We start from the raw sequence: 43,163 nt of genomic DNA, 5'->3' as shown, positions 1-43,163 counted from the left end.
GCGCCGCGCTGCATTGCGCGATGCACGGCGTTTTTTCTGAGCGGGTTTACTGTGATATTCTCGGTATTCTTTTTTATAATTCCGGTCGCGTTCCAAAGACCTCAGCCTCAATTAATGCTGTACGCTTATCCATTTTGTACATCAGTTGTGTTAGCGCTTTTACTGAGTCGTTTAAGCTTTCTTGGTGTTGTTGATTTGCTTCTATTCGACTTAGGCGTTGCTCGACAGTTATCGCATAACTACCAAAGCCAATTGCTAAAGCTATTAAAGCAGGGATTGAGTTTTTAATGCATTCCAGCACTATATCTGTAATTCTCCTGTTTCTGGTTGTTCAGGCCACGCTACAGCTTGCGGCTCTGTGTATGCTTGTGGAATATCTCTTAGTTTTTGACGATAGGAAGCCCAGTCTTTACGCTGGCCTTTTGTAAGCGTGTTGTCTTCAATTTGGGTCCAGTCACAGCCTCGTAGTAAGTTAGTCCTGTGGCCCCGTATGGTGTCCCATGTGCACGGCTCTGCGCATCCCTGCACATCAGTAGTGGTATACTCTTTGTTGAGCATAGAGGTGAGCACAGCCGCTTTAGGTATATGCCTTTCAAAGTAGGCTGGGTCAGGTAAAACAGTGGATAATGCTGTTAATAGTTCCTGTTCTGTGGGGTTGTCTTCAATGAATAATGAATCGAGTCCAACATTTACGATAAAACCATTTTCTAATTCAACATCAATTGTGCCTGTGGTTTCATCATGTTTAATTATTTTAAATTGCATTAATTAGTTTTAAATTCTCCTTCCAACGATTCGGCTTGTGTCTGTATAGCCTGTTAATTTAATAGTGCCTACATTGTGAATAGCAATGCCTGCAGCGCCTCCAGCTCCTCCGCCATGAAAGTTCCCACTTACACTTTGATTGTAGCCATATCCTGCGCCGCCATGTCCACCTGCAGTACCATAGTTACCGCCTGTACCTCCAGTCCCTCCAGTTGACCACAATGGGTAGTCGTGGTCTGTAGTTCCTCCACCACCTCCGGTCGCTCCGCCGCCACTGCCTGCGCCCCGCCCTCCGTGACCACCTTTAGACTCAACAGCTTTATGCGAGTCATCAATACGCTTGCGAATACGTACACCACCACCGCCTCCACCTCCACCGCCTCCAGCGTATACACGCGCTCCGGGGTTGTTATAAAATTCCAGAGAGCGGCATCCGTGGTGTGGGTCTATCCAAATGGCCGTACCTCCTGATGCCCCTGCGCTGCCTGTCTGCCACTGGCCGGGGCCTCCAACACCTTCTTTACCAATAATAAGGCCATTGTTGATGATACGGACCTTGCGGCCTGCGAGCGCATTACTAAGGCCCAGTGCAGCGTGTGTAGTTGCAGTAGCTTGGTATGTCCCATTAAGTGTTATTTCAATATTACCAGCGCTGCCTATAAGGGGTTTCACAGCACCAAAAAGGTCAAAATTGGCGCCACCACCAACAGCTACACGTTTAAGTGAGACAAGCTTCCATGTGCCATTTACGTTGACGTAGACATCCGTTTCTTTCCATGTCCCATTAACATTTACATATGCAGTATCAAGGCTTTTCCATGTCCCATTAACATTAAAAAAAGGTTCTGCCATTAACTATATTTAAACCAAATAAACCCATTACCACCGCCACTTGGGGCGTTGGGACTGATTGTTATGTTTCCTTTGTGATAAACCTCATTGCCTGCAACGTAAGAAACTCCAGCAACATATAAATCATCAAATAGTTTTACTGTTCTGATTCCATTAGGACCAGAAGCGTTACCAGCAATCATAAGTGCTTTATACGCACCATTATCATTATAAAAAGCAGCTCCCCCTGCCCCTACATCATCAGTTGCCCAATTGCGATAATCTGAAAAAACCCAAGAACCTTTAACACCTGGCTTGTATTTATCTACATAGTCTTTAGCGCGTTCAGCTTCTCCTTTAGCTCTGTTAGCTTCTGAGACAGCTCTGTTAGCCTCATTGTAAGCTCTATCTGCTTCTCCTTTAGCCTTGTCTTTATGTACACTTGCTTGGTCTTTCTCTGCCCTTGTACGTACCCACATATCATCGACAGCCACTTTAACAGCCACAGTTTCATCCTTAATCTGTTGCGTCATCTCTTTAATTTTCACAGTGCTGTAGTAAGTAGTTCCTGTACGGCTGCGGGCTTCCTCTGCCCTGTCTGCTTCAGCTTTGGCGGCTGGGATGTACTGAGCTTTCATAAACCCTAGATTCACAACGTCGTTGTCCTCTTGCGGGTCTGCAACCTGCCGTATACGCCTATTTAAAGCGTTGAAATGCCCATCATCGAACATGCGTAGTAGGCCCTCTGTGTAATCCTTAACTTCCTGAGCTACATAAAATAGCTGCTCGTTTGCTCGGTCTAAGACTTCTTCAGAGAGAATAGCGCCGTCATAAAAGTCTACAGCGCGCTCATGTAGCGGGGTCTCACGCTTTACACGGACCACAACATTAGTAGCTGGTGCTGCTGTTAAGTGGACAACTTTATTGTCGATTTGGCGGTCTGTTAGCTTGCCAGCGACATACACTTTAATGTCGTCAGCATGGAAAAAGGGAAAGGGAATTGCGAATGTTTTTGTTTGTCCATCGGCTAAATAATCTTTATAAGATAAAGCCATTAATTAATTTAATCCTCCATTTAATAACGCGGAAATTCCGCACCAATATTTTTTAATGCTTGTTGAATTATCAATGTGTTTTGAAAAGGAATAATACTGCGTGTGTTGTACCAGTCCTCTTGATTAAAGTTATAGTCATCGCGCAACATAGCTTTACTCATTGCAGAGAAGCTTGAGACAGACTTTTGTAAGAAGTCGTAGCTTGCGTTACCTGTCCATAAATTTGTAGCTAGTTCTGTTGTACGTGCGCCAAAATACGGATCTCCTGTAAATATCTCTGCAAAACTGTCAATGAGCATAGGGAAAATAGAAGCGTATGAGGACCGCTGAAAGCTTGCTTTTGCGATAGCTTCAGGACTCAATCGCCGCTCTAAAAATTCTTCTTTATTTTTGAGTCCTACAGCTTGTACGTGAGTCTGCATCGTGTACACGAGACCAGAAAAAGCAGTCGTGAACATGAAAAAGCTAAAGGTCTGCATGTCCCTGTGCTTCATGCTATGCAGTAACTGTTTTGAGTACGCAGTTATCATAAAAGTCCTGAATTGCAGCAAAGTTTTCCCTAACTCTTTGGTCATCAAGTAAGGTATACCATCTCCAAAATCCTGTTCTTGAATAATGCGGCTGCCCCATGAACGCATTGAATACGAGAATTTAGCGTATACATCAGGGTCCCACTCATGAAAGTTCATGCGGGTCAATTTACCGTTTACATGGTCTGCTTTCTCAAACTCTCGTGATATTTTTGTAAGTAATTCGTCATCAATACCCAACTCTCGCAGCCTCTTTTTAGACATAATCTTACGCCCTTTTTTAGCGTAATCTAGAAATCGTTGAGCCATTCCTTTCATTGCTAAGTTCTGTAAAAGACTGTTTACTGCGTGGAAACCAGATAAATCAGCAGTTAACTTATTCATTTGGTCCAGAGCATTCTCTACACTGTCCATCGTGCTCTTATTGCCGCCATACGCTGCATTAAATTCATCTGTGCGAACTGTGGATGTATGCAGAGAACGGCCATTACACCAGCCTCCTATGGCGTCTGAAAGCTCTTCTTGCAGTGCATCTCTAAATGCTCCGTCGTCCATACGTGAGAATGCATAACGTAGGCTAGGGACGTGCTGCAAAGTAGCTTTTAGACCAACATGGGATAATAGGTTGCCTATTTCCATTAATTGAGCGAAGCCTACTTGGTTCATAACGCGTGCAAACTGCATTTTCCGCATAACTCTATTTGCACGGCTCCAAGTACTTGAGGGGTCCACATCAATAGGACGACCTACGAGGTGGTCGTATGCATCCTGCAGGTTTTTAATTTCTAACTGATAGCGGGTCTGCTGTCTTTTATTTTTACCTGGGGAATAATCGCGTGCTTTCTTAATGTTGTCTAATGCTGCTTTAAAAGCTGACTCACTCTCAAAGCCTTGTCTAGCAAGGGCTGCATGGCCTACCATAGAGTTTAAGTAGTTATGTATAAGCAGCTCTGAATCATTTTCTAAATAGGCAGTTATCTTTGACTCGTCTAAATCAATACGACTTTTTAAATTACTTACTTTGCCTGAATCATTTCTTTTAATAGCCTTTTTCATTATTTTGGCTGTTTTCACAGCTTTATCTGCATCAAGTCCTAGCTCACGCATTAAATATTCTGCCATATTCTCATCGACTAACTTATTTAATGCTGGCAAGTGGACAACCTCTTTTTTAGATGAGATAACTATATCCATAACTGCCCCTGCAAGCTCCATAGCCGCGTCCCCATCTACATTATGGAATGAGCGGGCAATACTGGACTGTACATTAGAGTACCCCTCACGTTGTATAGCACCAACTAAGCGACCTGCACTCCAACGCCGATTAATATAAGTATCGCTATAATTGACCTCATCAGCGCCTTTTACAGCTACAGCATTCGGTAAGTTTTCGCGACCTGCAGGATTCTTTAGCAGTGTTAAAACATCGCTATAAATCTCGCGCGCAGTTGCTGCATGTGCTTGTACATAAGGATTATCAATGGCTTCTCCACGGACAGCACGAGTGACTAACTCATTAAATGCCAGACGCTCATTGTGCTTTAAACTTGAGGCAACCGTTGATTTACCTTGGTCACGTAAATAATTATTAAAATTCTTTTCTAAACTTTTATTGAAACGAACCATATATTTATCTACGGTCATACGTTTCCATAATGACGCGGTCTCTTCTACCTTCTGGCCTCCACCTCCCAGCGAGTCAGTAAAAAGCTTAGCGGATATCTCTCTGACTTCCTGCATATCAGAGTTGTAGTTAATTCCTGCGCGGTCTGCACGAATAGCACCAAACGTTGTACTTATCTCGTCGCCTTGTGCAAGCGTACGCGCCAAGCGTGAGTTAGTGTCGTCAGGTGAAGGCATGTTACCGTCTTCATCAAGAAAACGTGCGTAATACTTGCGGCCTTTCTCATCAAGTTCTCCGCCAGCCTGCCTAAATTGTTCCAGCTCTAAAGCACGCCTGTAGTCGTCTACCAAGCCATCAAAGCGTGTTCTATAAGTAGACACAGCGCTACCTAACACGAAGGCTCCAGCCATTGAGATAAGGACATCACTACTGTCAATTGTGGGGTCCATAGCGGCAAGCGAGCCTTCAACAACTGCAGCACTTGCAGAACTTGCAAGGCCAGCCGCAATAATACGACGTAAGCGGTTTGCCTTCATGCCAATTAGAGCAGGCGCTGCAAGCCCTTCAGTCGCCATGGTAAGGCCAATAGCTGCAGGGTCTGCTATAGACGCAGCAAGCGCTGCTCCTATGCCCACAACAGGCCCATGAGCCATTAAATCATCTTGCACTTTAAGAGCGTCTTGTATTTCACCTTTAATTTGAAAAGCGTGTTCTAAACTGTAGGCTTCGTTGAATTCGTCGTGCAGGTCTTCAGGGATGCCTTCAAGCAGCTGTTGGTACTGTTCTGGCGTCACTGTCCAGTTCGCGTCAGGTAGGACTTTGTCACGCTCAAATTGCTTATATACCTGAGCTTCAATCCAGTTCTGCTCAGCGGCAGCTTTGGCTACATCAACAAAACTAGTATTTTTGGCTTTTTCGTCTTCTAATTTTTCTACATAATCATTGTATTGCTGATACTGTAAATCACTGGTGACAGGTTGAATTATTGTTTCAGTATCTGTAGCGTTCCCAAGCTCTGCAGTAGTGTTTACAAGGTTTTCAATGTCATGATTTAATCCTTCATTATTATTGTTTATCTGCGTCTCCTGCTACTGGATATGTTCTATATTTACTGTATTTATTAGCGTTGGGGAAGCCTTTCGTGTAGCTGTAAATTGACTCACGTTTCTCTCTTTCACGCTCTTGGTTCCGCTTCATGTTAGCTCTAAACTCTTTTAATTTTTCATCATTAATAAGAGCTGAGGCTGTATTTTTACCTTCACCCATTAATTCATGATGTGTGAATTTATATTGTTTACCATGCTTGTCTGAGTACGGAACACCTAGCTCATCAACGACTACATACAAACCACCATCAAGTGGCATTAATGACAGGTCAGCATCTTCGTCCACATCTGCATAATTAGCTTTTATGTAATTTAAAAGCACATTAACATTTTTCTCGACTTTCTCTTTATCGAATGTTGGACCAAAATGTCGTTTATTGAATAAGGAGCCATTAATTACTGCATACGTGTTTTCAGCACGCTCTAAGACTTTCTCTTTTGCTTTATCTTGTGGAATTCCAATTGCCATTAAATCTTGTACACGCTTAGCATAACGCGGTATAACATCTTGATAATTCTTCGCATCACCTAGCTTTCTACGTATAGAATCTGACAAATTAGTACGGTCAAAAGCGTTAAGCCTTACCTGTGTGGCGTGAGGATTATTTTTAAATTGGGCATATGTGTTATAGGCTTCAGTTAATGTACTCCCAAACAGCTCCATGTGAGACTCTATAGCGCTATAGGCTAAAGCATCTTCATCACTGAGGTGTGCGTGAGACATCCCTAAGCCTTTTAAATCCTGATACAGCGCGTAGCCCTCTTGAAAGTTGCGCGGTAATTCATCCTCAGTATTTGCATGGGTGCCCACAGTAGTTAAACCAGCTTTTAGGACATTTCCATAAGCTTTATAAACAACGCCATTTTCTCTAAGCAGCACATTAAACTGCCGCTGGCCTTTCTCTGCACCTAACTCTTTTAATAAACGAGCGTGGTTATATTTAATTATTTCTTGCTGCTCTTTGCCTGAGTAATATTTTAAATCTTTTTGACCAAAGATTTTTAAGTACGAATATTGTTTTGCAATATCTTGCTGTACTTGTTTTTGTTTATTTAAATAGTGGGACACCTCATTAGCAGAGAATAGTCCCTTTTTAACATAAGGCTTGAACCAGCCACGGGTTAGCTTATTTTTCTCACTGAGACTTTCAATTGTTGGCTGCAAGTCTAACCGCATAAGCTCACGTTGAGCTGGCTTGAGGGCTTCTGCGCGGTCCTTGAGCTGCTTCAAGTCAGCCCGCATAGGGACGGGGACAAACTCACTGTTGGCAAAGGCTTCAGCTATAAGTGTATCGTTGTCTTCTCCAGCCATCTCCTGTAATTCGACGAGATACTTACCGACTGCTTCAGGAGACATAGCAATAGCTTCAGACTCCATCAAATACTTAGCGGTAGCCTGTAGCTTACTTACTGCCTGCGCTCTATCCATTTCCTCATTAGCAAGCAACTGTTGTGTATCTTCAAGCGCGGACAGTAATGTGGACTTCCCTAGCTTTTCCCGCTGTTGGCCTGCTGCGTACTCCTGCAGCGCTCCAAATTGACTTTTTAAATGGACATCAACTTCAGTATTAACTTGGGCTTTAATCTTCTCATTACTCAAGCTACTAAAGTACTTCTGGCGCAGCTCGTCGATGTCTTCTTGATAGCTTGAAGGGTCTCCAAGTCCTTTATCTGATGTATTTTCAAGATAGGCCCCAAGCTCTCGTTTAAACCCTCTCAGGTTCTCACGGGCGGCCAAAGCCTCACTTTCAAAGCTGGCCTGCTTCTGCTCTCTGTTCACTGACGCACCTACATTTGCAAGTGCAGAAATGCCTTGTAATAGGCTATTTGATTGAGGATCTATAAAACCCGTTGAGCGTCCTGCACCACGAAATGTAGGCGTGTAATTGGCCTTAACCTGTCGTCTATATTGTTCCTGTTCTTGTGTCTTCTGTCGTGCCATTAATTAGTGAACGTTCCTCCTGCGTTTCTATAAGCCTGAGCGCCACTCCCAGCGATTTGTAATGCTGAGCCTACAGACTTAGCTAGCTTGTTTGCTCTGTACTCTGTATGACGACCTAAGCCGTATTGTGTCCGTTTATAAAGCGCCTCTTTCTCACGGCCACGTTGCCACGAAGACGACTCAAAGTTACGTTGCACTGTGCTTACGTTGTTAGCGCCTTGACGAATAATGTCGTTTACCAAGCTATCTATAGAGAGGCCAGCCACTCCACCCTCAGAAGCACTTACGCGGGCCTCTGCGACACGCTTTTGGGTCTCTCGCTGTATCCGCATCTTTTCGTCTGTAACTGCGTCGGCTTCTTCAGCTTCTTGCATGTTTAGCTGTGTGTTTTGATATTTATTGTCAGCTTGGAGGGCTTCGTTTTGGCGGTTTGTGTTGTACTCTGCTAAATCGTTCTGGTATTTAGCCTGATTACTTTGTTCTTTAATACTGTAGGCTGTTACAGCCGCCTGTATTCCTGCGAATGCTAGTGTCGCATCACACATATTTATTTATCTCTTATAAACTCAAATGATACAAAATGTGTCTTGTTGTACTTAAAATGGGCTTTAAAATGTGCTCCTAAATGTTTTAAAAAGCGTATGGCCTGCTTATTTTCTGCATGGACAATGTTTGTCATATGTGGGTAATCCTTTAAATAACGACGTATAAAGATACGTCCCCACACATATAATTGTCTTTTATGCTTTTTAATTTCGGTACTTGATAAAAGCCATGGGACCACACACCTCCCATCTTGATTTATACCAAACATCGCAATTATTTTACCGTCTTTATCAAATGCTGAACGGCACAGTACCGTTGACTTTAAGGCAGTTTTAAGGGATACAAGAGGGTCAGATTTCAGTGCCTCCAATTCGCGCCTGTCTTGCTCACATAGAGTAGCTGCAAGCTTATAACAATCTTCTATTTTTGATTTTTGTGTAATTATCATATTCGTTGTGCTGTCCTGCGTAGTTTTGCTTTCCATTCGGCGGATTGAAAAGTTAAAGGTAAGTGGGAGGAGGACTCTAAACTGATGTCCACCGTTTTTGCTTCAGCAAGCACATTAAATTTAAAGATACCGCTTTCTATGGGAACTTCTGAAACGCGGTTATCAAGTGAGCCGATAATACGACCAGTAAATGTATAAACCCTTTCGGCTCTAGCATCTGGCTTTACGATGGCTTGGAAATAGCCTGTATTCACATATGCCACAGTGAACTGATGTAGCTGCAGACGACCGCTTAAAATAGCAACGTTATTGTTGTCTCGGGCCACCTGTTGTGAAAATTGGTATCTAAATTTATAAGGGACACCAACATAGCAGTCTGCTTTAGCGCCTTCATTGAAAAATGCATTTAGACTTTCTTCGTCATATACATTGCCGGACACATCAACAGCTATTAAATCGTCTGCTGTGAAAGGTTTAGCGCTGCCTTTAGCTACAAATACGCGTCTATCTAAAAGTATTTCGGTAGGAAACCCACGAGAGACTGGCTCATTATCACGGGTCAATGTGATGCGCTCTAAGCAGACGCCATCAGCTCGGTCTACAACAATGACAATATCAGACTCAATAAAGGTAGCTGCTAAAATAACACCGTCTAGCTGCCATTTTCCCCATGCGCTTTGTAGCTTCTCGTTGCCCTGCCAGTAATAGGAGTAGATGTATAAAGAGGTTGGGTCTTGGTCTGTGACCGTTAACAATACGTCCTCATTTGAAGACGCTGAGAGATGCCTAACGCTACCTTTAATATACGTTGGACAGTGTGAGGTGATATCTGCAGCGTCGTTTACTTCACTCTCAGGGTCAACATAATATTCCCTGATGCCTGCGTTATTACCGCGTCTCGTACTAAAATAGACGTTCTTTCCAGCACCTACAGGCTTAGCTTTAAGCTCACATTCAAAGCGCGTGGTGACGTCTACTGAGACCGTCTCAGGGCTTAGCCTGTCTTGTCCTCGTATAATAAATTGAGTGAGGTCCGAGAATAAAAGTAAGGTCTCGTTAAAGGGGACCGCATGACGTAATAAAGAGACTGTATCGTTTGTCACTGCGACATCTATAGGGTGTGTCTCTAAGCTCTGAACGACTGTTGTTGGGTAGAAATTATAATAAGAGCCTAACTCACTAAAAATAATATTTTCATCAGAGAGAAGTCCTAAGCGATTTTTAAAGAAGAAAACATCACTAATTGTTTTATTAATAAATGAGGGTTCAGGGGCTGTATCCTCGTCGCCTGCCTTACGTGCATCCCACTCGATGGACTCAAAGGTGAACGTGCCGTCGGCATTCGAGACCAGTCTATGCGGCATAGTGCTAGGCGCTGGACATCTATTAAGACCTGGTTTAGCTACTTCTACCCATGAGCCAGACGTACTCTCGTTGTCCGTGTTTTCTTGGTATTGGACATAATAATCATCTGCAGAGACGCCATTCTCACCTGCGACTTTTATAGTGAAGCCATGAAAGCAAGTTGCAGGCAAGTTTGTGAAAGCTTGGACACGTCCCTTACAAGCATACATCGCTTTATCGCCTAAGCTGTCACTACATGTCAGGACAAAATCATGGTCTACATTTTTGGCTGTTATTGCGATGACATTGTTACTTAGTGATATTGTGTATGTTGCTTGTAGCTTCATTAACTGTGTATGTAGCTGGGTTGCAATAGCTGTGGTCTGTACTGCTGTCCTGTCTTTGTCTGGTGTCGTGTAACTGGCAACAACTGAATTATTAATTAAGACTTTATAGGTTGTCCCATAATCGCCTTGACGAATGTGGACGATACCCATTTTATTTTTAGGTGTTGGTGCTGGTAAGACTTCACCATTAGGGCTTTTATAACCTATATTTCTTGTTGTTGTGCTTACTGTGGCAACACCACCGATTGTCTGTAGCACACATCGTGGGTTTATCCTTTTGACTTTCCTTGTGTTGCCGCGTGTACCGCCCCAGCTAACTTCCTCGTCCCACTTTAAGACACCCATAGCTGAGATGTCCTGTACGCTGTAGAGTGCTTGAGAAGTGCCTAGGGGTATCTCAACGTTAAGCCCATTGTTGACTACAAGCACGCCTAATTCGTCACTGAGACGCGCTGCAAGGTAGGTTGCAAACGCAGACGCACCAATGTTTTGTGCCGATAGAGAATAGAGGCGGCCATTGACGTATACACGGTACATAGACCAACACCTGAACCATTTCTTGTAACCTTTTCGGTTATCAAATAGTTCGTCTCTGTACCATGGGCTAATTGGTTTGATATTTATTACTTGGTAGCGCTGATTAATTGGCGTCAGATTTAAAGCTTTTGTTGGGTCGTAGGCTGCAGTTTTACGTGTTTTATTAACTATGAAGGTGTGGTCTGCAACTGTGATAGCTGAAAAGGCTGTCGTTGTGTCATGTGCTTTTAGGTAGTCAACTCCATTCGGCTTATGGACTGTTCGCTCTCTTCCGTCTAAATCAAATACACGGATATTTTCATTACCAACAACAACAACATACTTTTCGTATTTGTCACGGTTAATAGTGTGGACAAAGGCACCGCTTAAGCTTGTATCAAGTATTTTAGCGAGATGCTGAGAGCATGGTCTTTTCTGTAAGCCGTAAACTACACTGCTTACGGCGTTTATCTGTTCCTCGCATTGGGTTTTCAAACGTATATTTGGGGGCTGCTGTGAGACACCATTAATTAAGTTTGGTAAGGAATTTACAATGCTCAATAATTAAATATATCTCCATAATTCACGTTGTAAGGGACCATCAAATATGTTGTATTTTTTAGTGTCCACTTCTTGTAGAAAGTAATAGCGAGCCATTTCTTCATCATTTTGTTGATAGCCGTGAACATTTCCGTCGCCTATAAGCCTGTCTTGAAAGATACGTGCGGCTTTCAAAGTGATGTATGTCCGTCCACTTTCTGGCAGCTCATCAAAAAGCAGCTTTAAAATTAAATCTACATTTATTGTTGAGCTAAATAAGAAGCTTCTTTCTTTTGCGTTGTATAATCTATTACCACGTACTTTAATTTCACCATTAGCTATTGCCTTACTTTCAACACGTAAAGTATTTTCAGGAAGATAAATAATTCCCTCAATATCTCTAATTAATGGGAAATTTTCTTCAGTGTTAAATGGGTAGCCAATAGACTGTATTCGGGTGCTTTCTCGGTCCAATATTTGTAAAGCTGTTTTAGCTTCTAATAGGCCGCTATCTAGCGTCGTTACTGGACTCTCACCGATGGAGAGCAGCATTTCATTAACTGCATTTAAAACAAGTTCACTCATTTTTATTTAGGAAGAAAAAGGGAGCACGAGGCCCCCTGTAGTTAAATTAAATTAGCGTGTTGTTGCTGTGGTTTTCTTAAGAATGGAAATAGCGCAAGCAGGACGTAAGATGTTGTGTCCCATCGCGTACTTCGCCACAATAAAGTCGCCTTGATATTCCATCATGTACTTAGATTCAGTGGTGATGTCCATCGCTTTAAGCGTACAGACAGCATCTGGCATCATGATAAGACCAACCACTTTAGAGTAGTCCCCGCGATATGCATCGGCGCGGTCTGGAAACTCTGGTGTATCTATAAGACCTGCGCTTTCGTCCTCATCGGGCAAGTTAATGGACTCGTAAATATCAAAGCCTGCAAGACGGCCAATAGTGCCTTCTGCAACAGAGCCTTGGCCGCCTACGTCTTTATGCATAGTGACCAGCTTACCAACATCTGTATCAGTCAAGAGAGCTGCATACTGGTCTGGACGTAGGATAACGTAAGGACGGCCACGTACTTTTTTATTTTTAAATTCTGTACGAGCTTTGAGTAAAGCGTTATAAAGCTCAATGGCTTTAAATTCGTCGTCTTTCTTATTTAATTGAATATTATTTGTAAAAGTCTCACCTTTAACAGGTGTCAGGCCAACATCTTTACACTGGGCTTCATTGGTAATAAATGACGCTTTGCACGCCATGCGCAGTATATTTTTATCGACAGCATCTGATAGCGCTTCTGCACACTCTTTTGTGTAGGGGGCCAACACATCAAAGTGAGTCAAGGCACGGTGCAATCTATCGGTGAATACTGTGCTCACCATAAGACCATCAACAGTTGCAATACGCTTAGCGTGTGCAATTGGGTCAGGCTCAAGGCGTTGACCAGGTGTGTGGTATTTAGCACCAGTGGAGCCAACTAAAGGGAAACTCTCAGAGGAAGCGCCACGGATAAATTTCACGCGGTGCTTATTCATCATAATGTTTTCGCTGTGGAACATCGTTAATACTTCACCAGCGAATTTTGTTTCCAACAGTTTGCGGTCGTCTCCTGAAAGGTTCTCTTGACCAGCAAATGAAACGTTATAATTATTATTTGTGCTTATTGGGTTTTCTCCGTTGCGGATAGTGACAAAGCGCTGAAGGCTTTGCCGAAAGGATTTTTAAGAAGTGTTTTTATTAAAGGATGCTACGTCGTAACTTCTCAGTTACTTCTGCGTTATAGGTGGCATCTGTCCAGTAGCGTTCGTCACTCATAGCTTTCTGGACATCTTCCATAGAATTGAAAATGTCTGGAGCAGTTGCTGTTTGTGCTCCTGCATATGTAGTCGCATTCATAGTGCCCAAAGCCGCTTCATACTTGGCTTTAAGACCTGTCAAAGCGAGTGATACTTGCTTCATATCGCCGGTTTCAGTGATGGCGTTATAGGACTCTATCTCGTCTGCTGCGAGACTTTTAGCAGCCCATTCAAGTATCTTATTTAAATTATCACTACCTCCTGCTAGCTCGCTAAGCTCGTTCATTTGGAGTGTTTCAGAGGCTTTAAGGCCATCAATATGAGCGTCAACAATCGACTTTGGAAAGCCTGCTTTTTCTAGTTTTTGGTAGCTTTCTTCTGATAATTGGCCGCTGTTGATATATTCGTCTTGGAAACCATCAAAGTTAAGTCCAGCCTGTTCTACGAGGCTTTTAACTTCAGTTGTTCCTTTATTTTCTTCTGTGGTTTGCTGGGGGTTGGCCTGTGTTTCTTTTAGCTTGTTATAGGCTGCCACAAACTCATCATAAGAATTAAAGCCATCAGGTAAGGCAGGTGTAGTATTTTCTGGTTTAGAGACTTCAGGCTGGCTCTGTGGCTGTCCTGTGGGCTGTGTTGTAGTCCCTTGGTTTAACTGTTGTGTAGCTTGGGCGTGCTCTTGTGGATTGTACGCTTCAGCGGTTACGGTGGCTTCAGTCAGTTGTTATTCTCCTTTGGTTAAATTATTGGCTACTTGAGGCGCTGCTCTTGTCAGTGCTTCTTGCATTGCTTGTTGATTTGCTGCGTTCTCTTGTTGCTCTGCTTCTGCGTTCTTCTCCTTGTTAGTCTTTAAGTAATCTGCAGAGTTAATACTTAGAAAGGAGGCTGTGCGCTCAATAAAATTACGAGACTTTATTTCTTTCTGGAATTCTTCCGGTGATAAATTCCCCTTGAGGATTTCAAACCAACGCAATACTTTCTCTAAATCTTGACCGCGTCCCAAAGCCTCTAAGCCTGTGGTAATGTAGGGTTTAACTTTATTAAAGAGTGGTGGTATACGGCCTTTGCGTTGTAATCGCATTAAAAGGACACGGACCAAAGGCATTTGAAATTCTTGACTCAGAATTGAATAGACGCCACCTAAAGCTGTCTCTAGCTCCTGCGCCATATAACGTATTTCTTCAGCGGTCACACGCTCAGCGTCACGTTGTACGCTAGAGTGCATCAAGAATGCTGTAGCAAGGCGCTGTATGAGTTGGTCGAGAGTGCTACTAGCTGTCTTTAAATCAGCAAATTTATCGAGCTGTAAAAAGTTAACATCTTTGCGACTACCTTTAATTGCATCTCCATTTTCAGCTTCTTGTATGTCTTTGGCTCTGGTAATCCCGTTTGGCTCAATTAATAAGAGGATACGTGAAGCAGCGACAGATGCCTCTACGATGGCTTTAGAAAGGCGCTCAGTAGAATGAAGGTCTCCATAATATTGTTCAACATAGGACCGTCCATAGCTCTCACCGTCTACTTTAATAAAGCGTAGGGGTAGCCATGGTGAGCCTTCTAGCGGGTATATAGCGCGTGTCTTTGGTAGCTCTTTTCCATTAATTTCTTCATATGAGATCCACTGATTACGAACACGTTTTACATGTCGGTATAAGTTTAATGTCTTCTCTTTTGTTAATGCCTCTAGCTTGTCGTGGCTGCCATCTGCAAGAAATTTTAAGACATCTTGAGGCAGCGTTGAGGGACTTATTTTTTCGTGCGTGATTATCTCTAATAGAGCATCCATAGGGTCCCTAGAGACAACATAGGATGATAGGTGGAAGACACGCGCATTGTCCTTATCAGGGTCCAAATAAATTAAGGTGTTACCTGCAACAATTAAATGTTTCAGGGTCTCGTAGGCTGCTACACGTAAAGCTAGCTGCTCAATTTCGTTCATAACGAGCGCTTCAATAACCGTTAAGCCTTGCTCTACTTCAGCCTTTTGGCCTTCTGGTATTTCAACGTCTTCATCAACTTTAAGGCGATAAAACGGGGAATTAGGTGGTAAAAGGGTAAGCAAAAAGCGAGACGCTAAATAATTTACAGCGCGAGCACCAATTGATTGATAGGGAGTCGCAAAGTTTGTACTACTGTTAGCGCCTGAATGAGGTACTAAGGTAGGGATAGTTAGCTCAGCACACTTACGAGCACGAGACAGAAAAGACTCTCTTTCAGTCTTTAAGACTTGATAGCGTGCTTCTGCTGTATTTTTGTTTTTATTCTCCAATAATTAACTCGCATTAATATTTAGACCTGAACCTGTCCCACCTGCGACATTAGTTGCCCTATTGATACGCAGCGAGGACCGTCCTTTCTTTTTCTGAGCTTTTTTAGCGGCGGGACTGTCTACTTTGCCTTTATCTGTTTCGGCGGTCTGTACGGGCGTTGGTGAGGGTTCAGGGGATGGTGCAGGCTTAGCGGGTTCTGGTTGTTGTACTATTTTTGGTCTACTAGATTTGCACATTACTTATAAAAGCGTTTTCCTCCTGTTCTTTTAATTTTGCTTTTAAAAATTCAATTGTTCGTTGTGGTCCTGCGTCCCATATGATTTCAACATGAGATTGTGAAGGAGTAGGTAGCTGCCTTGGAAAGTAGTACTCTAAGTAAGGTATAACTTCACGGTGAAGTGTTAAATCAATTTCCATTAGTCAACCTTATGAACAATATAACGCTCTACATCTGCTGTATTGTTATCTAAGAAGCGCTTAAGCTCCATTGAGCCATTCCTTTTGACTTCAGAAGCAATAAGCTCGATTAAATCATTTGCTGTTATTTGGTGTATCTTTTTCTGCTTTTTCTTCTTTTTCGCCATTGGGCACCATTGGAAATTTATCTAATAATTTTTGAGCTGCTTGTTGTTCTTTCTCATGTGTGTCCATCCGTTTTCCTAGCTTTTCGATAACGCCAAGAATACGTGTGACCTTAGATGCACGGGTCTTCACAACATCTGCAAGCTTTCTTCGGAACTGTATTTCAATCTCTGAGACTTTACTGTTTAACATCTTTTTATTCTCCTTTATTTTCTTCTTGTTTTTGTTTGTCTAAGCAGTACATAGCGTGTATTGCGTAGTGAGCTATTTTTTGTAAATCCGTTTTATTTTTACCGCACTTTTTACCAAAGCGGTCAGCGTATTTAATGATGTTGCCTAACGTGTAGGCTAGACCGCGTTCAGGGTCTGTATAGATAAGCTCAGCGGTCTGTAAGGGTTTGGAGGCTGCGTAATGCTGGCTGTATGTATTCTTGATGTAGTCTTCAAGGTCTAATAGGTACTTGGCTTCATCGAACTTAAGAGTGACTTCTTTTGACTTAGTAGGTGTGGGGTAGACCAGCTCAAAATAGGTACCTGACACAAACATACCAGACACACCATTTAACCTTATATGCGGTTCACTCCATATGGTTTTAACATGCGTTACAGTGTAAATTTTGTTGAGGTCTATTTTTAGTGGTCTATACCAAGTGTCATAAGGGGATGTGTATGCAGGTTTTACGGCTACTCTATCGCCAACTTTAAAATTCAAGTGTTTAATGTTTCCTTATGTATTTAAATAGAATGTTAGGGAAAGCGTGAGGAATATTAATTCGGGGGCCATTTGGATAGTCCTAGAAAGTCTTTATGTTTCATATATTTCTCATATTTTTTTGACATCTTTTTTATAGCTATATTGTAGGCTTCTATCTTACCTTTACCTATTTCTTTTTCTGAATCTACATGAGTATAAGCAACTAAACGCTTATCAGGTATGTCTACATAGCAAATAACTGTATAACAACATCTAGGAGCATTGCGTACATGATGAAAACTGACACTACGAATCAGTTTAAAAATTTCGTCTTTATATGCTAAATTTTCGGGGACCATAAAATTACCTCATATGTATCTAGTCCTAGAAACTCGACACTTCTCTTGTACTGCATATAGTAGTCTAAAAGTGTATTGAGTAAGCGGGTGTGTAGTTCTTCTTTTGCCTTTGTAGTGTTTTTTATGTTTATTACTGCATCTTCTGATTTAGGTATATACCTAGTTAGGCTGTGTCTTTTCTCACCCATTTTAATTGCAACTTCAACAAGCATATATTTAGAATTTACATCACTTGTCACTTTTTCTGTCTTGGTTATTAGCGACTCCATTTCTGTCATAAATGCGTCTCTAACCATCACAACCTCCATTTACGTTTAGGCTTGCTTGTGTTCTTTGGTTCTTCTTCTTTTTCTTCCTCTGCTAGCTGAACACAGGCTGCATACTCTGCATGGTTTTCACTAATTTTATATATCTGGAGCAAAGCATCGTGGTAAGCAAAGTCTTCAGATTTCCCCCTTGGAGCACGGACTGGCGCTTTCATCACACCATGACAGGGTGCATTACCTACAAAATATTTTTTATTTTTCAGGCGAATAAGACATATAACTATGTCCTCACGATAAATAAACTCTACGCTGTCAATTAAAGCCTTAATGTCATCAAGAAGTTCACTTCGAGATTTTAAGGAGTCCATAAAATTACCTCTTATTTATCTAGTCCAGTCCCAGTCTGTGTCTAGCATCATGGAACTTTTCATAAGTAGCAGCTAGATGGCCTAACGCTAAATTGTAAGCTTCATCTTTTGGTGTACCTGAGTTGAATCTAAGCTCATGGAAAGGGTGAATCACTACGCATCCACGTACTTGTGCAGCCTTGGGTGTGTCTAGTGTTATTGTACACATGATAGATTCAGTAGCTCTACAATGCCTAAATTCCACCCTCTTAATTAGCTCAAGTACTTTCTCTCTATTTTTTATATTTTCGGGGACCATAAAATTACCTCTTTTTTCTTAAAGTCATAATCACATGCTCTCAAAATGCGAGCACAACGAGCTTGTTCTATTGCATCGTCTTCAGCCAGACCAGCGCGTAAATAGCAGGACACAATTGAGGTCCATGGACTTTCAGACTTGCTCTTAGTCCACCGCTGCTGCGTTGTACCTTTGCGGGGTCCCTTCTTAAATTGGTAGGTGTATGCTTCGAACTTGAGCTTATCTTTCAGCAATTCAACAGCAACACTGTCACCAATACCTGGACAGCCAGGGTAACCGTCCGTTGTATCACCAGTGAGGGTCTGCAGGTAAAAGTGGTAATCTGCGACTTCTTTTGAATTAAATTCCGGCTCTAAGTCACGGTTTGGGTTGTAGATATAAACGTCTGGTATCGTCTTTAAATCTTTATCTTCAGACACAATTATCTTTGTGCAACCACGCTTAAATGCAGGCCATGTAGCCAAAATGCCCATGACATCATCAGCTTCAAGGGAGGGCCTGCGATATATCGTATAATTATCTTCAAGGTATGCGACTGCTGCAGGGTATCCGCACGGCTTAGGGACATCTTTTCGATGGCTTTTATACAGCGGGTAAACTTTCATGCGAAAATTTTCAGTATCAGAGAAACACATAATTACTTCATCCAGCGTGCACGTCTGGCTTATATTCTTTATTTTTACGTCAAGTATTTCTCTGATGCGGCGGGCGTCTGCGTGGTATGTCCACCAATCGTTGCCCCAGTCTATGGTGGTCTGTGCTGCAGCGGCTGCTTGATAAGCTAGTAAATCGGCGTCTAAAAGCCCTATTCGGCTAGACTTCAAATATTAAGGCTCCTTCTTCTTGTTGGTTGTAATAAATACGGCTTACACGGTGGCAGTCTCCTTGTAAATCACGGATATTTAAAACAATGTCTTCAGGAACTCCACAAGTGTGCATGAACTTAAGGCAGTCACTCATAGTAAGCTCGCCATAGCTAGTTAAATCAAAGCTACTGTCGTCTTTTGTTGTAATGAAGCCTGTGTCAGTTAATGTACATTCTTTCATAATTAATCAAAAAGTAAGCTATTAGTTGTTGGGTCATATAGAGCGCTGTCTGCTGGAGTGCCTGCAGGACTACCAAAGCCGTCTATTTCTATATAGCAGTCGTCAGGAATATCATTTTCAGCTAGAAACTGCTTTAAATCTTTTACTTTTATAAGGCCGTCTTCAAGTGCTAATTCAATCATGCAAAGGGGTCCTGTAAAATTGAGGTACGATTAGTTGAGAATGCGTTGATTCCAAGGAAGTGAGGCAGAGGTCTTTGATTATGCATTGCTTTTGAGAATTCATCCTTCACCCAAGCTGTCTTCATTTTCTCAGCTTCTGCTTTTATGAAGTCCTCATATGTCACCTTTTTAAAGGTGTACTTCATGTAGTCGTCTACTAGGATGTCTACAGGGACATGCTTAGGGTCTCCATAGAATGAAGGCGCGCGCACTCCAATAGGTATCAAGCGCTTATATGTTCGCATGTTGACCAAGTTATATGTAACTGGACTGGTCTGTGTAACTCTATAAAAGTCTTTTTCAAAGAGGATTGCGCGACCTTTGACTTCTAAAATATCACCTAACGCAAAAGTCTCAGGCTTCACTCGGTACTTATGGTGTGCATCAAATGATGGGTCTTTTATATCCTCCCATTCATTAGTAACGTTAATATAAAATTGAATAGTTTTACCGTCTTTAAAAGCCTTAATTACTTCCCAATTTTTTTGAATATCTTCACGCGTAGCCATAATTAATTTATTCCTTATTTTTTTATTTAAAAGAATTAATAATGAAGCCTTTTAGACTCAGCTCTCAGGAAATCACAGTATGGTATTTTCTTTAAGGAGACAGTAGAACAGTCACATAAGATGCTCTTAGGGATTTGTAAGCTGCCTCCAGTGAAGTGACCGCCAGCACTCCAACGGTCGCCATCGCGACAACTAATAAGACAGTAGCGTGAAGTATCTGTGCGCACTATTTTAAAGTAGCCCCAAGAACACACGTTGTTAAAGACCTCTACAATGTCACCCAGTGCGTAGGTTTCTTCAGGCTTCACACGGTACTTACAGTTTGCAGTAAATGATGGGTCTTCTATATCCTTCCATGCATAGCAAGTATCTAAACGAAATTGGATAGTTTCACCATTTTTAAATGCTTCAACCTCTTTCCAATGTTTCTTCAAACCTTCACGAGTAGGCATAATTATTTATTCTCCTTTCCATGCTTTAGTAGCTTTTTCATTGTGTTTACAGAGACAAGTCCAGCCTATAAAAAAGGCGAAAATACCTAGAAAAGCTTTAAAGGTTCCTATAGCAATACCTAGCGCTATTGAAACAAGAAAAAATCCTATACAAGCCCATTTATTCGCTAATATGACCTGTTTAATTTCGTCCATAATTATTTGCCTACTCTCTTCTTGTTGTCTTCATGTTGGGTCCAAGCTATACCACCAATGAAGCCAATTCCACATAGTAAAATGCATAAGATAGATATTAAAATTTTAAACGGACTAAATATAAGACCATAAAATACGAAGAATAAAATAATACTTAAAAGAGCTAAGCATAAAGGTTTACACCAGTTGTTTTTATCCATAATTATTTACTTATAGAAAATGTGATTTTTAATAATGACGGTCTGCTGCAGCTCACTGGCCCAGTAGGGCTTAATGTTTACTGTATGATAGTGAGTAGCACCTTTCGTATAATTCGTTTGGTGTCCGCTGAGTACTAGGTCTGCCAGAAGATAAGCCAGTTGACGGGCTTCAGGCTCCAGCATTTCATCAGTCAGAGAATCCGCTGTCCATGCAAATTGGTGTCTCTGATATACCACTGCACACAATGTCGTCGGCCACGAAGATGCTTGGACACGTGCCAGAGTAACCTCTGCTACTGCTAACTGTCCCATAATCCCCTCGCTCCTCGCTTCGTGGTACATGTTCAGAGCTAGACATTCGCGCTCGTCTTGCTGCTGTTCGGCTTTTACAGCTACGAAGACGGGCAATACTAGAAGAATTACGACCACGCATAATTTATCTATCCTTTTAATTATTTATTTTCTCGTTTAGTGAGTTTCTGCCCACGAGTTGCCAATTTTTACACCAGCGGCTAATGGGCACCTGAAATTAAATACTTCTTGTACTTTCTTCATTGCTTGCTTACAGATTTCACCTATTTGCTCTGCGACTTCTTGAGAGCGGCAAGCTATCTGGACCTCATCATGAACCCATGCGCATAAGGCAAAGTCACCATCCCAGCCATGCTTAAGGCCAGCTTCAGCGCACATGTCCTCGATTTCTAAAAGCCAGCGCTTACAGATAACAGCGCCAGCACTTTGTAATAAGTAATTAAGCGCGGTGTAGTCCCGAGCAATAGGAATATGGCGTCCGTCGAGGCTTACAATGTAGCCCTGCGTTTTGACTTTCTCTTTGACTACTTTAAGAAGGCGTTTTAGTGCTGGAAGGTTTTTAAGTAATTTATTTTTATATTTTCTTCCTAGCTTTTTACGCATTTCTGGAGGTGCATCTGGTTTAATTACTGTCCCTGCAAGCTCATCACCACCACCATAAACCAGTAAGTAAACAAAACGCTTTGATATAACATCTCGGGCATATTCATGTTCAGGATTATGTTTATCTCTAACAGTACCTTGGGGGACTAGCTCTAATGCCAGAGTGTTGGTCCAATGGATGTCGCCCGCTTCAATGGCTTTGATGTATTTACCTTTGTCATACCGCGCCATGTAGTGGCCCATGACACGTAGTTCTAGCTGTTCAGCGTCAGAGCCTAGAAGTACCCACCCATCAGGCACAGTGAACAGTGAGCGGCATTCTTTACCATACTCAGCTTTAGTACTTGGTATTTGTCCCATGTTAGGGTTTGAGTGTGCGGCGCGCCCTGTAACAGTACCATTTGGGTTCACATAGCCATGCAAGAAGCTGTCTCGTTCATGGCGTAACCAAGCCTTATCACCTTCTGCTAGCTGGCCTATGCGTTTGTCTATCGTTAAGTATTTGCAGAGAATTTTTGCATGGGGGTTGTTTAAGTGGCTTAAGACGTCCTCATCAATTTTTGGATTACCTTTCTTGGTAAACTTGAGAGGCACCCATCCATATAATTGTTTAAGCCTTAAAATAATTTGTTGGCGGCTTGCAGGATTAAAGACAATACGTGTGAAAGGTGTATATGGTGCACCTTCTACGGGACTAGCTCTTAGTGGGTCCTTATAGTTAATTGTTTTTTGTGGCTTCTTTACTTCTCCTTTTTTATTCCACCAGCCAAAAGTGAATATTAATTCTTTTTTAATATCAGCCCTTTTCTGTGCTAACTGCTGATAAAGTTTTACTGCCTCTTTTTTATTAAAATAGAAACCATTCTGCTCTTGTTTTGCCATGAGCTGAGACATTCGGTTTTCATGGTATAAAGCTTGTGGTGAGTAGTTTTTCTTTTCGAGAAGCTCAACTAAACGCCGCGTCACTACTACGTCTTGCTCACAGTAGGACAGCATCTCTTCAGTAAAATGTGTCCAATCTGTAGATTTACCAAAGGCACCTTTATATTCCTTTAAGCGACAACCCCACGCTTCTAAGCGATGCAGTCCATACCATTTTGGCGGTAGACTATAGTTACCTTTTTGCGCTCTTTTAAAGTCTAAATCTTTCAGGTTGGAATAAATAACACGGCTTTCTGCAATGGAGTCACGAAGGATTCCGCGAGGTTTCCATTTCGGGAAAAGCTTTTCGATAGCTAAAAAGTCGAACCAAAATCCATTATGTGCAATTAATTCATCTGCTTTTTCAAGATAAATAACTGCGTCCACAATATCTTTAGGACGGAATGATAGGCTTTCTTGTGTGTTTTTATCGTAGGTGCAGATGCAGTGTATTTTTGTGAGAGAGTCTAAGAGGCCGTTGGTTTCTATATCAAAAATTATTGAAGACAAGTTTCTCCTTATGGTTATAATGTGAGCAATGTATTAATTCGGTACAAAGGAGTTATCATGGCTAAGGAAGTAACACTAAATATGGCGTTGGACGAATTAAAAGCAGTAATAGAATCTATTGAACATGTAGATTCAGGGTTAGCTACTGCGACTGAAAAAGGAAACATAAGCGCAGAGGAAATCAGGATAATAAAAGAAGCTTTAGTAGAGATAATCGCACCTATACACAAAGCTGCAGAGGCTTTAAACACCTTTAGAAGTCGGACGGGGCCTGCTCTTCATTAGTTGGAAAGTTATAATCCTCTTTAGGCGCTTCAAGCTTCCGGCCAGTCTCTGGATTGTACTGTAGTTTAAAGGTGGTACCTGTAGACTGGCCTGTATATCTATCTTTAAGCACACGAAATGTTGTCAGGTTTTTAATGTCGTTATTTGATGATTGCTGGTCCCGCTCTAAAGCAAAGGTAAAGTTAGCGTATTGGACATTGGCCTTACCTCCTGCGAAGTCGTCAAGCGTTACACGACCACCCTCCTCATGGCTCTTTTTGCCGTCCTTTTTACGTAAATGGGACACGTAATAAAGCGTAAATGGCAGCTCTTTATTTAAATCATTAAGACCACGCATAAACGTTTTTAGAGTGTCTAGGGCGCTACTGTCGCCTACTGCGTCCATGATGTATGTAATGTGGTCCAGATAAACGTGTTTAGCTCCATAGCCCTCAACGCCAATCCTGATGTAGTCTAAGATGTCTTCAGGTTCTGTGTTGCCATCTACCTGATACATGAGCAGGTTTTTAGCGACTAGCTTTCGGGTGTCGTGAAAACGTTGCTTGTCGTACTCTGTGTTGGGGACATGATAAAGCGTTGAGTCTATCTTGCCTGCGATTGTGTTTAAGGTCAGCTCGACATTAGGCTCCTCAAGCAAGAAGGTCATACACTTTTCGCCGTGAACCGCTATGTTATGCGCTATGTCTTCCTTGAGCATGTCTGTTTTACCACAACCAGTCCCTGAGCCAATGGCATACATCTCGTGTACACGCTTACCATAAGTAGCGGCTGTGAGGGTCGGCCAAGGCCACGATAAGCCCATTAATGGGTCTTGGTAGCCGCGTTCTAGGACCTCCTCACCTGTTAGGATACATGAGGGTTTGTAAGGTTTAGCGTTCCAGACAGCGCCAATAATAAGCTTCCCCTCGCCTGCTGTATGAGCTTCGCTGGGGTCTTTATAAGGTAGGGATGCTATACGCGCTTTGGCGCCAAGCAGACGACAAGCGTCTTCAGTAGCTTTTTGCCCTGGCTCATCATTATCGAGCATGAAGATAATTTCTTCGAAGCCATCAAGATAAGCCTTGTTTTCTAATAGGGTCTTTTTGACAGAACCCGCGCCATTCGGGAGAGAGACGACAGGATATTTATTACCTTGAATTTCTGAGACTGTGAGCGCATCTATCTCACCTTCAGTGATTACGAGCTTACGGCCACCGTTGCGCCACGCCTGCCAACCAAAGAAAGGTAGTTGTCTAGCGTTGCCAAGGATAGTAAATGATTTATCGGGGAATCTGATTTTTTGAGCGACAACAGCCAAGGTTTTTGGACACACATAATCAGCTATATGTACTGTCTGGCCTTTGAATTTACCTATACGGTATTTTAATTTACGACAGGTTTCTTCAGATATTTGGCGTTTACGTAGAGCTTTAAATGAGCCTTCAATTAAAGTGCTGCTTTTTTCTATTTTATTTACTCTCCTTTTTTCTTGTCCTCCTACTTTTACATGATAGGTGCAACTTGGTGTGTAACATGTTTTATGGCCGTCGTCGTATACTGCTACGTTATCTCTAGAGCCGCACGCGGGACATTCTTCACGCGCAACTACGGTTGACGACAAGTCCAACGTTGTATTTATCTGCAAGGCTCCTTAACTGCTGCATATCTTTGAGACGTTCATGGGCATCTGGACGGAATCTGTAGGTGTAAATTCCCTCCTCATATCCTGCTATAAAAGGTATTTTGTAGACTTTCTTAAGTGTATCAATGACAGCCGCAAGCCGTAGTATTTTATACCGTGTAAAGGCTTCTACGCTGGAAATGCTGCCATACTTTGCAATGTGGGCAACTACATTCTGTTGTTGGGTCATAAGAAGTTATCTCAAAGGTTATAAACTCGCTACCCTTTTTAACAATGCATTTTCGTATATTAAGGTCAAATACATTGCGGTCGTTAAAACCATAGCGAGCTTGAAGAACATCAATAAAAGGTTTTAATGGGTTATCGACATCGGAAAGCTTACTACTGAAGCCGACAAGTATTTGAAGCTTTAAGGGGCCTTTGGGTATTTCTAAGTCTGGTAAAAGCGCTTTTAAAGCTACGCAATAAGTTCTGTATTTTGCCGTTTTAACTTTCTTAAAGTAGTAAGCTTCGTTAACTGAGAGGGGTTTTATTTGTACTGTAGGCACTTAGAAGTCTTCTGGTTCCTCGTCATCTCCTTCTTCTGGTGTATAGTTATTGTCTGGGGTGTCCTCTTCCCCGCCCTCGGACATCTCGTCTTCTACGCTGTAGCCGTCCTCGTCTTCATCAAAGTCATAAGCGTCTGCGTCAGGTTCGTATGAAGGCTCTTCACGGTGGAATACTTTGACAGCTTCAGGCTGCAATGTGAGTCCTACGCCTAGTGTTGGAGACTGCCAGAAGTAAAAGACAGATGCGAACTGGACCACACTACCCTGCCCGATAAGCACATCTTCCTTAATGATTTTTCCTTTGGAGTCAAAGAGAGCTGGACGCCGTTCAAAGGTGGTGCCGTCTTTCTTGGTTACAGTGGCCTTTAATTTAAATTTAAATGTTACTGTGTCGTCTTCAACTTCATAGGGCATGTCGGCTTTTTTAGGAGGCTTTTTGCCACGCTTAAGCTTGCTTACGACTGTCTGGTAGTTATCTTCATAAGCCTTTTCAATGTTGTCTATAAAACGCTGTGCTTTCTCAAGGGGGACCATGAGAGAGGCAGAGTAGACGCCATCTGCATCGAATTTAGTGTCTGGCTTATTTAATTTTGGATAGGGTCCGAGGATACCGCGAGGGGAGTAATGTTTTTCAAATGCCATTAATGCTTAATTGTTCTCCGTGATTGTCTTTTTGATTTATCGTTTGCTAGCTCTTTTTGTTCTAGCGCTTCTACGTTAATACCATCTTCAAGTAGACGCATAGCAAGGTCTACAGGTAATTGTTGTCCTTTGTCCCAGTAGTGAAGATAGGCAGAAGTTAGGAGCTTCATGCTTGTGTGTCCTTTTAATTATTTATTATTTTTAAAATGAGATTAATTTATGGCTGCTAGCGGTCTGTTGTATTTTTGGGATAGCCAAGTGAGGCCGCGCGCTGTTACCCGTGTACTTTGATAAAGCATTTCTCTGTTGCGTGTGTATGCTGTTTTAACAGTGAAGTAGCCTTTTTCTAGAAAGGGCTGATAGGGAACATTGCTACGTGTTTTGTTGTAAAAGAGTATGCGGGCATCATGAAGACCTTGTATAAAACTGTGTGGTGGTATGTTTAGGAGTTTTGCAGTGTCACGTAAATTCATTGTGCCTCTGGTGGTGACATAATTATCTACAAAGTCTGCTTTAGGCTGCATCTCTGAGACCTGTCCTTGAAGCTCTTTTATAGTCTTATCAGCGACAAGGACAGCTTTAGCCATGATAGTCTCGGGTGTATCTTCAGGGCCTGCTTGGATGTAGCCGCCAGTCTTCCTAATGCTGGGAAGTACTTCGCTAGTTACCCATTTTTTGAATTGTTTAGCTTCGGCTCTCCGGCTTTTAAGTATTGCTGAGTAAAGGCCAGATTCGTTGATGCTAGATAGAACTTGGACTCCACCAAGGGTCTCCACAATTAGGCGACCCTTTTCATCCCCATCTAAAAAGCGGGTCATTTTGGCAGCTTCAGGGTATCCCAAGGCTTTCGCAATATCAGTTGCGACAAACCAAGGTTCACCATTGCGTATGAGGACACGTACAGAGCCAAAGAGTCCATTAGTAAACGTTTGGGCTACAGCGTTCGCGTTAGCATTGTTATTAGTAGACATAATTTTAATCTCATCTATGAGGCTATTTAAAAGAAGGCCCAAGGGTTACTTGGGCTAGTTAAGAGGTTTTAAGCTGTCTTTAAGATGAAAAGTAAGGAGTTTAGGAGATGTCTTAAAGATGGCTTAAGGACTATCTTAGGGTAGGCGTTTTGGTGTATCTATGGTCGGCAGTATTGCTAGCCCACGGCTGGCGCGGGCTGTATTTATATTAGAAGAAAATATTTTACGTACACTTTTTAACCAGTTGTAAACCCTATACTATTCTCATTAATGAGACTTTTATCCGAAACAATATTGAGAATTAAGAATTAAATCAGGGTCCAAGTTTCCTTTTTCTGGTAGTGGAAACTTCTGTGTGTCTTTTATACGCGTAGATAACTGTGCTCTAAATTCTGCAAATACATCATGGTTCTTATATATGCTACTAAATGTATGTCGTATAGCTCTGTGTAAAAGCCCTGCTTTAGCTGCTGTTGTTCCGAAGGAGTCATGGACTAATGCCCAATTTTGTACTTCAGGCGTTGCTAGGACAGTACATAAAAGGTGCGTCGCATCTAAAGAATGAACAAAGTTAGGAGCTATTGCATTGGCTTGCTTTTCTTTATCTATAACTGTTGTCTGTTTCTTTATATAAAAACGCACGCGTTCTTTTCCCAAGAATGACGTATTAACGGCTTTTGACTTTGTTTTCCAATAACTCTGCTCAACAGGGAATCCTAAAAGTGTTTGCCACCTAATAGGCTCACCGTCTTTAGCAACTTCTTTTGCTATCCGTTGAAGCCAGTCCATACCCTGTGCTGCACGGTCTACTGTTGTACATACTGCAGAATATAAAAGATTAGCAAGATACCCTGCAGACACTGCTTGCAGCTTGGAGTCCTCCCATATTAGATAATAAATAGCTTTTTTATTTGAAGCTCCATTTAATGCCTTTTCAATAACACGACTTTTTAATTGCTCTGTAAATCCAAATTGCTTACTCCCATAGGGAAAAGTCATAACTGCATTTTTAGATAATTTTCTTGATGTTTGTTTTTTATCTTTGTCATAGCCAAAGTCAAGCCATGCAAAAGCGCACAGCATTTCAAAGTATAAATCACGTGCTTTCTGTTCTAATTCACTACGTTTTTTAGGCGTTCCATCAGCGTTTTTGCGTTCCTCTTTAACCTGTGTAAGCCACTGTTGGAATGGTGTTTTTATACGGTATTTAGCTTTATTTTCTGTATATAATTTCCTTATTTTATTTTCTATATAATTTGTAACTTCTTTATAATCTAGTGTTTCCCAATCACTTCCAACTATTTCTAAAAGATGTGGACCTACTTTATCAATAACACGCTGATAAATATCTTGTGGTTTATCTGCAGGAATTAAATTAACGGCTGCTGCTGTCTTCTCACAGCGCAAGGCCATACCTAAATGTTGCAAACCTGAACAAGAGCCGTCTAAGGCAACAGGGATATGTGTTATATGGCCTAAACCATCCTTAATGTACCCTGCCCATTCTATAGCGGCTGCCACAGCTTGGAATGGCTTATCTGCATCACACCATTGACGGTAATCATAGGGGTTCTCAGCGACAGCACAGAGCATACTTGAATTATCACTAACCCATTTAACACGGTCTTCAAAAGGTAATTTATCATGTCCCCATACGTTAGCCACATGTATTGCTAACCAATCAACAGCTTCTTGTGTACCTAGAGCTTCACCTTCTGCAAATTCAAGAAGAGCTTTTACATAGTCAGCACCTTGTGGTGATAGCGAGCCATTAGTGACTGGATAGATACGACATCTAAAATCAAACTGCCACGGAAAATAGATTGCTTCATATTTAGCGTACTTCTCAGCCGTGATTAAAATAGAGCATAAAGCCAATCTTTTTGATTTATTTCTTACATTCTGTTCGCAAATATCACGTTTTGCTATCTTCCACTGCTTAAGACTTTCTGTGTTATCTGCGATGTCTGTAGGTTTTTTAGGGTCTTCTATATCTTCTGCAGGAGGTAAACCGCCAAGCGCACTTGAAGTGAGCTGTAAATTCTTAAGTAATTCTAGGATTCTGTAATTAATACGCCATGGTGTAGCTTGTATTTTATTTATCGCTTTATAAATATCAGGCATTTCCGCACTACATAACTTATCTAAATATGCCTTATTTCTTGTTTTTACAAGAGTGATAGGTGGAATATCATTTGTTAAGTAGCCCCCAGTGTATGGGTCTTTCCAAGGAAAGGGAGGGACCACCATAGGTTGATAGACTGCTGATACCTCTAAACAACGTGCATTACATTTATTGATGATATCTAAGCAGTGCTGTGTAGCTTTCACTATGTATTGTGTTTTTCCTTGGCGCTCTCCTAGTAATTCCATAGTGAACATACCCAACTCATAGACACAAAGTTCTATAAGGGCCATGCCTACTTGTGTTGCGTCTTCTTCAGGCCAGAAGATACATTCATGCCCCTCGTTCCCTGCTAGAAAGCTCGCAGTGTATTTTTTTCTAAAATATTGGCCTTTTGTGTCTGTTACTTTCAATATTTTTCGGTGTAATACCTTGTCAGTCTCGCTTAGGTTTCGCATGTCCATTTCTAAAGCAAGTGCATCAGCTATTTTCTTGGCTGCAGGAACAGACCACTTGTGGGCTGTAACGCTGTCTAAAAGCATACGTAAGGTGATGTACGCAATTGTTGGGGAGTCTAAAAGCTCAAGATAAGGTAAAGCGGTATGCCTGCGCCCTGCCCCCTTTCGTGCTTTTTCTTTCCAGTTATCTATGGCTGCAGTCAGTAAAGCGCGTTTTTGAGCAAGAAGATAAGCGCCATAGCTTGTCCCAGTCTCTTCTCCGAACTGTTGTGCTTTCTGGACTAAATCGTTGTAACGCTTGATACCAGCGGCTTTCATTTCCCTTTCAAGGCGGGCTTGGTCTTCTTCAGTACCTTTTATACGTTCGTTCATTTATGCACCTTTCAATCTCATTTATGAGGCTATTAGGTTGTATTTGTTTGATGTATTGTTGTTGTTTCGATAATTGAGATGTGGGAAGCGGAAATTATAGCCTCATATGTGAGACTATAAAAGCTTTTTATTAGAATTGGTGTATATAGGTGGGATTTTCTCCAGTTCAGCACTGAGTTGCAGTTTAAAAAGTGCCACTCAACTGCACTTCAAATGCAACTCAGAGTGCCACCCAACTGCAACTCAAAGTGCAACTGAGCCAGACAGTACGCGGCCTTCAGATGAGTTGCAGTTTTGCATAACTGGAGCAACTTAATAATGACGTTAATACAGATTAAAAGTGAACTCAGAGTGACGTTATTTTTAATCTGTATTAACTCTTTTTTGAATATAAGATAACTTCTGTATGAGTTTGTATTAAGTCTATTCTAAAGTCTCTTTATCTACTTTTTCATAAATAGCCTCAAGTATCCATGCATGTCTGGATGGTTTAGGTCTTCTTGCTTCACGTGCCTTGTCTATCAGTTTTACTTCATCTTCAGTAAGTCTTAGTTGAGTGTATTGGATAGTTTGAGCTTTCTTCTTTTTAGCTTCTTGTGGAACGCTCCCACCTTGCTCAATAAATTCTTCAACATTAGTGGGTGTTTGGGATTGAACTGTTACTGGTTTTCTATTGATACCCATCTAAATTACTCGCCTACGATTTTTAAATTTGACTTTAAAGTAACGTTATAAAAACGTTGGAACAACGTTGTGAATTCATCTTGGGCTTTCTCTGTATTCTTGTTTCGAGAAAGCTCGATAACTCCAAGACCATCAGCACCAGCATTACTAAAGGGTTTTCTATTACCTAACATGATGCCGCTATACTTGAGGATTTCTGATTCAGCTAGGATTTTTGCTGTCTCTAAATTGTCAGTAATTTTTCTAATGTCTGGAGCATTAGTCCAAGCCATGTTGATATAACTGTATGCTTCAAGCTTTGGATTGTACTCTCTAGCACGGCTAATTAAGCCCTCTAACTGTTGTAGAGTCCAAATACCAAAAGACTTTGCCTCGCATGGGACAATAAATAGGTCAGCAATAGCAAGAGCTGCACGTTGGCTAGCTGTGTCACGTCCTCCAGCATCGATAATAATGTGGTCAAACTTCTTGGAGAGTTTTAAAGATTCAGTTCTGACAGCTTGGTCTGATAGTTGCGCAAAAGTAAATGCTGGTTTATCTGAGTGAAGTTCGTTTCTTAAGTTGTTGAAGTCTGTTGTTGTCCCTTGGTCATCCGCATCAACCAAGAAGACACTAGAACTATTTAAGTGTGCAAGCTGTACAGCTAAGTTAATAGCAGTTGTACTTTTGCCTACACCTCCTTTTATACCCCCGACTGCTGTAATCATTGTTAACTCTCTTTTAAGTTAAAAATAACGTTACTATTAAGTTAAGTATAAGTCACTTCAAGTTTAAAGTTACTATACTTTTAAGTTTAAAATAAGTGATTATAAGTTCAGAACAACTTCTTTCAGTTTAACTTAAAATAAGCATGAGTAAAGCAGGTGAAGTATTGAATTTCTTTGGAATGTGACTGGGGAGGGGAGGGCGGTATGGTGGTTTTTTGTGATGATAGGTAAGTCAGTCTTTAGGGCTGGCTATAAGACATTTGAAGTTTATAGCAAGAAGTTATACAGGATGTGCCTTATTTCGTCCTGAGCTTCCCTATGCTGCATTTTTTCTGCTTATGGTATCCAATGGTACTAATTGAACTTAAAATGTCTTATATCTAATCTGATGGCTTTCTAGAGTATTCCTTAATTTGTAATATAAGACAACATCAGTCCATCCCATCAAAATGTTATCAAATTTTTTCTTCCTTCACTATTACGCGTGCGCGTGCATGCGCGGTTTGACTTGTTTTTATTGTTTTTACTTGTTTATCTTGTTTTACCCTCCGCTACAGACCCTATAACTATTGGGCTGTAGCGATTTGATAGATACATATTGTCGCCAGATTTATACATATTGTCGTTAAATCTATACGAATTGTCGATGAATCTATACGAATTGTCGATAAATCTATACATATTGTCGGATGTGATGTACTCTATTTTGAAAGTAGATACATATTGTCGCTAAAAAGGGCTGATTTTGGGCCTAATCTATACATGAGCGACAATATGTATAGATTAAGAGGTAAATTTGGGCACATTTAAAATGGACAGAAAAACTAAAGAGCTTGTTATTAAGCGTAACGAGCTAATAGAAGGGCGCTATAAGTTATCCGCAATGTCTCAAAAGGTGGCTGCTGTTCTAATCAGTCGTGTAAACCCTCATGATAGTATTCTTCCGCAATTTGTCATAACCCGAGAAGAGGCTATTGCTGAATTAGGCATTGCAGAAAGTCAGTATCGTCGTTATATGAAAAAAATAACAACAGAGCTAGCGCATATTGTAATTATTCTTGATGAAGAAAAAGAAGAAACAACAATAAATATGTTTTTAAAAAGTGTCTATGATAAACCTACAGGAAAAGTAACATTTGAGTTTCACCCAGAAATTGAGCCATATATACGCGACTTCCAGCGCAACTTTACACAATACCAGCTCCAGCAAATACGCGAACTAAATTCTAAATACTCTATACGTTTATATGAAATTCTACGCCGTTACCACCCCTTAAGGTGTTCACGCCCAGTGAGTTATTATCAAGTAAGTATTGAAGAACTACGCGGAATGCTTGGAGTTGAAGAAGATAAATACACAACTATTTCTAATTTCAAAAGTAGAGTTATTACATACGCAAAGAAAGAGTTAGAAAAGAAAACAGACCTTAAATTTACTGATGAATATATACGCTGGGGGAGAAAAATAGGAGCTATAAAATTTTGTATTTCACATAATGAACATTTTGAAGCAGTTGAAGGTGATGAAACATTGATACCTGAAGTTTTGCCAGATAGTTATGATGAAGCCATTGCTTTAATTTTAAGTAGTACGGTTCCTGAGCTAGACGAAAACTTTGTTAAGCTGTTAGCTTCAAAGCTCGATGCTGTGGCAGCTTCCCAAGCTTGTCTAAGCTTCAAAAAAGCACAGAATAAAGGAGAAATTAAAGACCCAGCGGCTTACTTTTTGAAAATTTTGGAGAGTCAGAAGGCAGGACAAGAGGCGGGCCAAAGCTCATATGATGATATGGATACTGGTTGGGCTGATAAGCATAAATGGGGAACAGGGGAGGGCTAAAGGCCCGTCTTCCTGATAAACAAAAAACCCCACACAATTAAGTGCAGGGTGTTGGTTTTGGAGATAAATAAAAAGTAATGTTTGGATGGTCTAAGCTTTATTTGTTCAGTGGTTTAAGCCGATTTTCTAGCATTGTTTTTGCTTCATCTGGTACAACATGCTTAGCCATTATTTGATGTTTAAGCTTTGCCACAGCGTTATATAATAAATGTAAGTCGTTTTCTGTCAGGTTATCCACGCCATAATCATGTGTTTTCAGTACTGCACATGCTTCATCTTGTGTTAGTTTAATTTCGTATGTCCCGCCTTCAGTTAGTTCACTGTAGGCTTCAAGGTTCATTATGGGCTCCATAATTTACACTCCTGTAGGGGGGTGGCCAAAGCTCAATAAGACATCTAAGAGAATATTAAAATTAGAAAATAACTAGATGTAGAAGAGGGGAGAGTTAAGTTATACGTGGTGTGGCCATCGCATAAACAGCCTTATCATCACGTGGACCTATCGCTATAACAAGTACAGTTTTTTCTTCCTCATTAACTCTATACACCACTCTGTTAGAGCCTACTCTAATACGACGACAGTTAGTTAGAGGAGAGCGAAGCGGCTCTCCAACAGCGCTTGGTTGCCCATTTTTCAGCTTTTTATCTATCTCTTTTAAAACACGGACGGCTTGCGAATGTCCTATTGCTTTTAAATCATCTCGTATATTCTCATCATAACTAACTTGATATGTCATCCCTCAATCCCATATTCAGACAGTAATTGTTCATGAGATATAGATTTATCTTTATCAAAGTTTTCCAGACGTTTAAGCGCTTCAAGTTCCATCTTTAAGTCGTCAATTTCGTCACAGAGCTTTTCGTATACAGGGACTGAAAGCATTACAGCCGCTGGCTCATTGTTACGCATTAAGACGTACTTATCTTCCTTGTTACTAGCTAAGTCATTTAACAGCTCTTTTGCTGCTCTTGTTACCTTAGTAACAGACACAGCTTGATGTGCTCTTTCAATTAAAGCTGTCATCACCGTACTCTCCATTTCCACCATTCAAACATCACAAAGTATAATAATTATTTGTTTATTATTTGATAATTTAGCGCAATATTATCAGTAAGTACTAATAGTTTCAATGCTACTTAGTTATATAAAAAACGTTTTATATTCTTATGGCATATATAAAGCCTCTTATTGAGGGACAACTGGGATGCTGCCCCCCCCTCCTTCACTCCAGTGTGAAACATACAGTCACATATACCTATTGCACTCCTCTAAAATAAGAGATAACGTGTATTCCACTGCCGCATAGGCAGCTTAGAAAGTGTTTTACTAGATGTAATTTTATACTGCTGAATAAGCAGCTTAGAAAGAGTTTAGTTACGTATTTATGTCTAGATAAGACACTCAAAAGGCCCTCATTCGAGGGCTTTTTCACGTTCATATCTCAATAGATATTGTATGACTTCTGCATTCTCAGTCATGTCCGCAATAGCTGGACTTATCTCATTAAACTCATCATTAGAAATCACTCTAAAAGTTACTGAAAAAGGCTTAGTAGCAGAGACACATTCAGTTATAAGGAATTGGCCTTTTTCATCTTGATACAGCGTTGCTGTAGTATCCCCGTGTACAGCGGAAGATTCAACAATAGCTGTAGCATTATCTATGCGTTGTTGCTCTTCAAAAGTGAAACCACTGTGAATATTCCATTCAGAATCCCACCAACTAGTTATATTGAAAGCGTCTTCTAAGCGACTTATATAAACGCCTTCTTCTACTGGTTGATTAGATGTTGATTGGGCATAATAAAGTGCAGGTTTAAATTTATTATTTTGATTACCAATAATACCTAAAATGTGGTCGTTTTTTCCTGTTAAATTATAATCGTCGTCTTCATCATCGTTACCTTCTAAAATAGCGCTAATTACAATTAATTTGTATTCATCAGAATCTGGTGAATAAAAGTGTGGTTCAACGTCTATTTCTCTAGCTGCTACAGCTTTTCGTAATTCACCAAGAGTCTGAATATTTGTACTCAATACATCATTTAAAATTTCTTTTTGTTGTGTCATTTCTACTCTCCTGTAGTCTTTGTTTTATATTACACGTTGTTGTTCTAAGCCATCCACAAGCTTGTAGTAAGAATCTTCTTCAAGATGCGCGTAGACTGCTGTTTGCTGCATTTTTGAGTGGCCTAGCCACTGCTGGACCTCAATCAGACTAGCGCCTACAGATATAAGACGGGTTGCGCATGTATGGCGTGTACAATGAAAAACGAAGTCTTTATCATGCTCTAAGTTCATTTGAGTGCGGAGCTTTGCCCAGGCTATTGAGATTTTCTTAGCTGTCCAGTGAGCAGGCCATAAGCTAGCTTTTTGCTTTCTTTTTTCTAAGATACCTTGCACACGCTTGGTGATAGGTACAGCCCTATTCTTACCGCTTTTGGTTTCCCAGAAAATAACCTTTTTGTTGTCTATATCCTGCTTTTTCAGGTTGAGGATTTCTGAGAGACGGCCACCTGTATCAATAGCCACACTGATAAAATCTGCTAAATCTTGGCTAGCTAGCTCAAGTATTTGGGCTTCTTCATCAAATGATAGGTAACGCTTACGGCCATCTCTCTGAGCACGTTCACGCTTAAAGTGTGGCATCTCAGTTAGATAACCACGCTCAAATGCGTAGCGTAACATCTGATGTAGTACAGCAAGTTTCCTATTAATTGTAGTCGGTTTGTTTCCCTCTCTTTTACAGCTAGTTATAAAAGAGTCAATGGTAATGATGGTCACTTGAGATACTGGCAGAGCAGGTCCTAACTTTTTAATTATCTGTAGTCCTGTCCTAGTCTGTACTGTTTCTGACCTAGTACCCGCCCACAGACGGGCGGATGTAAGGTCTAAGAGTTCGCTAAGTGTTAGCGCATTATTACTTTTTGCAGGAAAAGGGACTACATTATTTCCTGCCTTTATCGCCAAAAGTCTCGCATGTTCTGCGAGTGCTTCTTTTTTAGATGCACAAGAAAGACGTGTACGGCCATCTTTTAAATACACGTCTACTTGCCACCTATTGCCACGTTGACGTATGGACATAAGTCACCTGTATTAAGTGTGATAGGTAAATTGTAAGAAGGAAAGGAGAAAAAGAGGTTAAGGGAATTGCGCACAACAGGGGAGAAGAAAGAACAGTGAGAGCAGTATATTACTAACTCCCACAAGACAAATATAATAATAATAAAGGCACTTACTAAAGGCGCTCTGTAAGCTGAGTTACAAAGGCTTTTCCTTTTTCTGATAACTGCAATATATTTCTACGCTTATCTGTAGGGTCAGGCATTGTTTCAACTAGTTTATAGCCTGGCTTACCATTTAGCCGGCGCTCGCCTAAGTCTTGAACCGCTCGCATCCCTGACGACCGCGCCCCACCAACACATTCCTGTACCTCTGTTGTGCCGATACCTGGATGCGCTGCCACCGCTAACAAAGATGTATAATGCAATAGAGTCATATCTGGGTATGTATCGAGTACATCTTTAGCTTGTTGAAATAAGCGTAAAGCTTTAAAACCCCTCATAGTGTGCCGCCTCTAAATAAATCCCGAATGCCTTTAATATATTTGCTTGCGCTTTTTCACTACAATTTAACCGTAGCTCTCCCCAAACGCAAATTATTTGTATCAAATATGAGACTATTATACAAAGGTGTTAACTACGTACAGCTTCACTTATAACGTTATCAATGTCAGTATTTTCGGGCCTTAGACCAATCCAAGCAGCATCAGTTAGTTTAAGCAACATGAAGGACTCAGCTCGTATGTTAGACAATTGGTTATATAGCTCTGTCGTAATTGAGTACCATTCTGTAAAGCCTTTATATTCCTCTTCAACCCCCAAGAAAGGCAACACAATACACTCAACAAGATACGTTTGGTGTTGCATGACTCCTTCCAATACGTTTGCACTCATTAATTTATTACTCCTTGTAAACCTCGGACGGCAAAAACTGACTGTTTTGTGCGCTATGTAACATAAATTAATTCAAACGCAAGTTCTAGGGGAAATTGTTCATAATATATAAATTTCTTTTAATATACGCGTATATAAAACACATTTCGTATATTAAATACTGTCGTGCACTTCTCTACACCAACCGTAGTGAGTGCTTTGTAGCTTTATACTGTACATCTATATAGTGCTCCATATTAATCATTAATTAAGTGTCCACCAATTGATAGTTGTTTTTTATCGATAGTTCCTATACATAGTCCTCCTATATAAATTTCACTGTCAGGTAGCTTGTGATAAGGCATGTAGACGCGAAAAAATCGTATCAAAAGTGCAAATGTCCAGCCGCCAAGTGGCGCATTAAGGATGCCATATGGCATAGTTGTGTCGTTTACATGGTAAACTTGTATCTGTGTTTCGCCGTAGGTTTGAAGGACATCATTAATTAAAGCAATATCCAAAATACCTAAAGATGAGACAGATTTAGAATCATTTTTAATTGTATTTAACATCCTTTTGTACTCCTTTACTTGCACGCAAAATAGTGACCGTGATGCTTATAGAACGTGCCATCTTGAAGTAAATCATAAGGTATAAATACATTCAAGGATGGTCCTAAATAACTCTGCTTTAGTCCCTTTAATGAGACTATATCCTGAAAAGAAAAGCCAGACTGTAGGCAGCCCTCTAAAATTGTCTGTGCTTGGTCACCGTGAATTTCTTCAAGATGTATTAAGGTCGTTTGCCACTTAAAGTATGTCTCGTTGACTCCCTCATTTGTCACTATGAACCTGTCAGGTATAGAGGACCACGATAAAGGTGCAGCGTTTCTAAGGAGCTTGTCGTCTTCCTCGTCGTATACCGCTGAGATGGCGTCTAGCCAGCACGTAACGGCTTTTAGATACTGTTCATGTGTCTTGTAGCTGTCTAAGTAAAATGTGTTGTGAATGAGTGTGTCGCGTTTAATGCTGTCTTGCACAGAGTAAAGTGTTATACTGCGCATATTGTCAGCTCCTTTGATAAGGATTTGATGATAGGTAAATTCGAGCGCTTTTAGTGATGTTTAAGCGCTCTTTTTTATAAACTGCGTAAGGTTTTTATCTTTAAAGTACTGACTACCAATACCCTAACTCTTTAGCCCGCTCTTGTATTGCTTCATAAAATAAGGTGGCTTTTTCTGGTGGTATTTCTGGTGAGCTTCCGCTTTTAGCTTCTATCAATTTTCTGCTTAGCTCAACTAGGCGATTGCAGTTAGCTGCTTCCGTAATCTGCACTGACAGAGCTTCAGCAGGTGTGAGCATGTTCATGGTGATAAATCCTTTTATAAAAATAAATGCTTATTAAATCGGTGGCCGTAGAAATAGTTATTTTTATAGACTGCGTAAGGTTTTTTCTCTTCAAAGCTACCAACGGCGTCACTAGATGAGCACGCTTGATAATTTAAGAACTCTTTAAGCGTCTCGAAGTATCCTATGTATGTGTGGCTGTTGTAGATACTATGCACTACTGTTTGTTGGGCTAACTCTCTTCTCACATTTTGCTCTATAAAAAAGCTCTTCTTTAGCTTTACAAATGGACAACTAGCAACAAAATGTTGTTCGGGAACGGCCTTACAGTCAGCTACAAGCCAGTCAGTACGCGTGATGCCGTCGTTAAGCTCATCTGTGAGACTAGATAACCAGTCTTTTATAGCTGCTTCGTGCTCCTCAAAGCTGGTGAAGAACGTTAAATCAAAGGTTTTCTCATGATACTTATATTGTAAGTAGTCAGTCAGTGAGTAATAAGTTACTGAAGCCATTTTATTGCTCCTTATTTATTCTTGATGATAGGTATTTATTTACTTCTGTTATTTATTTTGTAAAACGTCGAGGTCTTATCAGTTCGATTAAGACACGCGTTGTCTTACTAACCTAATTGTTAAGGAGCTACTAAGAGATAGGGTTAGGCATCTTGGCGCTAACTGTCGGCTATCTCCCGCCTTGTTTGTTGCAGCTCTTAAGGCTGAGCTTTTAAGAGTCTTTCGGACTCCTTTTGACCACACTTATCGAGAACCTTTTAGGTGACATTAAGTGTATTTAAGAAAGCATTTAGGGTTTATTTTATACTCTTTCGCTTTGCCCCTAAGAGTTATAGGAAATACTTTCTTGTTGTCGTTTATTCGTGTCCGTTGACTTGCTATTTAAGTTAGCAAAATTAATTTTAATCGTCAACAAAAAACAGGAATAAAAACATAAATAAATAAAAGAATTTAAACGGACCCAACATTAACTATTTAATGCAGCCAGTTATATAGAGAAGGATGTCATTGTGACGATGGAAGAAACCTATTGTGTTTTCCATCACCAGCAATCACGCGGCCTGCAGCCTTGTATGTGACTAAAGGTGTGACTATTAGCGTGTGCTAATGGTGACTTTCGCGGGACCCAAGGGGGGATTTTTGCGCGGCTGAATAATTAAAAGGCTACACGAATTTTTCCGCCAAAATTATTCTGGATTATTTATAATTAATTTCCTTTTTAATTTCTTCAAGAATTCTTTTTGCTTCGTCTGTCAAAAATAAACACCAAGCATTTGCATTAGAGGGACTAACTTCACGATAAATGTATCGCTTACCGGCAGCGCCATCAGCACCTTCGGCTAAACGGCGGACACCTTTGGATAGCGTGGAGAACATCGTGTGAAAGTCTTCAAGATGTCCACGGCCTACGATGTCTTGCAAGGTTGCGCCCTCGTTCAACTCGATAGCTAACAGGATTTCAAGCTGTAGCAATGTTAAGTTGTATTGGGACAATATTAAGCGTAGGTCTCTAAGGTCTCTTAAGCGCATCTCTAATGTATCTTAGGCAATAAATGTTGTGGCGTATTTTTATTTATTAACACAAGAAACACAATCAAAGAGTGTACTTAATGTAGTTTATGACTACTTCAAGTGTCTTATGTACATAAGGGTCTTGAAAGAAGCATAAAGCAGCATTAAGAACAGCTCTATGATTGATTGTGTCTGCTTACCTTGAGGTGGTGTATCTTAGAGATATCTTTAGGTATCTTAAAGACTATCTTATAGATATGTTAGAGACTGGCCTGGGGTATCTAAGGTCGGCAGTATTGTCAACCCCCGTCATTACTGGTCTAGACGTATATTAGCAAAAAATATTTTACGTTCACTTTTTAACCAATTTTGAACCTACGACACCCACGTTCTACGTTCATTTTTGAAACCAAATAAAAGCAAGTCGTCAGCCTTAGCAAACTCATCCTCTAGCAACTCCTGTCGTACGTTCTCAGCCTCTTTTTTAGAGTCCATGGACATCTGCTCTACCCAGTACCTAACAGCCCCTGAGACGGCCTCTAAGCGGTCGTCGTGCTTCAGTGCTCCACGGTCTTTAGTCAACCGTGTTAGCTGGTAAAAGAGCGAGTACTTTTCACGGCCTTGTGTCTCTTGATAATCCTTTTCAATAAGTTGCTGGGACACAACAAGTCGATGTTGATTTAAAACGGGTTCAAGCGAATCAATGATACGTAGCTCTTTCTGACCAGACGACCTTTCATTTTCAATTTGGCAATCATGTGTCTTACGTAAATACGGCTTCAGTAGCGCTGTGAACATGCCATCGCCGAAATTGTCCTCAACCTTGATGTAATTGACACGATGCTGCTTAGCGATGTCTGCGAGGCCTTGTAGCGTCTCCTCGTCGTATCCCTTTTGGAAGCCGCCAGCGTCCATGAGGTACAGAAAACCATGCAAGAATTTTACAACGGCATAGCCAGTCTCATCAGCTCCACGGCCTGAAGGGTCAATAAACATCATGGTCCCTGTGTACTCTGCGGTTTCCTCAGCCCTCCACATGGGGTGATAGAAGCGGTCGCCGTCTAACCCAATGGTAGGGACATCAACAGTCTCTGAAGTGCTCCATGATAGGTCTATAGGCGCTCTGCGGGGGTCTAGGGACATCACAATAAAGTCAGCAAGCTTCAGCGGGTATCTGTCCGCATCACCTAAGCGTGTGTCTAACATAAATTGCATAGCGAAAGTGTTTTCACCAGTGGACACACGGCGGACTCGCAGCTCTGCATCTGTAAAGCGTGTAGGCTCTGTTGAATGGCCGACAAGCTTATCATTGCGCAGTACTGCGTCTGTAATGAAAGGGGCAAGGGAGTCTTTCCAGTTATCAAAGTCTTCTGGAGCAGGGTATAAAGCAGGCCAAACACGTACATCATAACCGCTATCTTCACGCAACTTGTTGTACATTGACATTTCTGTCTGTGGTGTACCGAGGAATGTAATTTCAGAAGTTGGTAGAGGCTTTAAGATGGACTCAAAGTCTTTCACTGAATGGATGAGCTTATCGCGTCTGTCCTGTGTAATAACGTTGTTAGCAACCTCTACGTCGTCTGCAATGATGATGTCGGCACGTGAGCCTACAATCTGGCCTGTAATCCCTGCTGTGGTTACTGATGGCTGCTGGTCAGGGACAGCGGGACCAACATCAAAGGCTAAGTTACTGTCCCTCTGATTTCGCCCTGGCTTGAGTACATTTAAAAAAGGTATGTCATTAATTAAACGCTTCATGAAGACAGCAAAGTGATTTGCACGGGGCTTTGATGCAGACACTACAAGTATTTTTATTTGTGGATTTTGAAACAAACGCCATAAAACATAAGCTGATGTAATCCAGCTTTTAGCCACACCACGAAAGCCCATAATTATCTTACGATTTGGTCCTGCCTGCAGATAGGCTGCAATATCTTTTTGAATAGGTGTAGGCGTGGGTAATCTTAAATATTTCCAAAGAATCGCTAGGAAAAATACAAAATTCGTCTTTAATTTATGCTCTAGTTCTTTTTCTTTTTTTGTCATTAATTAATTGAGGTGGGAACAAAAAGGGAGCACAAAGCCCCCTAATTGCTTTTAATGGGTGGGAGTATAATTATCGAATTCGTCTTCGTCGTACTCGGCAGCTTTTGCGGCTAAGTCCCCGAATGATGAGCCTTGACGGGGTGTATCGGTGATGTGGTTGTCTTTAAGAAACTGACGGATAACGTTAAGCTCTGCGGCTGTAACTTCGTTACTATCTAATTTGTCTGTGAGTTTTTTAGCTAAGTCGTGATGTAAATCTGCGAGTAATTGTTCAATTGTTTTTTGTGTCAATATTTCCTCTTTAAATTAATGAGCCATCAGGACGAAATTCAATAATAATTTCTTCTCCAAGGGCTGATAAATAGATTAAATCGAGGTAGCCATTTTCGGCTTCATTTACTGTATATACTATATTTGCAGACTTTAGGCGGTCCTCAAAAGTACTTAAATCGTCTTTACGCACCGATAGTCTCCTTTTCAACCACCTTAATAATTTCATCATCAATTTTATTATCTGTTCTTTTTGCTAACTCTTTTAGTAAAGTTAATACTACTTTTTTAACTAATTTTGTTGCTATAAATCGTAGAAATAAACTAGTCATTTCTTCTCCATCCTCTATTTTCTTTTTGGGTTTTTATTCGTAGGTTTTTTAGTGAATTATTTTTGGGGTTACGGTCCTTGTGGTCCACATCTTTACCGTCCCCTTTAGCAGCTCGACCTGCCTTAATCATCAAGCGCCGCGCTGCATTGCGCGATGCACGGCGTTTTTTCTGAGCGGGTTTACTGTGATATTCTCGGTATTCTTTTTTATAATTCCGGTCGCGTTCCAAAGACCTCAGCCTCAATTAATGCTGTACGCTT

55 protein-coding genes are annotated in these 43,163 nt (G+C 41.0%); 2 read left to right on the top strand and 53 right to left on the bottom strand.

Annotated features, from left to right (window positions below; all coding sequences use genetic code 11):
• Positions 1-73 precede the first annotated feature (73 nt).
• From ACQ96U_RS25845 to ACQ96U_RS25710, 28 genes are all read right to left on the bottom strand, one after another.
• On the bottom strand, positions 74-301 hold the full coding sequence (locus ACQ96U_RS25845; protein ID WP_431724171.1) for a hypothetical protein: 228 nt from the start codon (positions 299-301) through the stop codon (positions 74-76).
• Positions 301-765, bottom strand: coding sequence for a tail fiber assembly protein (locus ACQ96U_RS25840; protein ID WP_431724170.1), 465 nt, complete (start codon positions 763-765; stop codon positions 301-303). The genes ACQ96U_RS25845 and ACQ96U_RS25840 overlap by 1 nt, the downstream gene beginning before the upstream one ends.
• Before the next feature lie 9 nt (positions 766-774).
• Positions 775-1,617 carry a hypothetical protein gene (locus ACQ96U_RS25835; RefSeq protein WP_431724169.1) on the bottom strand — a complete coding sequence of 281 codons (843 nt, stop codon included), beginning with the start codon at positions 1,615-1,617 and terminating at the stop codon, positions 775-777.
• On the bottom strand, positions 1,617-2,651 hold the full coding sequence (locus tag ACQ96U_RS25830) for a phage tail fiber protein (RefSeq protein WP_431724168.1): 1,035 nt from the start codon (positions 2,649-2,651) through the stop codon (positions 1,617-1,619). Before ACQ96U_RS25830 ends, ACQ96U_RS25835 begins: the two co-directional genes overlap by 1 nt.
• 20 nt (positions 2,652-2,671) lie before the next feature.
• The gene (locus tag ACQ96U_RS25825; protein ID WP_431724167.1) at positions 2,672-5,599 is read right to left on the bottom strand and encodes a hypothetical protein; all 2,928 of its coding nucleotides are present in this window, start codon (positions 5,597-5,599) and stop codon (positions 2,672-2,674) included.
• A 271-nt stretch (positions 5,600-5,870) separates the two neighbouring features.
• Positions 5,871-7,853, bottom strand: coding sequence for a hypothetical protein (locus ACQ96U_RS25820; RefSeq protein ID WP_431724166.1), 1,983 nt, complete (start codon positions 7,851-7,853; stop codon positions 5,871-5,873).
• The gene (locus ACQ96U_RS25815) at positions 7,853-8,398 is read right to left on the bottom strand and encodes a virion core protein, T7 gp14 family (protein ID WP_431724165.1); all 546 of its coding nucleotides are present in this window, start codon (positions 8,396-8,398) and stop codon (positions 7,853-7,855) included. Before ACQ96U_RS25815 ends, ACQ96U_RS25820 begins: the two co-directional genes overlap by 1 nt.
• Before the next feature lie 2 nt (positions 8,399-8,400).
• On the bottom strand, positions 8,401-8,847 hold the full coding sequence (locus tag ACQ96U_RS25810; RefSeq protein ID WP_431724164.1) for a phage protein Gp13 family protein: 447 nt from the start codon (positions 8,845-8,847) through the stop codon (positions 8,401-8,403).
• Positions 8,844-11,615: a hypothetical protein gene (locus ACQ96U_RS25805; RefSeq protein ID WP_431724163.1), complete on the bottom strand. Its 2,772-nt coding sequence runs from the start codon at positions 11,613-11,615 to the stop codon at positions 8,844-8,846. The genes ACQ96U_RS25810 and ACQ96U_RS25805 overlap by 4 nt, the downstream gene beginning before the upstream one ends.
• Before the next feature lie 3 nt (positions 11,616-11,618).
• Positions 11,619-12,179: a hypothetical protein gene (locus ACQ96U_RS25800; protein WP_431724162.1), complete on the bottom strand. Its 561-nt coding sequence runs from the start codon at positions 12,177-12,179 to the stop codon at positions 11,619-11,621.
• A gap of 51 nt (positions 12,180-12,230) precedes the next feature.
• The gene (locus ACQ96U_RS25795) at positions 12,231-13,136 is read right to left on the bottom strand and encodes a hypothetical protein (RefSeq protein WP_431724161.1); all 906 of its coding nucleotides are present in this window, start codon (positions 13,134-13,136) and stop codon (positions 12,231-12,233) included.
• A 199-nt stretch (positions 13,137-13,335) separates the two neighbouring features.
• Positions 13,336-13,929 (bottom strand): capsid assembly protein, encoded by a 594-nt coding sequence (locus tag ACQ96U_RS25790; protein ID WP_431724160.1) that lies wholly within the window; start codon positions 13,927-13,929, stop codon positions 13,336-13,338.
• 186 nt (positions 13,930-14,115) lie between these two features.
• Positions 14,116-15,660, bottom strand: coding sequence for a portal protein (locus tag ACQ96U_RS25785; protein ID WP_431724159.1), 1,545 nt, complete (start codon positions 15,658-15,660; stop codon positions 14,116-14,118).
• Positions 15,661-15,663: 3 nt separating this feature from the next.
• Positions 15,664-15,897, bottom strand: a complete 234-nt coding sequence (locus ACQ96U_RS25780; RefSeq protein WP_431724158.1) for a hypothetical protein — start codon at positions 15,895-15,897, stop codon at positions 15,664-15,666.
• Positions 15,884-16,078: a hypothetical protein gene (locus ACQ96U_RS25775; RefSeq protein WP_431724157.1), complete on the bottom strand. Its 195-nt coding sequence runs from the start codon at positions 16,076-16,078 to the stop codon at positions 15,884-15,886. The genes ACQ96U_RS25780 and ACQ96U_RS25775 overlap by 14 nt, the downstream gene beginning before the upstream one ends.
• Before the next feature lie 114 nt (positions 16,079-16,192).
• Entirely contained in the window at positions 16,193-16,435 is a 243-nt protein-coding gene (locus tag ACQ96U_RS25770; protein ID WP_431724156.1) for a hypothetical protein, read from the bottom strand.
• A 4-nt stretch (positions 16,436-16,439) separates the two neighbouring features.
• On the bottom strand, positions 16,440-16,955 hold the full coding sequence (locus ACQ96U_RS25765; protein ID WP_431724155.1) for a DUF3310 domain-containing protein: 516 nt from the start codon (positions 16,953-16,955) through the stop codon (positions 16,440-16,442).
• Positions 16,956-17,011: 56 nt separating this feature from the next.
• A complete protein-coding gene (locus ACQ96U_RS25760; RefSeq protein ID WP_431724154.1) occupies positions 17,012-17,296 on the bottom strand; it encodes a hypothetical protein in 285 nt (94 codons plus the stop codon).
• On the bottom strand, positions 17,278-17,592 hold the full coding sequence (locus ACQ96U_RS25755; protein ID WP_431724153.1) for a hypothetical protein: 315 nt from the start codon (positions 17,590-17,592) through the stop codon (positions 17,278-17,280). Before ACQ96U_RS25755 ends, ACQ96U_RS25760 begins: the two co-directional genes overlap by 19 nt.
• Positions 17,592-17,930, bottom strand: coding sequence for a hypothetical protein (locus tag ACQ96U_RS25750; RefSeq protein ID WP_431724152.1), 339 nt, complete (start codon positions 17,928-17,930; stop codon positions 17,592-17,594). The genes ACQ96U_RS25755 and ACQ96U_RS25750 overlap by 1 nt, the downstream gene beginning before the upstream one ends.
• 279 nt (positions 17,931-18,209) lie before the next feature.
• Positions 18,210-19,052 (bottom strand): hypothetical protein, encoded by an 843-nt coding sequence (locus tag ACQ96U_RS25745; RefSeq protein WP_431724151.1) that lies wholly within the window; start codon positions 19,050-19,052, stop codon positions 18,210-18,212.
• A complete protein-coding gene (locus ACQ96U_RS25740; RefSeq protein ID WP_431724150.1) occupies positions 19,042-19,275 on the bottom strand; it encodes a hypothetical protein in 234 nt (77 codons plus the stop codon). Before ACQ96U_RS25740 ends, ACQ96U_RS25745 begins: the two co-directional genes overlap by 11 nt.
• Positions 19,276-19,277: 2 nt before the next feature.
• Complete coding sequence (locus tag ACQ96U_RS25735; RefSeq protein ID WP_431724149.1) at positions 19,278-19,457, bottom strand: hypothetical protein; 180 nt, start codon at positions 19,455-19,457, stop codon at positions 19,278-19,280.
• Positions 19,454-20,005 carry a hypothetical protein gene (locus ACQ96U_RS25730; RefSeq protein ID WP_431724148.1) on the bottom strand — a complete coding sequence of 184 codons (552 nt, stop codon included), beginning with the start codon at positions 20,003-20,005 and terminating at the stop codon, positions 19,454-19,456. The genes ACQ96U_RS25735 and ACQ96U_RS25730 overlap by 4 nt, the downstream gene beginning before the upstream one ends.
• Positions 20,006-20,040: 35 nt before the next feature.
• Positions 20,041-20,457 carry a hypothetical protein gene (locus ACQ96U_RS25725; RefSeq protein WP_431724147.1) on the bottom strand — a complete coding sequence of 139 codons (417 nt, stop codon included), beginning with the start codon at positions 20,455-20,457 and terminating at the stop codon, positions 20,041-20,043.
• Between the two features lie 6 nt (positions 20,458-20,463).
• On the bottom strand, positions 20,464-20,652 hold the full coding sequence (locus tag ACQ96U_RS25720; protein WP_431724146.1) for a hypothetical protein: 189 nt from the start codon (positions 20,650-20,652) through the stop codon (positions 20,464-20,466).
• Between the two features lie 206 nt (positions 20,653-20,858).
• Positions 20,859-21,164 (bottom strand): cell wall hydrolase, encoded by a 306-nt coding sequence (locus ACQ96U_RS25715; protein ID WP_431724145.1) that lies wholly within the window; start codon positions 21,162-21,164, stop codon positions 20,859-20,861.
• Between the two features lie 156 nt (positions 21,165-21,320).
• Positions 21,321-23,198 (bottom strand): DNA polymerase, encoded by a 1,878-nt coding sequence (locus ACQ96U_RS25710; protein WP_431724144.1) that lies wholly within the window; start codon positions 23,196-23,198, stop codon positions 21,321-21,323.
• 57 nt (positions 23,199-23,255) lie between these two features.
• On the opposite strand from ACQ96U_RS25710, the gene ACQ96U_RS25705 reads away from it, so the two are divergent.
• Positions 23,256-23,483 carry a hypothetical protein gene (locus ACQ96U_RS25705; RefSeq protein ID WP_431724143.1) on the top strand — a complete coding sequence of 76 codons (228 nt, stop codon included), beginning with the start codon at positions 23,256-23,258 and terminating at the stop codon, positions 23,481-23,483.
• Here ACQ96U_RS25705 and ACQ96U_RS25700 read toward each other — a convergent pair.
• The 8 genes from ACQ96U_RS25700 to ACQ96U_RS25665 form a co-directional block, all read right to left on the bottom strand.
• Complete coding sequence (locus tag ACQ96U_RS25700) at positions 23,452-25,083, bottom strand: toprim domain-containing protein (protein ID WP_431724142.1); 1,632 nt, start codon at positions 25,081-25,083, stop codon at positions 23,452-23,454. The genes ACQ96U_RS25705 and ACQ96U_RS25700 overlap by 32 nt on opposite strands.
• Complete coding sequence (locus ACQ96U_RS25695) at positions 25,058-25,333, bottom strand: helix-turn-helix domain-containing protein (RefSeq protein ID WP_431724141.1); 276 nt, start codon at positions 25,331-25,333, stop codon at positions 25,058-25,060. The genes ACQ96U_RS25700 and ACQ96U_RS25695 overlap by 26 nt, the downstream gene beginning before the upstream one ends.
• Positions 25,334-25,652: 319 nt before the next feature.
• Positions 25,653-26,294 carry a hypothetical protein gene (locus ACQ96U_RS25690; protein ID WP_431724140.1) on the bottom strand — a complete coding sequence of 214 codons (642 nt, stop codon included), beginning with the start codon at positions 26,292-26,294 and terminating at the stop codon, positions 25,653-25,655.
• Entirely contained in the window at positions 26,294-26,464 is a 171-nt protein-coding gene (locus ACQ96U_RS25685; protein ID WP_431724139.1) for a hypothetical protein, read from the bottom strand. The genes ACQ96U_RS25690 and ACQ96U_RS25685 overlap by 1 nt, the downstream gene beginning before the upstream one ends.
• Before the next feature lie 42 nt (positions 26,465-26,506).
• Positions 26,507-27,265: a phage antirepressor KilAC domain-containing protein gene (locus ACQ96U_RS25680; protein WP_431724138.1), complete on the bottom strand. Its 759-nt coding sequence runs from the start codon at positions 27,263-27,265 to the stop codon at positions 26,507-26,509.
• 279 nt (positions 27,266-27,544) lie between these two features.
• On the bottom strand, positions 27,545-30,220 hold the full coding sequence (locus ACQ96U_RS25675; RefSeq protein WP_431724137.1) for a DNA-directed RNA polymerase: 2,676 nt from the start codon (positions 30,218-30,220) through the stop codon (positions 27,545-27,547).
• 423 nt (positions 30,221-30,643) lie between these two features.
• Positions 30,644-30,904: a hypothetical protein gene (locus ACQ96U_RS25670; protein WP_431724136.1), complete on the bottom strand. Its 261-nt coding sequence runs from the start codon at positions 30,902-30,904 to the stop codon at positions 30,644-30,646.
• A 5-nt stretch (positions 30,905-30,909) separates the two neighbouring features.
• Positions 30,910-31,611, bottom strand: coding sequence for an AAA family ATPase (locus ACQ96U_RS25665; protein WP_431724135.1), 702 nt, complete (start codon positions 31,609-31,611; stop codon positions 30,910-30,912).
• Positions 31,612-32,407: 796 nt separating this feature from the next.
• Here ACQ96U_RS25665 and ACQ96U_RS25660 point away from each other — a divergent pair.
• Positions 32,408-33,448 carry a replication initiation protein gene (locus tag ACQ96U_RS25660; RefSeq protein WP_431724134.1) on the top strand — a complete coding sequence of 347 codons (1,041 nt, stop codon included), beginning with the start codon at positions 32,408-32,410 and terminating at the stop codon, positions 33,446-33,448.
• A 97-nt stretch (positions 33,449-33,545) separates the two neighbouring features.
• Here the strand turns inward: ACQ96U_RS25660 and ACQ96U_RS25655 are convergent, their stop codons facing one another.
• The 17 genes from ACQ96U_RS25655 to ACQ96U_RS25575 form a co-directional block, all read right to left on the bottom strand.
• Positions 33,546-33,800 (bottom strand): hypothetical protein, encoded by a 255-nt coding sequence (locus tag ACQ96U_RS25655; RefSeq protein WP_431724133.1) that lies wholly within the window; start codon positions 33,798-33,800, stop codon positions 33,546-33,548.
• Between the two features lie 94 nt (positions 33,801-33,894).
• Entirely contained in the window at positions 33,895-34,185 is a 291-nt protein-coding gene (locus ACQ96U_RS25650; RefSeq protein WP_431724132.1) for a type II toxin-antitoxin system RelE family toxin, read from the bottom strand.
• Positions 34,182-34,475 (bottom strand): hypothetical protein, encoded by a 294-nt coding sequence (locus ACQ96U_RS25645; RefSeq protein WP_431724131.1) that lies wholly within the window; start codon positions 34,473-34,475, stop codon positions 34,182-34,184. The genes ACQ96U_RS25650 and ACQ96U_RS25645 overlap by 4 nt, the downstream gene beginning before the upstream one ends.
• A 386-nt stretch (positions 34,476-34,861) precedes the next feature.
• On the bottom strand, positions 34,862-35,518 hold the full coding sequence (locus ACQ96U_RS25640) for a hypothetical protein (protein ID WP_431724130.1): 657 nt from the start codon (positions 35,516-35,518) through the stop codon (positions 34,862-34,864).
• 24 nt (positions 35,519-35,542) lie between these two features.
• The gene (locus tag ACQ96U_RS25635) at positions 35,543-36,532 is read right to left on the bottom strand and encodes a tyrosine-type recombinase/integrase (protein ID WP_431724129.1); all 990 of its coding nucleotides are present in this window, start codon (positions 36,530-36,532) and stop codon (positions 35,543-35,545) included.
• A 154-nt stretch (positions 36,533-36,686) separates the two neighbouring features.
• A complete protein-coding gene (locus ACQ96U_RS25630) occupies positions 36,687-37,013 on the bottom strand; it encodes a hypothetical protein (protein ID WP_431724128.1) in 327 nt (108 codons plus the stop codon).
• A gap of 130 nt (positions 37,014-37,143) precedes the next feature.
• On the bottom strand, positions 37,144-37,404 hold the full coding sequence (locus ACQ96U_RS25625) for a hypothetical protein (protein WP_431724127.1): 261 nt from the start codon (positions 37,402-37,404) through the stop codon (positions 37,144-37,146).
• A 236-nt stretch (positions 37,405-37,640) separates the two neighbouring features.
• The gene (locus ACQ96U_RS25620; protein WP_431724126.1) at positions 37,641-37,955 is read right to left on the bottom strand and encodes a hypothetical protein; all 315 of its coding nucleotides are present in this window, start codon (positions 37,953-37,955) and stop codon (positions 37,641-37,643) included.
• A gap of 14 nt (positions 37,956-37,969) precedes the next feature.
• Complete coding sequence (locus ACQ96U_RS25615; RefSeq protein ID WP_431724125.1) at positions 37,970-38,446, bottom strand: hypothetical protein; 477 nt, start codon at positions 38,444-38,446, stop codon at positions 37,970-37,972.
• A 112-nt stretch (positions 38,447-38,558) separates the two neighbouring features.
• A complete protein-coding gene (locus ACQ96U_RS25610) occupies positions 38,559-38,750 on the bottom strand; it encodes a hypothetical protein (protein WP_431724124.1) in 192 nt (63 codons plus the stop codon).
• A gap of 14 nt (positions 38,751-38,764) precedes the next feature.
• Entirely contained in the window at positions 38,765-39,241 is a 477-nt protein-coding gene (locus ACQ96U_RS25605; RefSeq protein ID WP_431724123.1) for a hypothetical protein, read from the bottom strand.
• Positions 39,242-39,937: 696 nt separating this feature from the next.
• Complete coding sequence (locus ACQ96U_RS25600; RefSeq protein WP_431724122.1) at positions 39,938-40,270, bottom strand: hypothetical protein; 333 nt, start codon at positions 40,268-40,270, stop codon at positions 39,938-39,940.
• 357 nt (positions 40,271-40,627) lie between these two features.
• Entirely contained in the window at positions 40,628-42,301 is a 1,674-nt protein-coding gene (terL, locus tag ACQ96U_RS25595) for a phage terminase large subunit (protein ID WP_431724121.1), read from the bottom strand.
• Positions 42,302-42,352: 51 nt separating this feature from the next.
• The gene (locus tag ACQ96U_RS25590) at positions 42,353-42,592 is read right to left on the bottom strand and encodes a hypothetical protein (RefSeq protein WP_431724120.1); all 240 of its coding nucleotides are present in this window, start codon (positions 42,590-42,592) and stop codon (positions 42,353-42,355) included.
• 10 nt (positions 42,593-42,602) lie between these two features.
• Positions 42,603-42,764 (bottom strand): hypothetical protein, encoded by a 162-nt coding sequence (locus ACQ96U_RS25585; protein WP_431724119.1) that lies wholly within the window; start codon positions 42,762-42,764, stop codon positions 42,603-42,605.
• Positions 42,757-42,903, bottom strand: a complete 147-nt coding sequence (locus ACQ96U_RS25580) for a hypothetical protein (RefSeq protein ID WP_431724118.1) — start codon at positions 42,901-42,903, stop codon at positions 42,757-42,759. Before ACQ96U_RS25580 ends, ACQ96U_RS25585 begins: the two co-directional genes overlap by 8 nt.
• Positions 42,896-43,132: an HNH endonuclease gene (locus ACQ96U_RS25575; protein ID WP_431724117.1), complete on the bottom strand. Its 237-nt coding sequence runs from the start codon at positions 43,130-43,132 to the stop codon at positions 42,896-42,898. Before ACQ96U_RS25575 ends, ACQ96U_RS25580 begins: the two co-directional genes overlap by 8 nt.
• Between the last annotated feature and the right edge of the window lie 31 nt (positions 43,133-43,163).

Origin of the sequence: Zooshikella sp. RANM57, from assembly GCF_050749885.1 — a bacterium.
Taxonomy (GTDB): domain Bacteria; phylum Pseudomonadota; class Gammaproteobacteria; order Pseudomonadales; family Zooshikellaceae; genus Zooshikella.
Note: the sequence above shows the minus strand (reverse complement) of the source record. Positions and strands in the feature narration are given on the sequence as shown.

Bases quoted from the DNA above. Each gene is read 5' to 3' on its own strand.
- ACQ96U_RS25840 (WP_431724170.1), bottom strand. From the start codon at position 765: ATGCAATTTAAAATAATTAAACATGATGAAACCACAGGCACAATTGAT.
- ACQ96U_RS25835 (WP_431724169.1), bottom strand. From the start codon at position 1,617: ATGGCAGAACCTTTTTTTAATGTTAATGGGACATGGAAAAGCCTTGAT.
- ACQ96U_RS25830 (WP_431724168.1), bottom strand. From the start codon at position 2,651: ATGGCTTTATCTTATAAAGATTATTTAGCCGATGGACAAACAAAAACA.
- ACQ96U_RS25820 (WP_431724166.1), bottom strand. From the start codon at position 7,853: ATGGCACGACAGAAGACACAAGAACAGGAACAATATAGACGACAGGTT.
- ACQ96U_RS25815 (WP_431724165.1), bottom strand. From the start codon at position 8,398: ATGTGTGATGCGACACTAGCATTCGCAGGAATACAGGCGGCTGTAACA.
- ACQ96U_RS25810 (WP_431724164.1), bottom strand. From the start codon at position 8,847: ATGATAATTACACAAAAATCAAAAATAGAAGATTGTTATAAGCTTGCA.
- ACQ96U_RS25800 (WP_431724162.1), bottom strand. From the start codon at position 12,179: ATGAGTGAACTTGTTTTAAATGCAGTTAATGAAATGCTGCTCTCCATC.
- ACQ96U_RS25795 (WP_431724161.1), bottom strand. From the start codon at position 13,136: ATGATGAATAAGCACCGCGTGAAATTTATCCGTGGCGCTTCCTCTGAG.
- ACQ96U_RS25780 (WP_431724158.1), bottom strand. From the start codon at position 15,897: ATGTGCAAATCTAGTAGACCAAAAATAGTACAACAACCAGAACCCGCT.
- ACQ96U_RS25775 (WP_431724157.1), bottom strand. From the start codon at position 16,078: ATGGAAATTGATTTAACACTTCACCGTGAAGTTATACCTTACTTAGAG.
- ACQ96U_RS25770 (WP_431724156.1), bottom strand. From the start codon at position 16,435: ATGTTAAACAGTAAAGTCTCAGAGATTGAAATACAGTTCCGAAGAAAG.
- ACQ96U_RS25760 (WP_431724154.1), bottom strand. From the start codon at position 17,296: ATGGTCCCCGAAAATTTAGCATATAAAGACGAAATTTTTAAACTGATT.
- ACQ96U_RS25755 (WP_431724153.1), bottom strand. From the start codon at position 17,592: ATGGTTAGAGACGCATTTATGACAGAAATGGAGTCGCTAATAACCAAG.
- ACQ96U_RS25750 (WP_431724152.1), bottom strand. From the start codon at position 17,930: ATGGACTCCTTAAAATCTCGAAGTGAACTTCTTGATGACATTAAGGCT.
- ACQ96U_RS25740 (WP_431724150.1), bottom strand. From the start codon at position 19,275: ATGAAAGAATGTACATTAACTGACACAGGCTTCATTACAACAAAAGAC.
- ACQ96U_RS25735 (WP_431724149.1), bottom strand. From the start codon at position 19,457: ATGATTGAATTAGCACTTGAAGACGGCCTTATAAAAGTAAAAGATTTA.
- ACQ96U_RS25730 (WP_431724148.1), bottom strand. From the start codon at position 20,005: ATGGCTACGCGTGAAGATATTCAAAAAAATTGGGAAGTAATTAAGGCT.
- ACQ96U_RS25725 (WP_431724147.1), bottom strand. From the start codon at position 20,457: ATGCCTACTCGTGAAGGTTTGAAGAAACATTGGAAAGAGGTTGAAGCA.
- ACQ96U_RS25720 (WP_431724146.1), bottom strand. From the start codon at position 20,652: ATGGACGAAATTAAACAGGTCATATTAGCGAATAAATGGGCTTGTATA.
- ACQ96U_RS25715 (WP_431724145.1), bottom strand. From the start codon at position 21,164: ATGGGACAGTTAGCAGTAGCAGAGGTTACTCTGGCACGTGTCCAAGCA.
- ACQ96U_RS25705 (WP_431724143.1), top strand. From the start codon at position 23,256: ATGGCTAAGGAAGTAACACTAAATATGGCGTTGGACGAATTAAAAGCA.
- ACQ96U_RS25695 (WP_431724141.1), bottom strand. From the start codon at position 25,333: ATGACCCAACAACAGAATGTAGTTGCCCACATTGCAAAGTATGGCAGC.
- ACQ96U_RS25690 (WP_431724140.1), bottom strand. From the start codon at position 26,294: ATGGCATTTGAAAAACATTACTCCCCTCGCGGTATCCTCGGACCCTAT.
- ACQ96U_RS25685 (WP_431724139.1), bottom strand. From the start codon at position 26,464: ATGAAGCTCCTAACTTCTGCCTATCTTCACTACTGGGACAAAGGACAA.
- ACQ96U_RS25680 (WP_431724138.1), bottom strand. From the start codon at position 27,265: ATGTCTACTAATAACAATGCTAACGCGAACGCTGTAGCCCAAACGTTT.
- ACQ96U_RS25675 (WP_431724137.1), bottom strand. From the start codon at position 30,220: ATGAACGAACGTATAAAAGGTACTGAAGAAGACCAAGCCCGCCTTGAA.
- ACQ96U_RS25670 (WP_431724136.1), bottom strand. From the start codon at position 30,904: ATGGGTATCAATAGAAAACCAGTAACAGTTCAATCCCAAACACCCACT.
- ACQ96U_RS25665 (WP_431724135.1), bottom strand. From the start codon at position 31,611: ATGATTACAGCAGTCGGGGGTATAAAAGGAGGTGTAGGCAAAAGTACA.
- ACQ96U_RS25655 (WP_431724133.1), bottom strand. From the start codon at position 33,800: ATGGAGCCCATAATGAACCTTGAAGCCTACAGTGAACTAACTGAAGGC.
- ACQ96U_RS25650 (WP_431724132.1), bottom strand. From the start codon at position 34,185: ATGACATATCAAGTTAGTTATGATGAGAATATACGAGATGATTTAAAA.
- ACQ96U_RS25640 (WP_431724130.1), bottom strand. From the start codon at position 35,518: ATGACACAACAAAAAGAAATTTTAAATGATGTATTGAGTACAAATATT.
- ACQ96U_RS25635 (WP_431724129.1), bottom strand. From the start codon at position 36,532: ATGTCCATACGTCAACGTGGCAATAGGTGGCAAGTAGACGTGTATTTA.
- ACQ96U_RS25630 (WP_431724128.1), bottom strand. From the start codon at position 37,013: ATGAGGGGTTTTAAAGCTTTACGCTTATTTCAACAAGCTAAAGATGTA.
- ACQ96U_RS25625 (WP_431724127.1), bottom strand. From the start codon at position 37,404: ATGAGTGCAAACGTATTGGAAGGAGTCATGCAACACCAAACGTATCTT.
- ACQ96U_RS25620 (WP_431724126.1), bottom strand. From the start codon at position 37,955: ATGTTAAATACAATTAAAAATGATTCTAAATCTGTCTCATCTTTAGGT.
- ACQ96U_RS25615 (WP_431724125.1), bottom strand. From the start codon at position 38,446: ATGCGCAGTATAACACTTTACTCTGTGCAAGACAGCATTAAACGCGAC.
- ACQ96U_RS25610 (WP_431724124.1), bottom strand. From the start codon at position 38,750: ATGAACATGCTCACACCTGCTGAAGCTCTGTCAGTGCAGATTACGGAA.
- ACQ96U_RS25605 (WP_431724123.1), bottom strand. From the start codon at position 39,241: ATGGCTTCAGTAACTTATTACTCACTGACTGACTACTTACAATATAAG.
- ACQ96U_RS25600 (WP_431724122.1), bottom strand. From the start codon at position 40,270: ATGCGCTTAAGAGACCTTAGAGACCTACGCTTAATATTGTCCCAATAC.
- terL (WP_431724121.1), bottom strand. From the start codon at position 42,301: ATGACAAAAAAAGAAAAAGAACTAGAGCATAAATTAAAGACGAATTTT.
- ACQ96U_RS25580 (WP_431724118.1), bottom strand. From the start codon at position 42,903: ATGACTAGTTTATTTCTACGATTTATAGCAACAAAATTAGTTAAAAAA.